This is a genomic window from Oxobacter pfennigii, assembly GCF_001317355.1.
GTDB lineage: Bacteria > Bacillota > Clostridia > Clostridiales > Oxobacteraceae > Oxobacter > Oxobacter pfennigii.
In genome coordinates this window covers 57,672-115,342 of sequence record NZ_LKET01000039.1, presented here as the reverse complement: position 1 = coordinate 115,342, position 57,671 = coordinate 57,672, and the positions used below count along the sequence as shown (strand labels likewise).

Below are 57,671 nucleotides of genomic sequence, written 5' to 3'. Positions count from 1 at the left end.
CCAAAGGCCCCATAAAACCATAATATTTCGTCGCCTTCTTTTAATAATTTTTCCTGGCATCCTACATTAGGAAGTCTCTCGTTTACGCTATACATCCAGCCTGACATAGTTCCACGTTCTATTTCCCGGTCTCCCCCTATCATGGATATATACAGGGCGTATCCGTAATCCTCAAGTCTGTAATCCTTATCCTTTTTAAAATTTATACCCTTAAGCGCTGTTACTATAGCATGGGCATTTGTTGGCCCGTCAAACTTATCCACACCCCATCCTGGTGAAGGCTGTGCCGAACTGCCTGAAGCTTTTGATAAATACTCCGTTAAATCAAACAGACTTACTTTTACCCTTTTTCTAGGTACAAAGGTCTCGTCATATCCTTCCACTCTTATATACACGCTTACTTCTTCCGGCGTAGGTGTTGGTCCCGGCCCGCCGCCACCTTTTGTAACTGTTACGTCGCACGTATCCTTTTTACTCCCGTCCGCTTCACTGGCTACTTCTATCTGAGTGGCGCCCTCTTTTATGGCCGTGACATTTCCATTCTGGTCTACCGTAGCTATCGCAGTGTTCGAAGACTTCCACACTAACTTTTTATTTGTGGCATTTTGAGGCAAAATGGTAGCTGTCAGTGTTTCACTGTCCCCTACTTCCAATTCTAATGTGTCTTCATCTAATTCTACGCTTTGAACTGCAATTTCCTCTGAAGATTTAGTTGAGAAACTGAAATCTCTAAGCTCACCGCCTACGTTTACTTTTCCCTGATAATTCAGGCCTTCTTCCGTATTAAATTCAAAACTAAAATTCCCTGCGGAATCCGTTTGGGCGGCGTCTATATAATATTTTTTATTTCCGCTCCAGGTCTGAATCATAACGTTTTTTGAAGGATGATCCGAAGTACCGTTTATCGTTATTTCCGCGCCGTTAACCGTAATATCTAAACCTACCTGTGCAAAAGCAATACTGCTCATAGTCATTACGATAAGTATAGCTGCAATAAGGCTTTTAAATACTTTTTTCATTTTTTACCTCCTTTTGGATTTAAGGGGACATACCTGATCTTTTTGTGTGGTGTTCCTGACAAAGAGACAGCATGTCCCCTATTTTAATGTGCATCTTGCAGTATCAAATGTATTAAATTCTGCAGTGATCATTTAATTCTTCATTCTACACCTATTGTTACGGGGTCAACCAGCACGTTCATCAACGTACCTTCATTAACAGACTCTATATTGTCACAGATTATTGCTTTAACAACATAGTTCCCGGTGGGCGGTATAGTAAAACCGGCTACAAATACTTCCTCTTCCGAAGCAGACAGGGCCTTCTTCACATAGCTGTAATCACGCATTTTCATAGTATTTTTTTCATACAATACCACTATGAATGTAACATCCTGATTCCCATCCGAAATGTTTTTTATAGCGAAGCCGACTGCTTGAACCTCACCCTTAGTAATGGGCTTTACGTCTATCCTATAGGCTTCAACCTTCGCCCCTTCCTGGGCCTTGGTTGAAAAACTGAACTCTTTGGTTTCACCGGCTACGTTTATTTTCCCCTGGTAATCCAGCCCTTCTTTTGTATTGAATTTAAAATGAAAATCCCCTGACGAATCTGTCGTTGCGGCATCTATATAATATCTTTTATCTCCGCTCCAGATCTGAATAGTGACATCCCCTGAAGGGTGGTCCGAAGAACCGTCTATTGTTACTTCTGTTCCGCTAACCTTAATATCTAAATTTACCTGTGCAAAAGCTGTGCTGCTCATAACCAACATGATGAATATGGCTGCTATAAGGCTCTTAAATACTCTTTTCATTTTTCGCCTCCTCACATTAATACAAACTGCAATATCAAATACAAGTGTGATGCTGCAGCTGTTGTTATTTGTTTTTTACTCTGCATATATGATGATATCGTCTGACAATTCTTCCATATACTCGGAATCATTACAGATTACTGCTTCAATATAATAGTCTTCACCATCATCAGGTATGATAAACCCGGCCGTAAATACTTCTGATTCCCCTGCCTTTAAAAATTTCGTCACATAACTGTAACTCACTATTTCAGGCTCATCACCATTTTTAGTTAGTTCTATCCATAGTATGACATATTGGTCTACATTAGAAATATTTTCTGCAGAGAAGCTGACTTGTGTGCTTGACCCCTTGCTTAAGCTTTCTTCCCCTATCCTCTCTATTACAATAGGGTAGTCGGCGTAATTTATAGTGTATGTCTCAACGCTTTTGTTTCCTGCCGAGTCTTCCGCTTCTATTTCTAATATATTGTCTCCGTCTATCACATATCCTTTATATTGCCCGTCTATTTCTTCTAAGATTTCTCCATTTAACTTAACTACCGGAGTTACAGGTCCGTCTACATTATCGATGGCAGTTACTGTAAATATAAATTGTCTATCTATGAGTACATCTCCATCCGGAACTGTTACCGTAATAACCGGCGGAGTCTCATCTTGCTCATCTGCCCACCAATAAATAGAGCCTTTTTGGTCAAGAAAATAAATATATTGGTCGAGCGCATACAATGCCTGTTCCGTTGCCATTCCATTCCACCGTAATGTTCCGCTGCTACTTTTTACATGGGCGAATCCCTTATGTTCCGGCAATTCAAAGCTCAACAGCGCATCGATGACATTCTTGCCATTCTTGGTAAACCTTTCACCTGTCGGGTCTATACCGTTTGTGCACAGTCCCATTATCACCTGGGCACAACTTTCTGAACTTAAAGAACCCATGGTTCCATAGCCTCCGCTCAAGTCTTGTGCAAAAGACAACCAGTCTACAGCCCTGTTTATTGCAGCCTGCACTTCAGGATAGTCGGAATTATTATATGGAGCCAGCGCCGTCATAGTCATTCCTGTCATGTCGGTGTCGGCACTTGAACCGGATAATGCCCATCCGCCTAGCTCTTTATAAGGGTTGGCTGTACTATTATTACTGCATTCGGCATTCAATATCTCATCTATCAATCTTTCTCTTGTCCAGGCTGCACCGGAAGGCAGTTCATATTGTTTGGAGTCATAAGCTATGAGTGCAAAGATATAAGCATTAAGCCCCTGGTCGCTTAAATTGGCGTTGCTTATCCAGTTAATGAGATTTATTTCCCCTATATTTGTGGGGTCTCCGCCTGCAGCCAGTATGCTCAGCACTTTCCTTTCCGCTTCCGTCGGCTTTCTGGTAAATTCATCATTGATATTGGCGTTTATATAATCTGCTGCATTCTGCAAATAGTCAGCCGGTATCAAATCCCACCTTCCTGCCCTTACCAGTCCGATTACCATCCAGTCGCTGCTATAATTTTCTTCTTCCGCGCTTTCAATAGCACCCTCTATTGCCTGCTCCGCTCTTTCCCTGAAAGGATTGGTAATTGTAAATTCCACCTCATCCTTTATATTTAGATCATCTTTTAATGCGGCTTCCAAAGCTATGGTGCCTGAAGATAAGGCAATAAACTTATTGGGTACTTCTTCGTCCATCCTGCCTAATTCTTCATCGCTTACGGAAAAGCTTAAATTTCCTGCAGGAACTGCCTGCCCAGCTTCGTCTTCAACTTCAAGCTCTATTTCATCTCCTACTTTTACATTGTTAAAGGAATTGACTATAGTTATGGTGGGAGTGGTCACTGCTTGAGTACTATAAATGAAAACTTCTTTATCCTCTTCCTCATTTTCACTTTGAGGCATTTCTGCCGGCATCTCATTTTCTTCATCTGTTCCTGTTTCAATTTCATTTCCCGGATTTTCTTCGTTTACATCGTTTTCTTCGTTTATATCTGTATCAGTATTTGATATTTCTTCATTTATAGTGGTATCCTCCGGCTCTTGTGCCCGGGCTGTTTCTATAGTTGAAAATCCGCTGCATACTATGGATAACATCATAGTAAACACAAGGACTCTGCATATATTCTTTTTTAATATTCCGGTTTTTTTACTAAACATTTTTTACCTCCTAATCATGCTTTGTAAAGGTAAACCAATTAATAAAGAAATTCCTCCTCTCTTTTATGCGCATAAATTAATTGCTATAATTAAGTTGTTTACATCTATGTAAACAGCATTGCCAAGGGGGAGAATTTAATATTTGTGGTTAAAATTATTTAACCAGTTTCATGAATTTACTGAGGCTTACGGCACATTGTGCCCTGCTGACAGTTTCACCGCTAATGAAACTGTCAAACTCAAGCTTTTCAGCTTCCAGATTTTTATTTATAAGTTTTCCCCCATTGAGCAATGCTGGAATCAGCTCATCGCTCCTTATTTCTCTTTCCTTTTCACCTTCCTTATCTAAGCTATCAATACCCTGAAATATGCCCTTTTCCAGGCAAAGCTTTATATAATTGTCCTCACTGTCTATTTCCAGGACATCTGAGTTTTCATTTACAAATTTAAGCTCATCACCGCTGTATTTGCTGTAAAATTCATCCTGCAGATTCAAAGCATTGACCATGTACCTGGCAAGCTCTCCCTTTGTTACATTCTTATGGGGTTTAAAGGTGCCGTCGGCATAAATATCAATAACATAGTCATATGCTGCTTCCACTGCCTCATTATAGCCATAGTCCCCTTCCTTGAAATCACTGAACAGCAGCTTTTCTGATTGGGGCCTGTTTGCCTTATAAAGCTTTGTATAGGTCGTTTCTTCGTTGTAAGCATCAGCCATACCGTATAAGGCTTCATAAGTAGTCATGCTGTTGTCGTATACGGGAAGCATATCCTTTTCATCCAGCACATGGGTAAAGGTGCCGTTTTCAAGCTGGTGCTTCAAAATGAATTCTACAGGCCCGCAGTCCTTAGTTTTTTCCCAGGCCTTGTCAAGAGGATTTTCCCCATGCATCAGCAGTGCCTGTATTGCCCATATAGTGCTTTCAGGGTTTTGTACTCCCCAGGACTGGAAGCCCCCGTTGTCAAGCTGCTGGTTTTTTAAGAATTCCAGCGCCCTTTTAACGGGCGGATAATTCGTATCCATTTTCAATATGCTGAAAGCCATAAGGGTCGATGCCGTCATGTCCACATCGGAGGTCACCTTCAAATAATCTTCCTTGTCGCTGTAATCCTTAACATCCCAGGTAAATCCCCCGTCAACATGCTGGTTTTTCTCCAGCCACCTTATAGCCTTATCCCTATTGGGGGTGGGCTCTCCGGCACAGTAAAGTGATATTATCCCGAAGCACTGGGAATTAATGAGATCATCCCCTATGGGCACTTTTGTCCGGGTATCCTTTACGGAATCCGCAAAATGACCGTTTGGAAGCATGGTTTCTTTTACCGTCTTTACAAAGTCAATGCCTCCGAAATTTCTGGGGTCCCTGTTGGCAGAAACTATTCCTATCAGCGTCCTCTGGTAATCGGTATTTTTAGTTTCCGAAAGCCCCTCTTTTGCTTTTACCTGTTCTTCCCTCCAGTAAGCGGCATTTTTCCCGTTTACGGTCCAGACAGGACCGCTTATATCCTCTCCAAAGCCATACAGTCCCAGAGCGGGCCAGTCCATTAAGCCGGCGAATTCCCGGGGCTCATAGGTATCATAGTAGTGCTGTATGGTCTTTTGAGAGGCATCGTAAATTTTCTTTTTAAGCGCTGCCTTTCTGCGGGCATTGCTGTTTGCGTAGCCCATACTCCCGATGCATATTAAAGCTGCAAGAACCATCAGGATGATCCTGACCGGTTTTTTGTTTTTCATTATATAAACTTCCCTCCTTTAAAAACCCATTCTCAGCAATATATCAACTAAAAATATCAATAGCGCCATGGGCAGCATAATGAAGCTTAAATCCATGTAGGATACATTTTTGTTCAATACGGCCTCATCAAAAACACTTTCATTTGAATTAAGGTATTTCCCGTTGCATTCTGCAATCAGTCTGTCCATATTTTTAATTTCATCATACTTAAGCTCATATTCGGGAGAAAAATCAAGGTAAATGCTTTTCTCTACCCTCTCTGTGACAGTTTCCCCTTCTTTTAAAAATGCCGTAAATTTATACCTTCCCTCCTTATTTAAGGAAAAGCTCCCGGCATATTCTCCTTTTTCGCTTAATACCATGTTTATGCTTTCTTCAAGATTATCGGGCCCTGTGACGGTGCAGCTCACCTCCCCTTCCGTGTACGGCCCTTCGTAAACCGCCAGTAAGCCTACGTTTCCTCCCTCTTTGTCAATCCGGAGCCTTATATTTTTCCCCCCATCTCCTTTCTTAAGATAGTCAATTATTGAAGACCAATACCTGTTGAATCCCTCCCATCCTATCCAGTCTTCAGACCACTTTCCGCTTAAATCCGGGGTCCATGCCCCGGCTTTTCCAATGCCGTAGTCCCACACAGCCAGTATAGGGTCTTCATAATGGCTTGCCAGCATCATTTCTGCTCCGTTTTTAATTCCTGTGCCCATATAGCCTTTAAGATCCGGCAGCTCATATCCGCCTGTATTAAACAGGTTGCCGTATTCCTTTGGCTCAAAGGCATCGTTATTTAAATATTTTTTCTGGGAAATCCTAGTTTCCTTTGATATTATCTGAGGCACCGTCCTAAAGTCCGTTGAATAATACTGCCTCCCTTCTAAAGAGCCCGACAGGTAATCAAGGACTTCCCTGTCGCAATCCTCTCCTACGGCCACCGTGGATAATGTTATATTGTTTTCTTTCATCTCTTCTATGTATTTGTCAAAGCCATCTTTTTCAGCCTGGCCGTCTGTCAATAAAATTATGTGCCTGACTTTAACTTCCGAATTTTTTAAGGTTTCAGCAGCATCAATAAGCCCGGGGATAATCAGCGTCCCTCCTTTGGACTTCAGCTTTTCCACTTCATCTGTCAGCCTATCCTTATCCCCGGCTTTTTGATAGGGCACCACCCATTCCAGGGTATCGGAAAATGCCAGTACCCCTATATAATCCTCTTCTTCCAGGGCTTTTATTGCTTCTGCCGCCCCCTTTTTTGCCAGCTCTATTTTCTTAACCGACCCGGCCTCATCGTCCATGCTGCCCGAGCAGTCCACCAAAAGCACCAGCCCCGTATCTCCCTGCTCCCTTTTACCCTGCATTCTGGAGGATACAGGAAGGATGCCCTCCAGCTTTGTATCTTCATATCCTCCTAAAGCAAAGGAATTTTCTCCTCCTACCGCCAGAAAGCCTGTCCCAAAATTGCCGACGGCTTTTTCAAGGTTGTCGGCAAAGCCCTGGGGAAGGTTTTGATATTCCGTGTTTGCCAGTATCACCAGGTTAAAATCCGATAAAAAGTTTAAATCATCTGGCAGGGCGCCGGGTGCATAGTTGACCCTTTCTATTTTCAAATTGTCAAGAAGCCTGTTTATGTTCCTTTCGTCCTCTTCTTTTTCGCTTATAACCAGAACCTTTGCAATGCCGCCTGCCCTTCTCTCCAGGGAGAACGTATTGTTGAATTTATTTTCATCCCCCGGAAAATCTATTTCCCCTCTTATAAATATTTCATTTTGCCCTTCCAGGGGTAATGTGTATTCATAAATATTTTCTCCTGGCACAGCCTGTACCTGCGATGCTATGACTCTGCTGCCATTCATATATATGTAAATATATCCGCTGTCTTCATAATTGCTCTCCAGCACAACTCTTAAAGGGATGCTTTCATAACCTTCTATATTATCCGGCCCTTCAATACTTGAGAGCTGCACATCCATTTCCTTGTAGTTGTTTATTTCCTTGACCATGATGTTTACATTCTTTTTTTTCACTTTATCTCTCAGGGCATTTATATCACCCTTATTTTCATTTTTATCTGTAATGACCACCAGTTTTTTATTATTGTTTTCCGGGAAATAATCTATGGAAAAGTCCAGGGCCTTTTCTAAGTTGGTAAAATTATTTTTAACATTGGAGGATAACCTTACAACCTGTTTTTCATATGTAAGAGGCACTTCTATAACCGTATCCTCTCCGAAGCCTATTACCGCATATCTTTCATTTTTGCTTTTATTTTCAATTTCATAATTTATATAGTCCTCAATCTCTTTTTTATATTCGCTTACGCTTAAAGATGCATCTGCCAGAAAAATAGTTGTGGTTTCATTATTTGTAAGATTTATTCCAAAGCCTTTCCATGCCAGAAACAAAAGTATCAGTATTCCAAGCCTGGCTCCCAGCCATGATATAAGCTTTTTTCTGCTCCATAATTCCTTCATTTTAAAAGCTTCATATACAAAGTAAACCAAAGCTGCAAGAAACAACATCAGTATTAATGTATTCATACTAATATCCAAGCTTAAACACCCGCCATTCCAGTATCAGTAATATAATGACTGCCAATATAAGCACATTTTTTATGCTTATATTTGAAAAAACGTTATAAGTCCCGCTTATCCCTTCATCCTGTTCATTGTTAATAACAAAATCCCTGTATTTGTAATTGGCATCCTCTTTTAAGTAATAGCCCAGGAGATTATCTATAAATATGGGAAATGCCGGTGTAAATACCAGGGGGCTGTTATCCCAGTCCACAGTGGAATAAATATGTCTGTTCTTATCCATGTACATGAGGGTTTTGCCGTCTATTTTAATTAAAGCCGACGTCTCTTCATCCCCGGCTGTCTCATAGCCCCGGCCCTGGGCTTTGATATTATTAAGCCCATAGGAGAATTTATCGTCCTCAAAGGAAATTTCTCCTTCAACCACTGGAATGCCGGAGCCAATATTTACCTCTTTAACCCACCATAGGGCTTTATCCTTGGGCACACCCTCTGTTTCATCCCCGGCTATTATGTAAAAATCAAATTCTTCCTTAGAAAAATCCACTTTATCTTTTTTAATGAGCTCCACATAAGGCAATATACTTATAGCCTTTTCGACATAGTAGCTTTCTCCCAGCAGGAGTACCTTTTTTTTCTCCGCAAGGGCTTCTACCGGATAATAATTATTTTCAAGAAGCATATCTTCATTTTCCAGGCTGAAATTTATATATTGTATTCCTTGGGGAAGGTCATAAAAGAATACCTTCTTCTCCTCCCCTCCCTTTAACGTGACATCATTTAAGCCCAATCTATTCCCCTTCTCATCCTTTAAGGCCACATCAGCATTTACCTGTGAATCCCCATAATTTTTTACAATGCAGTAGCTGCTTTCCAAGCCGGCTTCAAAACTTCCATATACGATCCCCAGATCCCTTAAGGTTTCTCCCAGCTTTATTACATTTTTATTTTTAAAAACATCCTTGTCTGTGAATACTACCACATTTTCTCCGAAGCTGTTTAATACTTTGCTGCTTTTTTCTGCATCCAGGGGGTTATTTGAAGGTTTTAACTGCCCTATGGCAGCCTTTGCCTCACTTTTCCCCAGGTTTTCTTTTAAAACCTTTGCACTCTCTTCCATACTCAATATATTGAATCTTGAGCCTGAAGGGGTGCTGTCTATAAATTCCCCCGCCTTTTTTACGGCGGTATTCATCCTGCTTTCCCCCTTTTCAACAGCGTTCATGGACATTGAGCAGTCAAAGGCCAGGGTGTATATGTTATCCTTGTTTTTTGAGAGTAAATAAGGCTCGCTGAAGGAAAATATTATAAGGGATCCTATTAAAAGCTGGAGTATAAGCAGCAGGTATTTATTTATCCTTTTTTTCTTTACATTGCTTATATCGGCAAATACCCTTTCCCACAGCTTTATGCTGGATACTTCCATTTCCTTTGGCTTTCTTCTTTTCAAATGAATTAAAACTATAAATATAAGTCCTAAAAGAGCCAGCAGCCTTAAAGGTTTTAAAAAAAACATGCTATTCCACCTCAACCGCCTTCAATATAGTATCCGTTAAAGATGCATTTCCCCGGGCGGGTATATATTTTATCCCCCTTTTCTCACACTGCTCCTTGCAGCCTTCCACAAAGCTGTTTAATGTATTTCTATATATGGCAAGCTCACTTTCCCCTATATCCCTCATTACATATTCCCCCGTCTCCATATCTATAAGTTTCATTCTCCCTTTAAATTCGGGATATAGCTCCTCCCTGGCAATTATATGTATAAGCACCTTTTTCTCATATCTTTGAGAAATATTGTCCAGGAAATTATTTATGTTGTCACCCAGAAGGTCCGTTATTATAAAAATTATCCCCCTGCTGTTTGCATCTATTGATGCGGCTCCCTTAAAATCAGTTCCTCCGCCGGGCTTGATTTTGTCAAGCTCATTTGAGATATAATATATAAGCTTCTTCCCGTTTAAATTATGCAAATTCAATTCTATGCTGTCGTTGAAGGAATATACATTCAATCTGTTTAGCTCCTTAAGGATTATATAACCAATACCGATGGAAAAAAGCTTTGCAGTTTCCCATTTTGAAGGCTGCCCAAGGGCCATGGACCTGCTGTTATCCAGAAGTACGGCCGCATTTATCTGCTTTTGCTCGGTAAATAATTTGGTATATATTTTCCCCGTCCTGCCAAAGGCTTTCCAGTCTATATTTTTAATATCGTCTCCGGTATAATAGGGCCTTATGCCGTAAAAGTCATAGGAGTCCCCCAGCCTGCTGCTTTTATAATTTCCCGTCAGATAACCGGATATTCTCCCCCTTATATTTAATGAAGCGCGCTCTAAGTCCCTCAAGAATTTTTCCATTTATTTCACCCTGCTCAAAAGGCTTTCTATTATATCATCTTCCTTTACCTTATCCGAAAAGGCATTGAAGTTTAAAAATATCCTGTGCCTTAAGGAAGGGTATGCCATTTCTTTTATATCCTCAAAGGACACATTATACCTGCCTTCGATTAAGGCCTTTACCTTTGAAGAAAGTATGATGGACTGCACCGCCCTTATGCCGGCGCCGCATTTAACATAGTCTTTTACCATCTTTATGTCGGTTTTGTCGCTGTAGGTGTTGGACACTATATCTATTGCCATCTTTTTTACCGTATCCGCTACCAGCACACTCCTTGATATCTTCCGCATCTTAACTATGCTTTCCCTGTCCAGCACTTTCACGGCAGTTTCTTCCCCCGAATCGTCGCCGGTGGTTAAATCCACTATGGCCGATATGGCCTCTATATCCGGCAATTCTATGTTTACCTTAAACATAAACCTGTCCAGCTGGGCTTCGGGCAGCGGATATGTGCCTTCCGTTTCCAGAGGGTTTTGGGTAGCCAGCACAAAAAACGGGTCCGGCAGTTCGTATGTTTTGTTTCCCACAGTAACTCTTTTCTCCTCCATGGCCTGAAGGAGTGCGCTTTGAGTTTTTGGGGTGGCTCTGTTTATTTCATCGGCGAGGAGTATGGAACTGAACACCGGACCCTTCTTAAATACAAAATCAATATTTCCCTTACTGCTGTCTATGATTTCAGCACCTGTAATATCCGACGGCATAAGGTCAGGAGTAAACTGTATACGTGAAAACTCCAGATCAAAAACCTTTCCTATTGCTTTTATAAGCCGTGTCTTGCCAAGGCCGGGCATGCCTTCCAGCAGGACATTTCCCCCTGCCATCATTCCTATGAGCACATATTTTATGACGGAGTCCTGCCCTATTATTACTTTTTTTATCTCTTCTTCTGCTCTCATGTAACTGCTGTAAAAATTTTTTATCCCTACCTGTTCCAATTAATTTCCCTCCTAATCCTTCAACTGCTGAAAATAGTCAATTACCAGAGATCCCTTTTCCATGGGTATTTCAGCCTTTAATACGCCTTCGATGCCTTCCTCATTATATTTAAGCCATGTGCTTTCCATGGTCCTGCTTTCGCCTTTTTCACCGCTTATTTCGCTGTATCCCTTGTCAATCATGCTCCCTTCTTCATTGGCCCTGGAATCTACGGAAGAAACCTCGCTTTCCCCTGCATTTTCAACGGAATTATCCTCTCTTGCTATGGTTCCTTCATTTGCATTTTCCTTTACCTCGCTGTTTTCCCCCGTCTTAGCCGAACCTAAAGCATCGTTATTTTCCCGTCTTTCCATGCCCTGCCCTTTTGCGATTTCCTGGGTCTCGTTTAAGCTTGAATTTTCTCCATATTTATAACCTTCCTGCCTCTCTCCGAAGGAAAATTCATCGGACTTTTTATCTCCTTCCCTGCTTTCAAAATCCCTCATATTCTTTTTTGCAGCAAGCTTTTCCTTTGAATCCGTAAGCTCCTCTGCCAGTTTTATTTCTTCTCCTATCTCCTTTTTTGCTGAGGAGGCCATGTCCTTGCCCTTTATTTCGCCGCTTTTTAACTTATTTTCAATTTCATTTTTTATGCTTTTGCTCTCTTTAAATTCCTCTATGTTATTAAGGTTTTCCAGCATCTTATCCCTGTCTTCTGGTGATATGGGGAAATTTTGCTCCATCATATCCTCCGGTATGTTTCCGCTTAACAAGCTAACATGCAGTGAACTGTTTTGAAGGCTGGTGCCTTCAAATATTTTAGACATATGCCTTAAATTATTTTTATACGCCTTATCTTCCAGGCTCTTTAACTTTTCTTCCGCCTTTTGAAGCTCTCCCAAGGCCTTTTCATAGTTATAGGTCTTATTAAGCCTGCTGTTTAATTCATCCAGGATGCTCATGGCTTCTTTTTTTATTTCGCCGTCTTTTACATCTTCTAAGGCAGCCTTTGCTTCTTCATCAAGTTTCAAGGCTTCACTTCTTATATCCCTGTTGATATTCTCAGCCTCTGATGCTATATCCGCAGAAGCCGAGGGCATAAAATATGCTGCCAGGGATAAAAATATAAGCAATATAAATGCTGCTGTTCTCTTGCTGTTTATTTTTATTTTGTAAGTTTTCTTCAGATTAAAATTTTGCAGGTCTTCTTCCAGCTGGTCCAGAAAAATCTCAAATATATGGCTTTTATGCTCCTTGCCCTTAAGTTCCAGAAAAGTTATAAACCTCTCCTTAAAGCCCAGCCTGTCCCCGCAAAGGGCTGCCTCTTTCATGGAAGGCCTGTCAATTATGGTCTTTACTGTTACAAATGCAGCCATGGCAATATAAATGTACATAAGCTTTTCCTTTAAGTGAAGTACAGGCATGAAACGGCTTGTTATAATTGTTATAAAAGCTGCAGAACCTCCGAGAATACCTGACGTTATTGAATTTACCCCAAGCTTTTCAGCCCACAGCTTGCGGGACAGTTTTTTCAGCTCATCGCCTACAGTTTTCCACTCCATTATGTCGCCTCCCCTTTTTTGTATTTAAACCTTAAAATGACCATACTTAAGATTACGCACCCGCACCAAAAGGCGCAGTACCACACTACAGGCAGCATACCGAGCTGGGTGTAACCCGTTATCTCCGTGTTTATATACCCTCCTATTGACAATAAGGGGTTTAAAAAGAATATTAAAGGTATGCGTTTATCATAGAACGTTGTAATGACTGATTTTGAGTGGACATAATACATATAGAGAAAACCTAAGCTCAATATATTTATAAAGAATACTAAAAAGTGGCTTATGTACCCTGAATGCTCTGAAGTTTTTTCTTCCATGAGCAGCCACTGCCGCAAAACTATCACCGCCATGCCGAATATGCTCTGCATTGCAAGGGGCACCATAAAATTAAAGCTTTCCATGTTGCCTGCTATGAAAATGACAAGCAATAAAGGTATATTGGCCATGGAAAGGAATACAATTTTCATTAAACTTTTAAAGCAGTCTAAAGGCGCAATACTTTTTTCCACTTTAATATGGAGCAGGGAAATGGAAAAGACCATAAACTGAAAAAGCATGTAATACATATAAGTGTTTTTATACACCATAAAATCGAATTCTCCATAATTGAAGGCGACGGTTATGAGGTAAGCAATAAGTACAAATATCGAGACCAAAAGATAGCCTGTCATTACAAATCCATCGTCAATATACATATTTTTAAGCATCTTTTTCACATTAACCGCCTCCTACTTAATTACTCCTCTTATTTTGATGCCGGGAAGTATAAGCCTTCCTTCCCCTTTTATCCTTAAAGCCAGTATATTATTGTTGTCTAAAAACTCCCTGTTGCTTATAACCCCGCCCTCAACAGCTTCCCATATATTAAGGCCGCCGTTAAAAGCTTCTATGGTAAAACCGGCGAAACTGTCGATTATTATTTCACTCATCTGTATACCCTTAGGAAGGTTATAATAAATTTTTACAGCTTCACCGTTTCTGAAGGTGTATTCTCTTATATTCCCATTCTGCAGTTCATATTTTAGGGAAGGTTTTATAACTCCCCCGGGGATTTCCATATTTCCTGAAGATTTCAGGGTGACTGGTATTATCTCCATATTCATGGAGCCGGCCCTTAAAGGCTTTCCGTTTATATTCAAAGCAGTATTTCTTTTGCTGAAGCCTACCAGCTGGCAGTTATATTCCCCGGAGTTTTTTAAGGTAATATAGTATTTTATAAATTCCTTCTCATATTTATCTGAAAGCTCTTTTTGTATGGTATCGATGTATTCAAAGTCCCCTTTTCCTCCTAATCCCTCGTCCAGTAAATAATCTATTTCCACCCTTTCATTGCTTTCTATATCTCCAATTTTTATAAAGGTATCTCCTATAATTAAAAATGAGTCTTTAAGTTCATATAAAAGCTGATTTTTAATTTCACCCTTTATATGTCCATCCTCTAGAGTTAATTGGAAGCCTGTATCGCCTTCCATGGAATTTACGGCAAAATTATAAATATAATTTGTTACTCCGGTTGTTTTGTATGTTATGCTGCCTTCCACGGCATCATGGATATATTCTCCCCCACCTTGTGCAGGTACCATTAATGATCCGGTATTAGTAAAGGTTATGTCTTTTTTTGAGGGGTATATATTTATAAGGGAATTGGCCTTATAATAGCCGTTAAAAAATTCATTTGCTGAAGCCATGGTAACCTTTTGCCCGCCGGAGCCTTCCATGAAATATACGGTATAAGTGACTGCCGTAAAGAGGACTATAACCCCCGCCCACATATATGCCCTGCTCTTTTTAAGGAAAACCATTGCCGTTACGCATGCTCCGTATAAAATCAACAAACACACCAGAAAGTAAATCAAATTTCTGTCTGCCTTCAGTATACTGTGGGCGGGGCTGTTTAACATTTCAATGTTTTGTACAGTTTCTTTAATGTTTGCCTTTTCCGTTAAAGAACTCAGAGTTTTATAGTTCATGTTTTCTAAAAGGATTTTTTGAAATTCATTTATACTGTTTCTTTCGCTCAGCTCAAAAACCACAGGCACTATAAGCCCATTTCCTATGTAGGTTATATCCTTTATATTTTCAAAAGGTCCCTGGAAATTTTTATATTCATACTTGCCTTTGCCTAAAAATAAAATCCCCCCGTTTTTCAGCCACTTGTCCAGGTTTTCCATGAAATTTTGGCTGAGGCTTTCAGTATTAAAATCATCCAGTATTATAAAATTTATATTTTGAAACATCTGATAGGACGGTTCCACATTCTTCAAATCTATAACTTCTGCCCCTGCAGTCTCCAGAGGATCTATTTTAAGCTCGGTAAAAAATCTGTAATTATCCGCATTGCCGGACAATACCCCTATAAACGGATAATTGCTTTCATATATTGTTATTGGAAATGTTTTTTCTTCTGTTGCCTTATCCTTTTCCGTCACAGAAACCTTAAAATCCTTTACCGGGTTTTTGACGGGCATTAAAAAAGTGTAGGCTTTCTCAGTACCCGGCGTAATATTTATATTATGGTTGTATGTATCTTCTCCAATTGACAATGTGAGGCTTCCCTCTATTCCTTCACCGTCTGCTTCCACAGTGACCACTATGGGGGATACATGGCCAAGCTTCCCCTTTCCGTTAAGAGCACCTACCGCCTCTATATTTAGCACCCCCGCATGGGCTTTTATGTTAAACGCCAGGGAAAAGGCAAAACACAGCAGAAAAATTGTCCTTATTTTTTTAAAGTGCAATTCCATATCCTCACATCCCGTAAAGTTTACTGTATATATGGTATTTGTATAATTTCATCGCCGGCTATTACAGCCTGAAAATAATTTTTAATGCTTTCGGGTTTTTCAATTAAAACCTCTGCCGCCTTTTTTATGCTGTCTTCATCATTGCCCGTTACCAGCCATACCGGAACTACGCTGCCCATGCCTGCGGCAGTTGCGTATATGGCGCCGGCTTTTGAAAAGCTTTTGATAACCTTTCCCGTATTATCCAGGGCATTTAACTTGCCTTCCTCAAATTCCACATAGACGCCTTCCATCTTATTTTTCCAGTTCATATCCTGCAGCCTCTTGCTGTCTTTTGAAATATCATCAAAGCTTCCGATTATAATAGTATATTTTTCCGGCTTTTCAACCTTATCGGCATTATAAGGAAGTATGTCTACAGATACTACTCCCTGAGAAATAAGGCTTTCTTTAAGCTTTTCCCCTTCTTCCCTGAAGTTTTCCGTATACATAATGACGGTACCGGGATTTTTGCCTCCAAAGCCGTTTTTAAAGGGCTGGGGATAAGAACCTATAACCGCAGGTATGAACATGGTGGTATTCCATTCATGATAGTCCCACCATATTACATCTCCCGGTGCCGGCCTGTACTCGGCGACTCCTATGGGGGCAAGTATACCGTTTACCCAGTAAAACCAGTCCTCCTTGCTCCTGTCTGCCCCGCTGAAAAATGTATACTTTGATTCCAGGCCGTTTATGGAGTTTACAAAGCCTCCTCCGTAGGCTGTCTGTATATCTAAATTTCTGAACAATACTTCCATGCCTACTTCGTCTTTAACCAGCCCTACATTTTTGGAAAACATTTTATTATAGCCGAAGTCTCTTGTTACGATTAAATCTATTTGATAGGGGCTTTCTATATCCCCGCTGGCTTTCAATTCCTGTGAATTCTGTGATGCCGGCCGGCCTTCCTGATACTTTATTTCACCCTGTACCGGACCTTTATAGTCCTTATATATGCTGGTATCCACATTTTCTTCTAGTTTGTTATTTTCACTGCTTTCTGTCTCAACCTTCACATTTTCATTATTTGTTATAACCCTTGTCCCCTGTTTTCTCCCGCATGCAGTTAAAGAGACAATCAATATTAAGCATATTAAAATCAACATCCTTTTTTTAAGCATAGTCCCGCACCTTGCTTTCCGTTTCATTATCATTCATTATCCTGACTATTTTATTTCTCCTATTGTACCTTTCCAGAACTTCTATAAAGCTCTTTCCAAATACTCTGGAAAACACTATATTCCCCAAAGCATGCATGCTGTCGTATGAAAAGCTTAAAATGCTTCCGATTAAAATTGCTTTTAAAGTAACAGGCCTTATATATTGCAATAAATACCATTGGTTCAGTATGAAGCCGTAAATATATCCCCACAAGCCGCAGAGCAATATAAAAACGTTTATTCCTCCGCTTTTTATGGGCTTTTTAAAAGCCCCGAAAAAAGCTCCGCACAAGCCCCATCCCATCATCTGCCATAGAGTCCAGGGTCCATGGCCTAAAAAAAAGTTTGAAATAAATGCGCTCATGGCTCCTACCATAAAACCGTTTACACTGCCCATGCTGTATCCCGTAACGGCGCACATGAAGGTTACGGGCTGGACTCCCGGTATAGCTGCAAAAGGCACCCTTAAAACGCCGATTATGGCGGATATTGTTGCCAGTATGCAGATGGTTTTTGCATCTATTTCCCTCATTTCAAATATGATTACAAAGGATACCATAATCGCGGCACAGCTTATAAGCACCGAGACTGCTGCATCCACATTGAAATAAGTGACTAAGAATAATATGACTGCAAAAAACAAAATGATAATGAGCTCGGGCTTTATTTTTCTTTTCATTTTATACCACCTTTAAAAGTTCTATTGCTTCCCGGGAATTTACAATTCTGTACTTGTCTTTAAAAATTTTAGCAATCTGGGGAGAGTAATACATGGAGCCGTAAAGTATGTCTTCTGTCCAGCCTTTAGCCACTATTTCCCCGTGAAACATAAGAGTAACGGTGGTAGCATAGTCTGCCGCAAAATCCGAGTCATGGGTTATAAGCACCACTGCTTTTCCCCTATGGGATAAATCCCTGATAATGCTTCCTAATTGTTCCTTGCTTTCTCCGTCCATACCCCGGGTAGGCTCGTCTAAAATTACTATGTCCGGATCTGCTGCCATGGTACAGGCAATGGCTACCCTCTGTTTTTCCCCTCCGCTTAAATCCCTGGGGTTTCTATCCTTCAAATGTCCGATATTTAATATTTCTAAAAGGCTCTTTACCCTCTTCTCATCGTATTGGCCTATATTTTCCAGAGTGTAAGCCACTTCTTTAAACACATTGCTCCTTCCGAAATAATCGTTGGGATTTTGAGAAAGATATCCTATTTTCTTTATTCTGTCTTCCATAATAATTTTTTTTAAATTCTTGCCATTTACCACAATCCTGCCGTTATATTCCTCGATAAGGCCTGCGATAATCTTGAAAAATGTACTTTTCCCCGCACCATTTTCCCCCATTACCGCCATTATTTCTCCGCGGTGCAGCACAAAGTCTATATCTTTTAATGTCTTCTTCCCTTTTTCATATTCAAAGTTTACTTTATTTGCTTCCACGACGACGTTCCCCAGGGGAAGATGCTCTTTTTGAGGGCGGTAATCAAATTCAATATCCTTTATATATTCTCTTCCTTCTCTTATGGTTACAGGGAGCCTGTCTCTTCCTGATTTCTTAAAAATATATGTAATATTTGGAAGATGACATTTTCTTTCTATAATTTTTGGAATACTTTGGGGGCTTCCTTCGGCAATGATCTTTCCGTCCTCCATAAAAATTATCCTGTCCGCCAGATGAAAGCACCTGTCCAGCCTTTGTTCCACCATAACTACAGTTTTTCCCAGGTCCCGGTTAAGTCTTTTAATGGAATTTAACACTTCTTCCCCGCCTATGGGATCCAGCTGGGATATGGGTTCATCAAAGGCAACTATATCCGGATCCATAGCCATGACGGAAGCTATGGCTACCCTCTGCTTTTGCCCCCCCGATATTTCCGTATTTTTTCTGTCTCTTATTTCATTTAGCCCGAGGAAAGACATGGATTCCGCCACATTTCTCTTCATGCTGTCCAAATCCATGACCAAATTCTCAAGTCCAAAGGCTATCTCTCTTTCCACGTCCTGGAGGACCATTTGCTTTTCCGGATCCTGAAAAACCATCCCTACCGTCTTCAATATATCCTGCCTGTCCATATGTTCTATATCTTTCCCTTTTAGCATTACCTTTCCCCCAATGGTCCCGCCATAGAATCCGGGGACAATGCCGTTAAACAGCCTTAACAGCGTCGATTTGCCGCAGCCCGAAGGACCGGCTATCAATACAAATTCTCCTTCCTTTATGGTAAGATTTATATTATCCACGGCATTTTCAGAGCTTTCGGGGTACCTGTAAAATACATCATCCAATTTAATCATTTCCAAGTTTTCCACCACCAGTTTATTATTGAAGGTATAAATAAAAGTATTATAAATATAATTTCCTGCAGGGATAGGGGAATTTTAATACTGTCCAGCACAGGATAGAAGGCATATCTGTGAAAACCATTGACCAGAAAATATATAAGGTAAATAAAAAATATGACTATGAAACCAAGCATCATCCAATCCCCGGCCGTGAACCTTTCGCTGAAATAAGAGCTTCTTTTGGAGTACATTCCATATCCCCTTGAGTACATGGATTCTGCCATATCCGCCGAGTTTTCTATGCTGGACAAAAATAATATATTAACGATGGATGCGCTGCTTGCCAGCCTTTTTCTAAGGCCCCTGCGGCTCATCATATTCCCTCGTAATTTTTCCACTTCTTTGATATTTAAATAGGCATTCATTATTGTCGTAAAGAGCCTTAGAGTCATATTTACCAGCAAGGCGGACTTGCCCAGGAATTTTGAAAAATATCCGAAAGCCCTGTCGGGATGGATGACTAAATTCCCAAAACCGAATAAAACAGTTACTCCGATTATTTTAAAACCGCTGAACAATCCATATAATATCGCTTCCATTGTGATTTTTATCCTGCCAAGGATTGGTATGTTAAAATGCCCTGTATAAATAACCGTTTCTCCCGAAGACACAAGTAAAGGATTCAATATAATTAAAAGCAGTACAAAGGGCAGCATCATCTTTCCGTATTTAAACAAATCCTTTCCCGACCCATCCATATAAGCCATGGCTAAAATGCTTAATATTGAAATTAATATGTATAAGGGGTTTTCAATAAATATAAAAATTAAGACGTACAAAAATATAAGCGAAACAGTAACAAGTGGGTGCAGCGACTGCAAGAATGTATTTCTGGCTTTATATATCATAAAATCATCGCTTTCCAAAATTTTATCGATAGGGAATATGCAAAATAAAAAACACCTCAATATTTCAGAGGTGTTTAAAAACACAATTTATTTTGAGCAGCCAAAAAATACGGACTACCCTATATACATTGCTTTCCGACGCTGCGTTATCTTTCCCTCCGAAAGATTCGACAATTAACGGGCAGGTTTCCTGGCTGAGCTTCATCCTACTCCCAACTCTTCCCAGAATATATTATTCCAGTGATTCTTGCTGGTTTCGTCAACATCACAGTAACGGTGGGCTGCAGTGGTATTTCACCACTTTCCCTTTTAACCCATCCCTGTGGAATGGGCACCCGATAATGGAATATTCAGTTTTAATCTTAATAAAAATATAGCATACTATTACATCCAATACAATAGCAAAGGGATTTACAGGTATCTTTTTTTGAAAAAGTATGTCTTATTTATGTGGTATAATGTTTTCATACTTGTCAAGGAGGGTTTTGGATGAGTAGTAAGCAAATAAAAAACTACGGCGATTTTATTAGCGCCTTGCTGGACGCTGGGTTCTCAATGGGAGGCGGGAACAGCGAAGGGATTTTCTCTGTAATTTCATGGAATTGGGAGGAAGAACCGCCTTATGAAACGCCTGTTCGCTGGCACACCGGCGACCCGGAGACTGACCCGTGGGAATGGCGCATGCGTGTGCTGGACGAGCGTAAGGATATTGCTTATGCAAAACTGTTCTTTAAGAAAAGCGGATATATCGTCAAAGAATGGGTTCCCTATTTTCTCGCGGTTCGCAGAGGCAATATGACCTTTGATGAAAAATACTCGGACGGTGCAATCAGCAACCACGCGAAACGCATTTACGGCACCATCCTTGAAAACGGTATGCTGCCGTTACATGCCATAAAGCAGCTTGCAGGTTTTGGCAAAGAAGAAAAATCTCAATTTGAGCGGGCCTTGGTTGAACTGCAGATGAAAATGTATCTGACCATGTACGGAAGGCAGCAGAAAATATCTAAAAAAGGTGAGGAATACGGCTGGTCGTCAACGGTGTTTTGCACAACCGAGAGTTTTTGGGGTGAGGACGTATTTGAAAAAGCCTCAAAAATCGGAAAGGATGAGGCCATTCAAAAAATAACAAATCATATTTTTACTCTTAATCCAAACGGTGAACCAAAAAACATTTTGAAATTTATCAAAGGCTAGTGTTCCTTTAACCGTATTGAAAGCTTGGCTGCAGAAATTCTGCCTGGCTTTTTTTAAATTGAAGTAAATCTGTAGCTAAATAAGCATGTAATTAAAAATGGCCCGTGCAGGCGACTGAAACCTGCACGGGCCAAATAAAAGGAGGCTGTTTGTTAATCTATGACTTTAAAAGTTTAGCGTATAACCTTAATTGTCTACATCTATTAATATAGGCTCTGCAAGCTGTTTCATAACATCAAATGTATCCCATACGAACACCTTAATCTTGTATGTGCCGGTATCGGGGATGGCAAATCCTCCCGAGAGCCTTACCGTTTCACCGGATGCAACTTCTTTTGATGCATAGGCATAATTTATCATCTCGTTTTTACCTTCTGTAATGTCATAGAGGCAGATGATCAATGTAGCCTGCTGGGGTAAATCATTATTGTTGGTCATCTGTACGGTTACATTGGCATCTTCTCCGTTGCTGAATTCTCCGTCATCTGTCCTTTCAACGGTAAATCCTGTCATCGGTTCCACAGTTACTTTGCAATACGGGCGGGAAATGTCAATAACTTCATCATCATCTTCGTTGAACCGCACAGCGGAAATCAGGTATTCGCCGGGCTCATCAAAACTTATTTCTGCTGTACCGTCCTGGCCGGTAAATATTCCGGTGGAATTGCCGGCATTTACTTCTCCGTCACCGCTTATATAAAGCTCTGCTCCTTCAATAGCTTCCGGTCCGGTAGACTGGCCAAACATCCAATTTGCAATATTTTCCCCCGTAAGAGTCAGGTTTAGCTTTTCTCCTGTTTTTACTGTAGCTTCTTCCCTGTCAAACATGGAGTGATATCCGTATATCCAGTCCACGCAGAAAACTACCACACTGTCTCCTTCTTGAAGCTCATACTGGGAAATAAGGTCTGTTGATGGCATTTCATTGTTAACGGCATACATCCAGGATACGCCATAGGTATCGTTTTCCTGGCCGAATATTGATTTAATAAGGCCGCTGCTTACATCCAGTATACTCTTATCCACCGGGTCTGCTCCGGCACCTTCTTCTATTCCTTTCACCAGAGCATGCAGGGCCGTCACTTTACCGTTATCGGTGCCGCCAAAGGATTGAGGATTAAAGTATTCTATGGAATCAAGGGTGGTCTTGGGCAGCAAGGTTACATCCGGCCCTTCAATTCTGATAGAAATATTTTTCACGGCCTTCTCTGCCACCGGGTCAATATCCGGTGCATTGAGCCAGGAGTTAAGGTAAGGCGGATTACTGCCATTATAGGATGTTTCCTGTTCATAATCGTTTATATAGTGCCATATGACTTGGTCTCCGTCTGCCAAAGTTTGCTGCTTAAGCCCCACATTGGAATGGATTCCGTTGACTGTATACATCCATCCGGATTTTGGACCGTTATCAAAGGCATATAGCCAGTAGCCTTTTAATACAGCCGGTGCCGTAATTCCGGCTACATAGTTATCCTCGGCACCCTCCTGGGAAAGCCCTGCATCCTCAATTGCCATCATAAATAAGTCATACATTTTGCTGCCTTTATCCATTGTATAGGCTTTGGTTTTTATCCAGTTTATATAACCGTCAAAGCGGGGTTGCCCATCTTCATGAACAGTGTCACCGATGAGGCGGAAGGTGACGGTTATATCATCCGAAGTACTGAAGGTGACTTTGTAGTCCGGCGCTAAGCGGACCACAAGTGGCAAACCGTTTGCATGGTATTTCTCGATTTGCAAAGAATGGTCGCCGTCAGTGAGATGGGCGCTTTCTATTTGCACTCTGCCATTTTCATCCGTTGTGTAAGTAACATCGTCCCAGGTCACGGTGGCCTCGGAAATTGGTACGGTATAAGGCACCTCCACCGTATCTCCGTCTTGCTCTACCCATTGAGTACCAGAGGCGGTAAAGGTGATTATACCGCTGCTGTTTAATTGGGAGGTATCCACTGTAGGATAGAGGCAGTTTGCATCGCCGTAATACAACAGTAATTCATCATTACCTTCTACATTATAGTCGGAAACTCCAACATTAGGTAAAATACCGTTAACGCGGTAGTTCCATCCGTCATAACCTCCAAAATGAGCCTGCTCCTCTCCATTTATAGCGGATATATATTTACCGAAACTGGTGTCGGCAAAGGTTATGGATAGAGAATCCTCATGTTCATCGAGATAATTCAGCACATCATATGCTGTGACATCTCCCGTGTTGGGTACCGTCACGCTGCCGTTATAGAGATTGCCGTCAATACCCTCGATACGTACATTTACGATAATGTCTTCGGCCACACCGAAGCAGAAAAGATATCCTGATTCGTTGAACAAATAGAGGTTTCCGTCATTATCGGCAGCAATCTGCTCAAAGGCAAACTGGGATATGGACGGCACCGCAACCTTACTTATTTTCGCATCATCGGCAGTGGTAACGGCTGCTGAGTCCTCCAGCACATAAACAGGCGCTGGTTCGGAATAGCCCTGGAAATAGAGATATACCTTATGGCTGTTGCCTTCATTGGCATAAGCTGTGCTGAGTATAGGTGTGCTTTGGACTTTAACTTTTTCTCCGCTATCAATGGTATAAATGGTCTCCAGAGTGTATGAAGAGCTTCCGCTTGGCTTCACAGGCGTCGCTTTCAGCACATCGACTTTTCCCTTCTGGCCTGTCAGGTACACCCTGTCATTATAGATTACGGGAGTGCAGAGGCTTTCCTGGCTGACGTCTGTAATAACGGGCCTGTCCGCCGTTCCTCCTGTATTTGTAATGAGCTTTCCCTGAGCATCCAGCTTTACAGCATACAGCTTGGCACCGGAGTATGAGGCAAAATAGAGCCTTCCGGTATCTTTACTGTAAGCAACGCCGCCCCAGGTATAGATATTGTTATCAGAGCTGAATTCCCATGTACTTATAACCTCTCCCGTCTTGTATTTTACGGCATAAAGGGTCTGGACAGCAGCCACATAGTAATTATCGCCTACTACGGTGCCCGAATTCCAGTTAAAATCGTCATTTAAGCTCCATGCAGGTTTGTTGCGGCCGTTTTCATCCACTTCAAAGCTGGTGGTCTTGAAAGCATTTTTGCCGCAGAAAATATACCCGTCGCTGTACACAATGGGACGGAAATTACCGACAGTCCCTTTGCTGTTCAGGCTGCCGTTGACCTGGGTGCTGTGCTGGCCACCGACAGTTGTCCGCCAGAGTTCCTTAAGGGTGCCTGCTTCAAAGGCGGTAATATAAGAGCTTCCGGCAAGGAAAAGTACACCGTCGCCATAGGCCAGGTAATCGTACATATAGCCTGCTGTACCGGCAGTTACCTGTGCCTTGATTTCACCTGTTTCCTTATCTATTTTGTTAAGATATCCGTCGCCGGTTAGGTAAACGTAGCCATCCGCCACGACAAAGGACCCTGCATAGGCTGCTCCAAAATTATCGGTCGAACTTATCTGTGTCGCCCATTTTTCAATTGCTTCACCGGCGCTTACAGGCAAAGGGGAATTTATTATGGCATTGCCATCCTTATGGTTATATGCCCCTGCCCAGCCGGCGGCGCCTGAACTGCTTCGGTCCTTGTTCAAAATGATCCTAATAACACCCACGCCTCCAAAAGCTCCGGATGCGGGATAGCAGCCATCCAATGTGACGGTATAAGTGTAATCTCCGTTGAGGCCGTCGAAATGCCCCTCCGTCCCGGAAACCTCATTATTCTCACTGTCAAAAACTTTAATGAGCGCACCGGCGGCGCTGTCAACTCCCTCTCCGGCTATAATCTCAAAGTCTACGCTATAGTACATGGAAAGAGAGATTTCGTTTGTCCCATTTTCTGAAACTGTGAATTCGCCAGTTATGGTTGGGAATCCTTCCTTTGAGACCTCATAGTTATATGTACCGTCTTCCAGGGAGTAGGTGAAAGTACCTCCCGATACCGAGACAGGGACATAGGTAAAGCCGTCACGGAATATCTTTACTATTGCCTCTGGGTTATCCACAATAAATGTAAACACCCTCGGGTCGGTCATATTGACGGTGGTGATATTATATGTTCCCGTTATTCCCAGGCATTCGGCGGTAATGGTGGCAGTGCCCGCCGATTTAGCCGCAACGACGCCGCTGTCATCTACTGTAGCCACACCGGGGTTGCTGCTGCTCCAGTTTACAACATAATTGGGAGAAACGCTCAAAGGCACGGCACTTCCTACCTTTAGGCTCTCTACGCCTGCCGGCTGCGATACCTCAAAGGATTGGGGCAGTGATGACACGGCAGCATCCTTCTTTACCGGGTTTGCCACTATGCTGTCCACCTTGAAGGTAGCACAGTAAAGGCCCTCGCTTTCGGATGTGACATATTTGTCTCCAGCCTGCATATAATATGTATCTCCAAGCTTGCCTGCAAAAGCCACGTAATAGGCAGCCATGGGAAGATTAGCCGCCATATCCCGGACATATCCGGTGCCCGGATCATGGTTTAATGCAAGCTGTGTGCTGCTTTCTACAGGGCTGTCTAATTTTAAAGAAACGATGCCCTTTCCATCAATAAATTTGCCTGTACCATTGCAAAATACGGCGCCTTTCATAACATCAAATGAGGCTCTGTTACCCGAAGCCGCAATAAAGGATGCGTTATCCTTAATACTCATTGTTGAATCTTTAGCAAGATATACTCCGTTGGTCTGCCCATAGGTAAACAAAGAGCCTACCTTGACTGTAACCGGCCCGTCGGAGCGTATTCCATAGGATTGATCAACGCTGGTGGCATTGATCAATGTGACGGTACCGCCGTTTTGTATAAAAGAGGTACCGCTGCCACTGATCATAAGTGCCGCTGAGGTTCCTGCTCCTACTTTTTCCTGAAGGGCAACATTCAGGCTACCGCTGTTTACGGTAAGGGTTGGACCCGATGTAGCCTCCCCTCCTTTTGTCAGGTAGAAGCCATTGGATGTGTTAACACCCGTAGTGTTGGTAACCGTAACGTCAGCTTCATCAATGGTAATATCTCCGCTGGAATAAATTGGGTAGGAGCTACCAATGATATTAAGAGTGCCTGTACCCTTTATATTCAACTCTCCGTTTCCAATCCTGAACCCGGGTCCTTTTTCGTTGGAAATTGTATTGTCGGTGCCTGCCTTGACCGTCAGGTTGACAACAGCTCCGCCTTCAACAGAAAAAGCGTTGGCATTGGTGGCGGCATCGGCCGGTCGCAGGATTGCCGCGTTATCTAAGGTCAGGTTGACTGTACCTGCCGTGTCTATACTGACTATGGTTGATGTTGTGACGCCGGTAATCACATAATTACCGCCCTCGGTTATGGAAATATTCTCCGTAGCTTCCGAAAGATCTATTTCCACCGTAGTCGGAGTAGTAACATATGCAACAGCCGCCCCGTCAATGGCTTTAGTATAGCTGGCTGCAAGATGGCTCCCTGCTTCGGCCAGCGCATTGGCAGGGAATAATGATAACAGCATCATCAACACCATTAACGTTGAAAGCAGCCGCTTCAGCTTTTTTTGATACGTCTTCTTATGAAATAATTTCATTACGCTCTTTTTTCCCCCTTTAAAATAAAATTTATATACGTCTATTAAGCCTGTCTCTCTGAAATCACCCCCTTAAAAAGCAAAATAAAAAAACACCTCAATACTTTCAGAGGTGTTTAAAACACAATTTATTTTAAACAGCCAAAATAACCCAGACTGCCCTATAATATCGTTTCCCGACACTGTATTATCTTTCCCTCCGAAAGATTCAACAATTATCGGGCAGGTCTCCTGGCTGAGCTTCATCCTACTCCCTTATCTTCCCGGAATATATTCCAGTGATTTTTCAAGGTTTCGTCAACATCACAGTAACGGTGGGCTGCAGTGGTATTTCACCACTTTCCCTTTTAACCCATCCCTGTGGAATGGGCACCCGGTAATGGAATATTCAGTTTTAACATTAATAAAAATATAGCATACACTTACATCCAATACAATAGTAAAAGGGGTTTATAAATATCTTTTTTCGAAACAGAGTCTTTAAAATTTAAATAAATCTCAATCCGTTAATTACCTGCTCCAGTAAAAATAAAGCTCCTCTTTCTCCAAATAAAAACTTCTCGGTAACATCCACATATCCCAATGTCGGCATTGCTATTTCTACTCCGCAGAAGGTATCATCATTAAGCTTAAGCTGTGAAATGGTACTGCCGTCTGCAAATAACATATGGGTAGGTGTTTCTATAATTGGCCTGTCTAAAACTTCTTCGTAGCTAATGCCGGTCAGAAAGTCCTTGAGCTTTATATTAAAGGAAGTATCCGCTTCCGGCAAAATTGAAACAGCAGCCGGTATCATCCCGAGATAAGTACACAGCCATTTTGTCAGAGCGTAAGCTACAGAAGCCTCGGCCTTAACGGAAAATAACGAACCCTTTGGCAATCCCAGAAGAGATGAATACCGTGCCAGGAATAAATATGCCCTGGCTCTGGCTCTTTCTATTACTTCAATTGCCTTTTCCGGGTTTGCATCCAAGGCAATACAGACCTGCCTTATAAAGGCTTCCGCTGCATCAAAACCTATAGGAGGACCTTCATCGGGTACAATATATGGAATTTCATATTCGGCTTTAAACTTCTCTGCTATTTTCATTCCGTATTCGGGATAAAGCACAACATTTAATTGAGCCTCCGGCGCATGAGTTATTGTCTCTACAGAATCCGTTGCTCCTAAAGCCGAAATAACTTCAATGCCGCACAGATTTAAAAGAGCCTCTATGGCCTTATAATTGCTTTCAAAATACTTTTGATAAATACATAAGCCTATAAGGTTTACGGTTTTTTTACGGGTGCTTTTAGGACACATTGTAATGGTATCCATGACCTTCATTATGGCATTTTGATATCCTACGCCGAAGCTTCCCGAATAACCCGTGTTTTCCATTGAAAAACAGTAAATGCCGCTGACCTCCTGCTGGAGAAACTTCTCCAAATCGTCCCCTATCAGGGCGGCACCGGGAGAATTTATTACGGCAATCAACTTAAAATTCTTTTTTGTAACAGACCGCAGTATGGCCGTAAGCTTTTCACCGCTTCCGAAAACGTAATCATGGCTGTCAAGATAGGTGGAAGGTACCCTGGGCTGCCCGAAGTAAAAATCCTCGGAATACTCAAGAGGGTCGAAGGAAAGACTCCTTAAGTACTGGCTGTCGGATACGGCGCTGTGATAGAATTTGCATCCTGTCGGCCCGTTCAATATTACACAGGCATCCTTAATTCCTTCGATGGCAAAAACCGCACCCGTTAAATTATCAGGAGAAATATTTTCTGAATAAAATGTCATCCTTCTTCCACCCTTCCTTTAGGTTCATCCTGAAAAGCTGGCTCCATCGCCTTGCCATTATAACGCCGCTTAAAAAACCGGCAGTGGGGCAAAGAGGTATGGTATCCGCAAGTATGTCTCCATCCAGGTTTGTCGATGAGTAATTGGTAAGCAGAATATCAGGTTTTATCCGCTTTAGGTCGCCCGGCCTGTTTTCGTTATTATATTGAATGTGCAGCTCCTCGATTTTGTCTTTATATTCCGTCTGAAACAGGTTCTCCTGTGAATAATTCAGGATTCCCACAAATACTATTCTCATCTCCAAGTCTATTGCAGTCTGTAAAATCCAGTCTATATTATGATTAAATGTAGCAATCATAAGCTTTTTGCCCCTCATGTAAGGCTTTATTACATTAATCTCCTCATCATATTTTATTTTATATGCTGCAATTATGGAGTCTACATCCTCTTTATGAAAATACTCTCCTATTTTGCGAACCCACAGACAGCTTTCGTTAAACCCTACAGGAAAAGGCATGTCCAGAAATTCTGCCCTGTACTCCTCCTGTAAAAAGCCCTTTATCGTCCTTCCCATATAATCCCCGTAAGCTAAAAGATTAAGTTTGGCTTTCATGAAGCCCTGTATTTCCTGGCTGGAAGTCTCGCATATAAAACGGCAGTTTATTTTTATGCCTAGCCTATCAAGAATTTCCTTGATATATTCAAAGCTCTCGGCCGTTGCATTTGCTATGGATTTTTCGGCTATTATATTCACTGAATTTTCCTTTGCATCAACATTTTTATCAATCAGGCTTTTTGCTATTTCCATATAAGCCATCAATATTCCCTGTAAATAGTCTCCCTGTATATTCCCGTCCGTCAGGACTGGTATGATTTTCATGTCTTCCTCTTCTAAATTTCTTACAAAATCTATATTATCTCCTATGATGCCGCTAGGGCATGTCGTCAGTACAAAAATCGCCTTAGGCTTTTGAGCCCTGGCCACAATTATTTTTTTGCGCAGTTCTTCTATCCCACCAAATATCATAACACCCTCGTTCATTTCAGACGAAATAACAGGAGGCGATACCTGAAGCGGCAGTACGATGCCCCTCTCAAGCAAAAAACGGCGGGCAAGGGAGGTTATGCTCTGATATGCAATATGTGCGCAGCTGCTGGGCCCATGGGCGATGCATATGGAGTCCTTAAGCTGGGTGCAAATGCTCATGGCCCCGCTGAAGGCACAGCCGTGAAGGGGCTCCCGGTGAATTAAATTCTTGGAATAGAGCATGGGCTTCTTAACGGTAATTTCAACGGGCTTAATGGTCCTGCTGAAAGAGAAGGAGGTTTGCTTCTTTAAGAGCACCTTTTCCTCCAGCTCTTCGTCTGAAAGAGGCAAGGCTTCATACAATACATTCTGTTTAAAAATATAATCCGCAAGACTTTCAAACTTAGCAGCTATTTCAGAATCAGGGAATTTTTCTAAAAGGCACATGCCTTCCCTTTCACTTTGGGAAAATAAATCACTTCGGGGGAATGTCTCCAAAACCGGCAAATTTACGGCATCGCAAAAACGCTTTATGCGTTCCTCTTCTTCTTCCAATCCGCGGGAATTTATAATTATTCCGCCGGCACGGTTTATATACGTATCGTAGTTCTTTAATCCCCGGAGTATATTGTTGGCAGCATAGATTGACATGAACTCTCCCGATGTTATTATATATACCTTGTCCGCATATTCACGGCGGATGGGCACCGCAAAACCACCGCAGACCACATCGCCTAAAACATCGTAAACAATTGCGTCATAGTTGTTTCCTTTTATTCCAAGGCGATCAATAAGCTCGAAGGTGGTTAAAATTCCCCTTCCGGCACAGCCTACCCCCGGCTCCGGTCCGCCTGCCTCGACACAATGTATTCCATAGGCTCCTTCAAATACAATATCCTCCAGCTTGTATTTATCGGGGCTTGTACTTTTTATGTATTCAAGAACGGTGTTTATCCTGTTCCCATGGAGCAGCAGCCTTGTAGAATCGTGCTTTGGGTCGCAGCCCACCTGAAGGATTTTATTCTTCTTTTTGGCAAGGGCGGCGGATATATTTGCCGAAAGGGTAGACTTTCCTATTCCACCCTTTCCATAAAAGGCCAGCTCAGTCATCCGATGCACTTCCTTTAATTAAAGTATTTTTATTCTTCCTGCAGCATTTTTCTTTTTTCTTTTGAACTCTTTGCTCCAACATGCGCCGGCGCTTCTCACTTACCGGCTTCAATCCCGCGTTCTCCATGATTCTGGGCCAGTTCCCCAGGCGGTATTTTAAATAATCAAAGGCAGGAATCTCTGATTTTATCGGAAGACGCCCCAACTTTGTGGCGAGATCGCGCACCCGCTGATAAAGCTGTTCGTCGGTTTCCCTACGATATTGAGTTATACATTCTTCATAGTTTTCTTTTAAATATTTTACACTATCCAAACCCTTTGTTCCACCTCCCGATATAAAAAAAGAAATCTTCTTTTTATACATCCGTACGACACCTTACATCTGAATTCCCCCCTTTCATGAAATTAAAAAGCACCCCTGTTTATTCAGAGGCGCTAAAAAGACAACTTTTAAATATTAAAAATGAAATAACACTATATCAACATTATTTCCTGTCCTGTATTATCTTTCCCTCCGAAAGACTCAACAATTATCGGGCAGGTTTCCTGGCTGAGCTTCATTCTACTCCCTAATCTTCCCGGAATATACTCCCAGTGATTTTTTTCAAGGTTTCGTCAGCATCACAGTAACGGTGGGCTGCAGTGGTCTTTCACCACTTTCCCTTTTAACCCATTTCTATAAAACGGGTACCCGGTAATGGAATATTCTATTTTTGCTTATCTAAAATATATCATAAGAATGATGTTTAGCACAATATAAAATAATCATGTAAATGAGGCTGTCCTGTGCAGACGGTTGAAATCTGCACAGGACAAATAAAGGAGGTTGCCTGTTAACTCAATTGATGAAGTTTACAGCATATGGTTCTTTAGTTCCTGCATTCAGGAAGATATCCGGAGCTATTTCTCAGTCAAAATAAAAAACACCTCCGGCTTTTCAGAGGTGTATTACCAACAATACATTTCATACATTAAAGATAAACAAATGATATAATTATTCTGTTCATCCGAACTGCATTATCTTTCCCTCCGAAAGACTCAACAATTATCGGGCAGGTTTCCTGGCTCAGCTTCAATCTACTCCCCAATCTTCCCGGAATATATTCCAGTGATTTTTCAAGGTTTCGTCAGCATCACAGTAACGGTGGGCTGCAGTGGTCTTTCACCACTTTCCCTTTTAACCCGTTTTTAAACGGGCACCCGGTAATGAAATATTTAATTTTATTATTTATCTAAATATAACACAAAAGTGACGCTTTGTGCAATACCATATAATACATATTTCCGATAAAACTGTATAGTGCAGGCATTAAGCCTGCACTATACAGAATATAAGAGGATATTCAAATAAGTAGAAATTTTTAAATTAATGTATGTCCTTTAATTGTCCGCTACCTCTATTAATATAGGCTCCGCCAGCTGTTCCATACCTTCAAAGGTATCCCATACGAATACCTTTACTTTGTGTGTCCCGGTATCCGGTATGGTGAAGCCTCCCGTAAGTCTTACGACTTCTTTTGCTGCCACTTGTTTCGATGCATAGGCGTAATTTATCATCTCATTTTTACCATTTTCAATGTCATATAGGCAGATGATCAAGGTAGCCTGCTGGGATGAATTACCGTTGTTTGTCATACTCACGGTAACATTGGCATCTTCTCCGTTTTTGAAGCTTCCTTCACCTATCCTTTCCACTATAAAGTCTGACGGTTCTGTATCTTGGGATTTGAATACTCCATAGACTCCGCTTCCGCTTATGGGTGCTAACATTTTCCCCATGGCTTCTGGATAATCTGAAGCTATCCTTATCCATTCGCCTTTTGCCGGGTCAAAGCGGTATACCGATACTTCCGATATATCTGATACTCCGCTGCTTACATCCAGCCTTAATAACGCTTTATTGCTCAAATCCATACCGTCTATGGTCAGCTGGACTATGGGTCCGGCAGCTTCCATTCCATCTCCCGGAGCATACTCGGGATAACTGATTGTATTGCTTACATCGTTTAATGTCACTGTTGTATCGCTTGGAATTAAATCTTCATAGAAAACTATTGCCGTATTGTCTTCAAAAATTACTAGCTTGTCAAGGCTGGGTATCTCAGCAGGTTCTCCCAGCTTGCGCTTTGTAAATGTTGTATCCGAGCCTTCTTCAAGCCTGAACTCGTCCGTATAATGCCACAGTATCACATCCCCGTCATATATTGTTTTTTCTGTCAAGCCTACCCCCGGGTGAACTCCGTTGACCATATACATCCAGCCGGATTTGGATCCGTTATCAAATTCTTCCAGCCAGTAGCCTCCAAAGGCTTCCGGAGCCCTGATACCGCTTATATAGTTTTCTGAGTTTCCAATGGCATATGCCATCCCGTTATCGGCAAGAACCTTATAAAATACATCGGATACTTTTGCTCCCGACAGCACCGTAACTTCGGTTGCATCTATCCATGTTTCATATTTTGTATGGGTGTACGGTGAACCGTGGATGCTGTCTCCTATGAGCTTGAATGTCACGGTTATATTTCCGGCTCCTCCCTCAATAAACTTTACCGTTATGTCAAAGGTCTTTTCCATTTCCGCATCCCCGTAGGATATTTTTGCAGTAAGCTTTATTTCCTCATCCGTAGCATAGCGGGTGACTTTTCCCTCATCGGAAACTATCTGAGTGTTGCTGCTTTTCCAGGTGATGATCGAGCCAAAAGCTCCCCGCAATGGGAGGGTAAGGTCTTCGGTTACTTCCGACAGGTTTTCACCAATTGTAAGGGCCACCGCTTCTTCGGTTACTATGTGTTCGTCCAGTGTAGCTCCTTCTTCTATGGCTGCTTTATTAGAGCAGTATTTGAATACCAGCTCATCTCCGTCATTTAGCTGGGCTGCTGACAGGGGAGCTATCACCTTTTCCCCGTTTACATAGCAGTACCAAGCGGAGTCCTCTCCTGCTGTCAAGCCTGAAATCACCGATATTACTCCGTTATCCATGGTATAGCCTATATGTGCTTCATCCAGGGCGGCTCCGAAAATTTCATCTATGGTTTTTCCTGTTATATCTTCAAGGCCTGTCCTTTCAAGTATGATACCTCTGTCGGCATCGCCTATTACCGCTATGGAGGCGCTGCCTGCTTTAACAAGTCCTTTTGCCGCGTCTTTAAGGTCGAAGTATTCCTTGCCGAAGGCGCGCTTTGACATCTTGGTTTCATTGCTGCGTATTGCTTGTGCTGCGGTAAGGGCAGCCTGGAGAGCCTGCAGGCTTGCTTCCGTATACTCTTCGGTATTTCCGTTAAGTATTTCTTCGGCATTTTCTATCACATCGTCAAACTGGTCTTTTGTTATGCCCACACGGCGCCATACACTGTCACTGTAATATACGTCCCCAAATGCTATTGCAAGCTGGGGGTTGAAAGTTTCCCTGTCCTTTATTTCCAGGTTGTACAATGTGTCCATTACACCTACGCCGTTTACTTTCCATTCATCGGCTGTCAAATCGAAACCGCTGGGACCTGCTTCCTTAAGGGCCATAAAGCCGCTGACCACACAGGCGTTAGACATGGTTATGGAGCCGCCTTCTACTCCTCCGGTGTTGAACAGGGCTATTTTTTCCCCGCTCTGAACCTGGGAAGCCTTCAGAGCTGCTTTAAGCTGGTTTATGGCATTCAAAATATTGTCATTCGTACTACCGTCTTCATTCTTCAGATGGTTGGCAAGTACAATAAGGCTCCATCCGGCCATATCCGGACCGTAGGTCAGCTCGCTGTACTGTGACCTGCAGTAGCCTATATATTCGTTCCGGCGTGCGTCGCTTATATCCACTCCGGCAGCTTCCAGGGCCATACCCGACCATATTGGAGCTGCATAGGGTCCCCAGTTATTTTTTGTTTCACGATAATTCAAAAGACCCTGGACATAATTTGTACCTTTGTAGTTGTATGGGTTTTCTCCTATTGAAAGTATCATGAGTATTACAGCGCCGTAATCCGTAGGCTGCCAGGAACTTTCCTGGCGGTGATTGCGCACGTCGTATATACTGAAATTGTATTTATCAAAGTCATCTCCCAGTACGGACTTGGCCGCAAAGACTTCCCAGTAACCGCTTGTAAGTGCTTTATCCGTATTGTACTGCTCCCTTATTGTATTGACCGCTTCCTTTACTATATCGCTGGTTAGAGCAGGCACACTTACGGTGAATTCCCTGGAAGCCGTCTTTTCATTTAATGCGGCGGTAGCTGTCAATATTACCACGCCGTCAGCTGAACCGGCTGCAGGCCTTGTTACTACTCCATCTGACGATATTACCGCTTCATTATCAGATGTCCAGGTTATGGCGCTGCCGTTCCTTCCCGAAGCAGGCAAGCTGATATTTTTAATGGTGCTTTCCGGAATGGATATTTCCAAAAGGTCTGCCTGTAATAGCTCTTCATCGCTTATGACCCTTTCAGCCGGCACGGTAACGGAAAATACCCTGGTCTGGGTTACGCTTCCCCGGGTGGCAGTAGCTACAAGAGTTACAATCGCATCTGCAGAGCCCACGGGGGGACGGGTGACCACTCCGCCTGTTGATATTACCTGGGGCTTGCTGGAGGTCCAGGTTATGGTACTGCCGTTGGGGCCTTCCGTTGGCAGTGTAATATTTGCTGTGGCGGTTTCGGGTACAGACAGTGCCGCCAGATCGGAGTTTACGGCTTCTTCATCGCTTACGCTGGAGGAATCGAAGGTTATGGTAGCCAGTATGGACCTGTTATTTTGAAGGTCCCCCAGGGCCATCATCATGGAAATGGTAGCCGCAGTATTACCACTGGGATTTGAGCCTCTTACTCCAGCTGTTGCACTGTAACTATAGCTTCCGTCTCCCACCCGGGCATTGCGAAGCACCTCCAGCACCTTATATTCCTCCACCTTATTCTTTTGACCTGCCGCCACTAGAGCCGATACATACCTGACCAGAGGCTCTGTATTGGTAATAAGGCCTTCATCAAACAGATATTTCAATGTGGCAAGAATGCCTTCCATTTCTTCCTGGGCTTTTTTACCTATCGTCTTTCCTTCTTCATACAGTGTCTCATCTTCTGCCAGCCGGGATAATAGCATGACAAGGTCGCAATGGTAGCGGAACCAGTCTGGCCTGTTAGTAGAATCATTTGGCGCCAATATTTGGCTGTAGGCCCTGCCTCCCGTCAAAGGATAATCAATCATTTTATCAAAAATGTGCTTTATAGCTCCGATACGGCCAAAGCTTGTGCCGGACTGTTCACTGCCCCAGGGTCTGCCGTTGAAATATGCCTCAAGGGCAAGGGTATAATACATGTGAGAACTATCGGACACAAAATTACCCTCATATCCTATAGTGCCGTTTTGCTGCTGGTTGCCCAGTATCAGCTGTATAAGGTCCACCTGCTCGGTCTGGCTGCTACCGGTTATATTGCGGGTATAGTCTCTCGGGTTTCCTCCACGGGCCATAGTGTCCAGGGCGGCCAGGGCCTCAGAAGCACGGCGGTCGGCAGTTCCGGTTAAGCTATAGTATTTTCCGTAGTAGGGCAGGTTAAATTCAAAACCTTCCAGGCTGCCTATTCCGGAAAGTACCGCCATAGGCTCCCATGCGGTATCAAGGGTATGCTTGTTTTGATAGAATTCCTTAGTTTTTGCAAAGTTTTCTTCCATGTGGAAGCGCTGGTCCATTGGCTTTATTACAAAAGTCCAATATCTTTTTATAAAGGACGTACCCTTATTGACCACCGCAGTAAGGGTGACTGATATATCCCTTCCCTCTGCCGGGGCATGGATTGTGCCGTCCGCTTCTATAGTAACGGTATCGCTGCTGGACCAGGTGATATCTGTAGTATATTCACCTACTGTCGGCAGGGGATATAAGTTTTCCTCATCCAGTGATATTTCGGCCACAGACTTTTCCACAGCTTCAATATCTTCTTTTGCCTTTTCCCTTGCGGCGTTGTCATTAAAGGACAGTCTTAAAAAGGCGGATTTTTTCTCTGGGTCTGCATTTTGTCCCAGGGCTATCAGCGCCATGGCTGTAGATTCCCTGTTGGACTCGGTATCTGTAAGCTTTCTCTTGTAGCTGCCGTCTTCTAACTGGAAGGCCGCCAGCTTCTGCCACATTTCATCGTCAACCTCTTCACCATAGGAAAGCCTTGATATTATATATGCCGCCATAAGCTCGCAGGATGAGGTAATCTTGTTTTCGCTGCCCGTCTTTGCATATTCGGAATCCATAAATGCCATGGATTTTCCTATGTTATCAGCTGTAAGCTGCGAAGGGTCAGCAGCTGCCCACAGTCCCTGCATCATCCAGTAGGTAACAACCAGCCTGTTGTCTGCTGTAGTATCAAGTCCCCACATTCCGTTTAGATTACCGCTCACGTAACCATTCCCTGGATAACTATTAAGAAGATATGAAATGTATACATCTTCTCCTATGTATAAAGGAAATTCATTCTGCATGGGATAATCCCCGCCGCCCCAGTAGGTATGGAGCCCCAGCAACGCCATATTATTTGCCGCTGAAGCATTACTGTCAAAGCGCGGTGTAGGAGTGTTACCATTTTTACCGCTGCTGTTCTGATATTTATTCAATTCATGTACATAGTTTTTTCCGTTTAAAGCTGCCGGGTTCTTTCCTAGGGCTATGCTGTCCATTATGAGCAGGGCCAGCTGGCCCTGTACGTTTATGCCTCCCGGATTTACCGCAAATATAATGTTAGATATACCACTGCTGTCTTTTAAATAATATGCGTTTTCCGTAAGGGAACCGGCATTGTAGACTGAAAGGTCCACACCTGCGCCGTATAATGCCGTGGCTTCCAGAGGCGCCGTCAGGGTCTTATTTGCATCGTAAAAATCCTTCACCTTCCGAAGCTGTTCCTCGGCCAGTGACTCTTCTATTACTGTAAGTACTGCTGCATTTGATGTCACGTTACCGTTTATATCGGTAATAACGCAACGGTACTGCCATCCGTTCATTTCTAAAGTAGCTGCGGCTATTGTGTATTCCACCGATGCTGCCTCTTCAATTTCTTCCCAGCCGGTACCGTCATTGCTTTCCCATTGGTAGGCAAGGATGGCGCTGTCTCCTGAAGCCGTCACGCTGAATACAGCTCCCTGCCCTGCCGCCACTGTAATATTTTCAGGCTGCGCCGATATAATCGGCAGATTTACTGCTTCTGGGAAGGGGTTTGCATTTTGCCCCGGCAATCCCTTAAGCTTAGGATATGAAAGATCTTCGTCCCATTCCCAGGTATTCGTGAAGTTAAAGCCTAAGGCTTCCCATGTGCTCTTTGTTTTAATCTCGGCCATAGTTTTAGGCTCGCCGTTTTTATCCGAAGCACCGCCTGTAACGGCAGCACCTTTTACCTTCATACCGTCCCAGGCTATATTGCCTGAAAAGCTTCCGCTCTTCTCAACACCTGAAATGCGTCCGAATTCATCGTTGGTATTAGGAGGCGTACTTTCATTTTTAATTTCTTTATTTATGGCAGCATTGTTTTTTATCTGTGCTGTACTGCTTGCCGCAGAACTGTTGGGTGTTCCCGTTATCCCACCTATTCCGGCACCTTTCGTATTTCCCGCTTTGCCGTTAATTGTGCCTGTGGCATAGCAGTTTTCTATGGTTATGGAACCTGTGTCTATTGCCGTAGCCTGATTGTTTCCGCCAACTACTCCGCCTATTAAAGGCTTGCTGCCGTGAGTGCAGGATACATCTCCCATGGAATAACAGTCTTTCACGGTAATTACTCCGTCTTTACTGTTGTTATTAAAATTTATAAATCCTACTACACCGCCGACACCGGCATTTCCACTGCTGCTCACGTCAATATCCGTATAGCAGCCCTCTACCGTAGCTGTTGCTCCCATAACGCTTGCCTGCAGCAATCCTACAAGCCCTCCTGCCCAGTAGTCGGATTTTATGGTGCCTCCCTGTACCGTACAGCTTTGAATAGAAGAGTTTAAAGCAGCGCCTGCCAATGCTCCGGTTCCTGCTACTGCAGCTCCTTGCTGGCTTCCGGATACTTCAATATCCGGTGATATTATATTTACATTTTTAATAGTTGCCCCGTTTAGATATCCGAACAGTCCCATGATTTTGGCGGTCACAGGCGTACTTGTATTTTTTATATACAACCCTGTAATATTATTCTTGTCCCCATCGTAATATCCCTTGAATACATAATTTGTGCCGCTGCGCCCTATAGGTGTCCATGAGCCTGAACTTGAGCCACCTAAGTTTATATCTGCTGTTTGTTTGTAGTACATTACGTTAAATCTTGTACTCTCTTCATTGACTGAGCCATTGTATATATAATCAGACAGGTTGGCAAGGTCATCCTTGCTGCTTATGAGATATGGTTCACTCTCGGTTCCTTTTCCCCCGCTGAAATATTCTTCAACCGTAAGGGTAGCTTCATCCGATGTTGCACTTTCATTGCTGCTGTCGGTTACGGTGCAGCGGTACTTATAGCCGTCCATACTTATTACGGTGGGGCTGGTCACATATACACCGGAAGTTGCGCCTTCAATTTCTTCCCAGCCGGTGTCATCATTGCTTTCCCACTGGTAGGAATAAGGCTCGTCCCCTCCTTCTGCCGTGACACTAAAGGCAGCAGTTTGCCCTACTTTTACCTCAGCATCTTCGGGATGCGCCGATATGGCGATGCTGGCATGTTCTTCAACCGTAAGGGTAGCCTCATCGGATGTTACGCTTGCATTGCTGTCGTCAGTTACTTTGCAGCGGTACTTATAGCCGTTCATGCTTATTACGGTGGGACTGGTCACATATACTTCAGAATTTGCTCCTTCAATTTCTTCCCAATCTGTACCGCCATTGCTTTCCCACTGGTAAGAATAAGGCTCGTCCCCTCCTTCTGCCGTGACATTAAAGGCGGCGGTTTGTCCCACTTTTACCTCAGCATCTTCGGGATGTGCCGATATGCTAAGGGGGCTTTCAGCGGCAAAGGCACTAAGGGGCAGCATACCTATAATCATAACGGCGGTAAGAAGCATGCTTATGAGCTTTGTGCAAAACTTTCTTCTCTTTTGCTGCATGTATCGATCCTCCTTAGAAATATTAATTTTATTCCTCTAACTATCAGAAATTATGCTATTTCATCAAAACCACCTCATTAAAAAAGGCATTATCCTGCAGGATAATGCCTCCGGTATCTCCGGTCAGCATTTATTTATTCTTTTGCCTTCTTTTTCCCTTACTATTCATCACATCCTTCTTAAATATAAATTAAAAGATAACCAGAGTTATTCTCAGGCCAATAAAAAAACACCCCCATTATTCAGAGGTGTCTTAAAAAGATAATTACTTCAGATAGTAAGTTCAGATACATTTACCAATATTGCTTCCTGCCCTGTATTATCTTTCCCCCCGAAAGATTCAACAATTATCGGGCAGGTTTCCTGGCTGAGTTTCATTCTACTCCCTTATCTTCCCGGAATATATTCCAGTGATTTTTACAGGTTTCGTCAACATCACAGTAACGGTGGGCTGCAGTGGTTTTTCACCACTTTCCCTTTTAACCCATCCCTGTGGAATGGGCACCCGGTAATGGAATATTCAGTTTTATCTCTTATTTAAATATAGCATGATTATTTCATTGTGTGCAATATTTAATTCATATCTTGCCGAAATATATAGATTTCGCATTTTTTATGGAGGCCTCTTGGAATAACTGTTTAAAAAGCTGTATAGAATAAAAGGAAAATACTATATTATTTTTAAAAACGGCAAAAAGCAGGGGAGAATTCCTGCGGAATTCCTCCTGCTCCTGCCTGTGCCTTAAGGCATCATTTCATTAATCATCCCACTCATAACGATAGGACTGGAAACGGAATATAATTTCCATACCGTCTTCCAGAGCTTCGGCGGTAAGATACTGTATCGGATCGTATGGATCGTCGCCGTCTGGAATAACAGTGCATACCCAGCCCTCTCCCTCGGAGATATGGTGCCCGGTTATAGGGTCATAGTCGTAATCATTCCATGTTACAAAATCTCCAATAGCCTCAATATACCCGCCAGGGTCGCCGTAAGCAGGATTAGCATCCCATCCGACAACTGGCGGATCTTCAATTTCCGGGTCCTCATCCGGTAACGCTCTAATCTGTTCCGCTGCAGCAAAAATGGCATCATAGACAGAGGCCGCACCGCCTAACGGATCGGTGTAACCGCCAGGCAGGTATGGTTTACTAACGGGGACAGCAGAATCATACTCTACAGTCCGTGTCGTCCAAAGCTGTACATCCGGGTCTACGGTATCATTGTAAAACTTGACTGTAACCGTGGTGTCGATAGCGGCAAATGCCGTCATTGAGAGCGAGAAGGAGAACACTACTACCAGCGCCATTAAAAGGGCCAGCTTGCTTCTGAAGCCTTTAACCATGCTTTTCATTTTTATTCCTCCAATTTTGATATATTTTTACAATGACATATCCTTATCTCTTGAAAGACGGGCCCTTCTTTCTAAGGAAAAGGCATATCACTATAAACCGGGTTACAAACACATCCGTATGCAAGGCTTGCTTTAGAAAATATAAAAACCCCGTCTTCCTGTTAAAGCTGGGGCTTGCACATCAAATCCTGCGGTTCCGGTTGTATAACGTAAGTTATACAACCGGAGCGGTATTGCATAAAGCCTTTCTGCGGAAGGTTTATGAATTTGCTGTAAAGGCAGGTCTCCTGACTTGCGGCTCCTTACTGCTTTTTACCTTCCCGGATTTTTCCAGTGGCTTTTATAAAAGCAATTCCCCGCTTACAGTGGCCGGACCGTCCGGGATTTTCACCCGGTTCCCTTTTAAATCCGGTTTGCCCTATGGCAGCCGGATACCCTTGCAGTTTATCTATTCAGTTTTATATAAAAAGGGGCATTGAACTGTATAACACAATTCAATGCCCCCGTTGTTCGATAAGCATTCTGCGGTTGCCCGCTTTCACATGCAGGTATGTAATAAATGACAGAAACTCCGCATGTGCAAATTTATATCTTCAAATATAAATGATATAATTATTAGTATGCTTGTCCATTATTATCTTACCTAAATATTACCATAATATCAACCTAATTACAATAGCGTTATATAAATTTTTTTACAGTTTTTGCCGCTTTATAGTCCTGAGATATACTTAAGACAGCCAGCATATTTTAAAATTACACAAACTATTACAGTTTAATGGATTTCACCGCTTCCTCCACCACCGCAGGCTGCTTATCTTCGACAGTGACTGTAATATCGCCATAGCTGGTATTTCTGAGAATTTCAATAAGCTTTTTTTCTTTGGTGGTTATTTCTGTTTCCTGGGTGTGATTAGCCACTTTTTTACCTCCTCAGATTATATTGTCCGGTCAAAAATTTAAAACCGGGTACTTTTTCTTACCTCCTCCACTTCCATAGGCTGCTTGTCCACCACCATTATGGTTATCTCACCATATTGAAGGGCCCGTATAAGCTCGATGAGTTTTTTTTCCTTTTGTGTAACCTCCATTTCCTGACCGACTTCAGCCACCTTTCCACCCCCCAGTTATTTCAAGCCCTTTCTATTCCTGCCTCCGTAGTGTCTTATATGAATAATTCCTAGAGCTTTATATTTTTTTTTACTTCTTCAATCTTGATAGGCTGCCTGTCCTGGACAGAAATTTTCATTTCTTTACACTGTGTATTGCGTATAATTTCCAAAAGCCTTCTTTCTTTTCTTGTCAAATCCATTTTTATTTTCTCCTGTTCCATCCTTTCCCCTCCTTTTATCTGAATTTTACATTTATATCAAAAAAAGGCATCATCCTATGGGATAATGCCTCCGGTTTCTCCGGCCAGCTTTTAAGCATGCCCGCATGTTTGTTTAGTGAATTAATCCAAATATTTTGTATTATAAATAAAAAACACCTCCGGTTTCTCAGAGGTGTTCTATCTAATAGATAATTCATTTCAAACATTCAAAGGATAAACAAATAATTAATTATTCTGTTCATCCGCATTGCATTATCCTTCCCTCCGAAAGATTCAACAATTACCGGGCAGGTTTCCTGGCTGAGCTTCATCCTACTCCCTTCTCTTCCCAAAATAAAATTTCAGTGATTTTTCAAGGTTTCGTCAACATCACAGTAACGGTGGGCTGCAGTGGTCTTTCACCACTTTCCCTTTTAACCCATTTCTATAAAATGGGCACCCGATAATAATATTCAATTTTTCCTGTATCTAAAATATACCATAGTTCTGCCATCTTATGCAATACTATACATTTACTATATTTAACAAACTGGTATTTTCAGAAAATACATACTATAAAATTGGCAAAAAGCTGCTGTTAATAATTTGAATAGAAGTAGGCGGCAGTCTTAAAGCACTGTCTCACATGCTGGCCGCTGAAGGTTCCGGCTTCCGATACACCTGTATATACGATGGATGTTCCTGCTATTATGCTGTTGTCCTCAGCATCGACATCCTTTTCAACATCCAGGCTTAGCACCAACCCTTCAGTAAAATCATCGAATACATCCTCACTTGTTATTTCGACACTCATATATTTGTCGATGTTTTCTTCAGGCACTGTGAAGTACTCCGGCTTCTTTGTGCCGTCCGTGACCATTTTCCATGCAGCTACCTTGTTGGTATCCTTGTTGATTACGATAATCATTGTAAATGGGCTTGGCTCAGATGCGTCCCACCCTGTTCTTGCCGTTTTTTCGTAATTCATCTTGTTGGCGCTTTTTACCTTTAGAGCCAGGACTTTAGTGCCATCAGCTGATTCACCCTCTGCCGCATACAATACGGTTCCTATTGCTTTCTCATCTACCTTATAATCTGAGGAAACAGCTTTATAATCTGCTTCAAATACTTCTTTTAATTCATTTATTTCTTCTGCACCCGATGTCTCTGTTCCCGTTGCCGCTGGTTCACCCTCCGGCCCCTTTGGAGCCGGAGCAGGACTATTGCATCCCGTCATCAAGGCTGCAATAAGCGTCAGCGCTATTATCCCAAGTATCAATCTCTTTTTCATCTTCACCCTCCAATAAAGCCAGGAAACACTCTAAAAGAGTGTTTTCCTGAAGCTTTTATTAAATTATTTATTCCAGATAATCCAGTTGTCCGGGAATTCCTTTTGAGTTACTCCGGATTCAACTTTCTCATCCAGGGTACCTATTACTACGGCGCACACAAATTTCATATTTTCAGTGCTGAAGGATTCATGGGTGCTGGCCATGTAATATTTTGTTCCTTCAAGGTATTTTTTAGCATCAAGGCCTATATCCCCATCGTTGAATCCGTTAACTCCCGGAAGAGCAGGCGTCATGAACATGTGGGTTCCATATCCGAGACTGATGGCAGCCACGTTCAGGTATCCTGTAACTATACCTGCGTCGTAATATCCGCGGTCAGGCTGATAGGTATTGGATTCATCTGTTCTGACATCAGGACGAAGCAGTCTTTCTCCGAAAACAAGCACGGTAACAGTTCCGTCTGAAGTAGCCTCACCGTATTTATCCCCGATAATTACCTTTTGTTCATCAGGGTCAGTTACGGCGACCATGTACCAGTCAGATTTTCCGCCGGAGGTTACAGCCAGGGATGCCATATGCAGCATAGCTTTCAAATTTTCTTCCGAAGGTTTACCTGATGCGTCTTTAATAAATCCTCCCGGATGGTTATTTGCGGTATTGGCATTCTCTACAGTCCTCCAAGTACCTTCTTCCTCAAACCATTTTGGGAATTTTGATGCATCAAATACTTTTGCTGCTTCCAGTTCAGCTTTTACCGCCGTCAGTTCAGCATTAACCTTGTCCAACTCTGCCGTGGGAGCATTTCCACAGCCGCCCAATACGCCCATAGCCATAATGATTGCCAGAGTTGCAGCTAAAAACTTCTTCATTTTCATAAAAGTCTCCTCCCATTTCATGTTTTTGTAAATATATACTTTGTTAAATATTTACTTAATCAGTTTAACATTATGCATATTAAATTGTCAATAATTTATCAATTATTCTACATTTTAATACAAATTATCATGAAAAATTTCTTTAATTATTATGAAATCAAGCGAATTTATCATTAAATAATGAATTATCTGTTTTTACATTATTGATAATTTATTAACCTGTTTATCAATTTTTTAATTGATTTTTCTTATTTTTCGTCAATTACACATATAAATTGTTAATTAATTGACTAATTAATTTTAATATAGTATATTGTTTTTAAATAGATTTGTTATTCAATGTATAAATCAAAATTTACATTGCTTAAATGAGGTGACTCCATGAGTAAATTCCTTGAAAGATTTGTGCCGGTAGCCCTTCTGATGTCCATGACATTGGCTCTTTCAGGCTGTGTCAATGCACTTAAACCGGAAGGCACTAATTCAAAAGATATCTTAGATCTGGACAAATATACATTGAGGACAAAAAATACCACTGAGTATTTTGCTACAGTTTCTTCCTTAAGGGTTTCCAGTGACTTTTCTGCCCCGGCCGGCATAAACAGGTATGATAAATTCTGGGAAGAATTAAAAGATGTAATGGAGCAAATTGAGAAGGATGTTTCCGTTTCAGTGGAATCATCGGATATCTCCAGATTCAACATGCTGAACTATGGAGAGAGCATATCCATATCAACCCACACTGCAAATATAGTTAAGATTGCAAAGGAGGCTTATGAATCGTCAGGAGGCCTCTATGACCCGACGGTATATCCTCTGGTTGATCTTTGGGCTTTCACACCAAGGTTTAACTCTCCTGAGTACAAGCCTCAGCTCCCTTATGACAGGAACCGGACAGAATATGGATTTTCTCTTCCCGATGAGAAGTATATAACAGAATTTATAAAACTTGCCGATTTTAAAAATGTTATACTGTCGGGTGATGGGGGGAAGGGGTACACCCTGACTAAGAATATTAAACCTGTAACCATTGATGGAATAATCTATCAGGCGAAGCTTGACCTTGGGGGGATAGCAAAAGGTTATGCAGTGGATGTAGCCATGGAAATGCTCAAGGATTACGAATATAATTACGGATATTTCTCCTGCGGCAGAAGCAGCATAGGCGTATTGAAAAGCGCTTCAAAAAAATCCGTGGAAAACAAAACCTTCCGCTATAACCTTGAGATAAGAAAACCACGTAAAGGCAATACGGAAGAAAATTCTTTTATGTCGGCAGCTGTCAGAGATACAGGAATTTCCAGCAGCGGAGACTATGACCATGCTTATGAGATAGACGGGACAATCTATTCACATATCATAGATGCAAAAACAGGATTCCCAATGAACGCCATACATGAAGGTGCTCAGAAGGGGATAGCCACAGTTACTGTCTTTGGAGAGAACGCCACCATGTGCGATGCCGTCTCAACAGCCATCTGCGTCATGGATATAAACAAGGCTTTGGAATATGTAAATAATAACAAACTTAATTATAAAGTCATAATCGTGCTTTACAACTCGGATTATAACTATTATGAAGTATTAACCAATCTTGATAGTGATGAGTATATAATCTACGACGATGCATACAGGATTGCAAGTACTATTGATGATGACGGCAATATCAATTATTCCGGGACCCTTCTGAAATGATAAAAATTAAGCTGGGGCTGTGAAGTGACTAATGCCACAGCCACAGCTTTAAAACAACATATTATACTTTAACTACTTTTTTTCAGCAGCTTCAATGGCCCTGCAAAGCTTTACCGACCTTTCATATGCCCTTTTTAAAAAGCTCTGGGGCGGATTTTTTTGGTCTTCCTCCTTAGCTAGGGTCTCCAAGGTTAAAAATCCCTTATAGGTATCTTTAGGAAAAGCATCGATTACTTTATCCCAGTCGATAATTCCGTCATAGGGAGGCCAATGGCGGTCCACAACACCGTCATTATCCGATATATGGGTGGCTGCAAGCCGGCTTCCGTACTTTTTTAAAAGCTCCGCCTTATTTTTGCTGGTCAGCCAGTCATGGGAAGAATCATAGCAAAATCCCAATGTTGGAGAAGGGATCTCAGATAATATCACATCCACGAAATTGGGCCTTCTGGTATTTTCTATAGCAATTGTTATTTCCAAATCCTGTGCGGCATAAATAAGCTTATCTAAAAGCTTTATTCCCGATAAATTAGGCTCATTAAGCTCCGACTCATCAATAACATGCATTACCATTACGGGCATTTCATATTTTGCACAATCATTAAGCCAGGAGATGTGGTCTTTTAAAAACCTGTCCTGTCTGGATGCTGTTTGGCTCCATAAATCTTCGCAATCGTTAAAGGGAGCATGTATGTTTTCAAAAACCAGCCCGTTGTCCTTTACCATGGCAGGGAAATCCTTCTTATAAACCGTATATTCCCCTTCTTCATCCTCCCACCATATGCTTGTGGCATCAAAGCCTGCTTCTTTTATCATTTCCAGCCTTTTTTGTATGGGAAGAAAAAAGCCGAACCAGGAAAAAATCCCTAATTTATATAGCAAATCCATTTTTAAATCCTCCGAAAGAAACATTATTACCCTTTCATTATATAGTAAATTCCCGTTAAAACCAATGATCATACTATACTTCTAACAGCATATTCAATTTGTCTTTCATTCAAATCTTCCAGGCTGATACATTCCGCACCCATGGCATCTGCAATTTTTGATGCCAGCCCCAGCTTGATAAAATCCCTTTCCGTATTAATAACAAGGGATTTTATGCCTTCCGCCCTGTAGGAACGGGCTATACTCAAAGCCTCTTCAAAAGGAGCACCTCCTGAATGCGATACATTGGCCCTTCCGTCGGAAACAACCACAATAAAGGGAATGATATCAGGGTCTTTAAGCCTGGCGGCCTTAACTAGCTCATATCCCCTATAAAGCCCTGCGGCAAGAGGCGTCCTTCCGCCGGTGGGCAGGTCTTTTAGTCTTTTCTGCGCCAGGTCGACGCTTCTTGTTATCCCAAGGACATGCTCAGCCGAGTTTTTTCTGAAGGCTATCATACCCACCTTATCCCTCTTCTGATAAGCATCATTCAAAATAGACAGTATCGCCCCTTTTACGGCTTTCATCCTCTGCCTTACACCCATTGACCCGCTGGCATCCACTATAAATATTATGGTATTTCCCGTCCTCTTTTCCCTGATTTTTTCCCTGAAATCTAGATCCTCTATTGAGACAGCCATGCCATTTTTCTCCCTGTATTTCTGGTAGGGCGCCGCGGCACGCAAAGTGGCGTCAAAAGCTACATCTTTTATTTTGCCTTTGGGAAAAGTGTATCTTATATACCTGCCCTGAAGTGAATTTGTTTTTGTCCTGCTTCTCCTGCCGCTGCCTTTGCGCATTTTTTTATCTGCAGCCTTAAGGTTTATGGGCTTGATTTCAAATACTTCCCCCGGTTGCTGGACGTCCCCTTTATCATCCGGAACTGCCATGTCAGGCTGTTCCGCCATACCTTGAACGCCATTTTCCGTATCTTCGTCTTCATGCTGCGGGTCCTGTGCCTTTGGCTGCTGAGTTCCTTCCGGATTGTTATACTCCTCGGAGTCATTCTCATTTTCGTATTGATTTTGATCACACTCTTTGTATTCAATGGGTTGCTGTTCATTAAAATGTCTTATCCTGTGGGGGAGAGTAAGCTTTGCCGCCTCTTTAACGTCTCCGGCAGTCACATATTTACGCTGACCAAAGGCAGCAATTGCCCTGGCCGTCTCAACCGTGACAAGTTCAGCCCTATGGCCTGCACAATTTCCTTCTTTTGAAATTTCTGCCGCCAGCTTCATTATGTTTTCGGATATTTTAACTCCGGAAAGGGCTTTTTTTGCATCCGATATCTTTTGTGAAAGGCGCTCCGTCTCTGCCCTCCACTTACTTATATATTCTTCAGCGTTTTGTTCATACTCAAGCCTTCTTTTTATTATCTCTTTTCTTTCCTCAAGGAGGCGGCTTCCTTTAGCTTCCACATATAATCCGAACCTGTCCAGAAATTGAGTCCTTAATTTGCCTTCTTCGGGATTCATGGTACCAACCAGTATAAATTTTGACGGGTGGGAAAAGGAAATACCTTCCCTTTCCACATGATTAATATGGGAAGCCGATACCTCCAGCAGGCAATTTACTATATATTCGCTTAATAAGTTCACTTCGTCAATGTACAAAATATTCCTGTCGGCTTTTTTAAAAATTCCCGGCTCGAAGCTCTTTTCTCCGTTCTTTATAGCCTTTTCCATGTCAATAGTCCCTATGAGCCTGTCTTCGGTCACATTTAAGGGCAGCTCAACCACTTCTATATCTCTTAAGACTTTCGCCAGCCCTCTTACAAGGGTAGACTTGCCTGTTCCTTTTTCTCCGCTTATAAGAAGGCCTCCTATGGAGGGATTCACAGCATTCAATATGAGGGCTTTCTTTATATCATCCTGGCCTAATATAGCACAAAAGGGAAAAACATTCTTCCAGTCCAATACCTTATCCTCCATTCTATTTAAGGATAAATAAATATACTTAAGCAAATTAAGCTACATAACGGTATTCATTATATTTTCAATTTTTGAAAACTCCATTACACCGTCTTCAAAGGGCCTTCTTCTCATGCGGTGAGGCAGCACAAGTTCGGCTGCTTCAAGCAAATCCTTTTCCGTAACATCTTTCCTCAGGTTAAAAGCTGCTATGGTCATGGCTGTTTTAATCATGGCTATGTCGGCCCTGTGGCCGTCAACGCCGGTTTCAATTGATATCCTCGCGGCCAGCTCCAATATTTTATCATCATAACTTACATTATTAAGAATATGAGACGCTCCGGAAATTCTATCACTTAATTGCTGTTTGGAGCCTTCAAATTTAACTGCAAATGCCGCCGGATCCCTTTCAAATTCCAGCCTTCTTTTTATAACCTCCATTCTTCGAGCAGTCTCCTTTTCACCTACAACATCCACAACCAGGCCGAACATGTCCAGAAGCTGGGGCCTTAAATCCCCTTCCTCGGGATTCATGGTTCCTACAAGTATAAACCTTGAGGGGTGGGTAAAGGAAATGCCTTCCCGCTCTATGGTGTTTACTCCCATGGCTGCACAATCAAGAAGCACGTCCACTACATGGTCATCCAGAAGGTTTACTTCGTCCACATACAATATGTTTCTGTTTGCCTGTGCTAGAATGCCGGCCTCGAACTTTTTTTCACCCTTTTTTATGGCATGTCCTATATCTAAAGTGCCTACGACCCTGTCTTCCGTGGCACTGACAGGAAGGTCTATCACCCTCATTTTGGAAGAGCATACTTTTAACTTTTCCCCTTTTTCCAGCCTTTCGGTACAGCTGCCGCACAGCAGGCCCCCATCCCAGGGGGCACAGCCAAACATGCAGCCTTCCACCATTTCCCTCTCGGGCAAAAGCTCGGCCAAAGCCCGGACAGCCGTAGATTTTGCCGTTCCCTTTTCGCCCCTTATGAGCACTCCTCCCAAAAGAGGGTTGATTACATTCAAAATAAGGGCTTTTTTCATCCTGTCCTGCCCGACAATGGCAGTGAAGGGATATATATGATTTACCATATCCATATTAAGATTCCTTTCTGCATATTTTCTTGTCTGTGGCAGCCTTTATTCGGCAGGATTTAATATATCATTTTGAGTGTTTATGTATTCGTCCCATTCTTCCAAAGTGCTTGTAATAAACTCATGTATGAGAAATTGAGGCTTAACAAAATCGATAACCGCATTTATAGAGGGGTGAGTAAAGGGCATATGCCTGTCAATTTTGGATATATGGCTGAAGGCTTTGATATACCTGTCAAAAAAGCCTTTGCTGCAGTCAGCTTCTCCGGCACAGGCAATTTGATTTTTAACATATTCCCCTGAAAGCGAGCTGTTCAAATGGATGCCCTTAATATGACCTGCCATTTCACCCAATCCCTTAAGCACCTTCATAATATAAGCCACAGCCTCTTCTTCATCCCTTAATTCCAGGTTGGTATTCATCAAATGCCCTGTATCCAGCATGAATCCTTTATTGGGATAGGTAATTTTGTCCATTAACCTTTCAGCAATGTTTTTATCGAGAAATGTAAGCCCCGGCCACCAGAGATTTTCAAGGAGCAGGAGGAATTTTGCATCCGAACCTTCCATAACCTCATTAATCATCTCGATGAATGCATCGGCTACTTCATAATCGCTGTAAGTAAATTTGTAATTGTAGCAATGCTCCAGCTGGGCATGGCATACATGAAAGACTACATATTGGGCTCCCATTTCCTCGGCTGTTTTTAATTCTTTCCGGTAATGGTCGATAATTGCCGACCTTGAGCCGCCTCCGTAATAATGGGTATAAACCGTTTTATCTCCGAACTGATTAATAAGTTCATTTTTGTCATTCCTCCAGAAATCCAGCCATATTGGCCAAAAACGCATATGAAGTCCGATAATCATGGACGGAGGGATGACATCTGCCTCCCAATCATAATGCTGTATGACCTCAAGCCCGTCCAGTTCATGGCTTTTTAGAAACTGCATGATACGGTTACTGTCACCGGAAAACTTGTCCGAGTCCGACGGGTGGATAGAAAAATTAACTATTTTCAACATGGACATACCTTCTTTCAATTATATAATTTTAAAATTCAATGCCTTCTCTGGCATGTATACCTTCTTCATAAGGATGCTTTACTGCCTTTATCTCCGAAACATAATCCGCAACCCGGATTATCTTTAAAGGAGCATCCCGCCCGGTCATGACCAGTTCAAGCCCGGCAGGTTTGTTTTTAACAAAGCTTACTACCTCGGCAACTGTGATATAGCCGGATAATATGGCAGCCATTATTTCATCCAATATTATGAGATCCCTTTTTCCGCTCATTGCTTCTTTAACGGCATAACAAAACAGGTTTTCTATATATTCCTTTATATTTGCAAGTTCTTGCCCCGTCATATCCCAGATAAAATTTTCAATTTTATTACACCTGTAAATTTCAAAATCCGGTTTTAGTTTTTCTATGGTAAGCATTTCTCCCGTTTCAATACCCTTAAGGAATTGAACCATGAGAACCTTCTTACCCCTTCCGCAAGCTCTTATGCCCAGTCCCACTGCAGCAGTTGTTTTACCCTTTCCATAGCCTGTATATATATGCACCAATCCATCCATACATTTCACATCCTCAAATTCATTACCGCTTCAATATACTTTTCAACTTCTATTCTGAGTTTATTATACCCATAATGCCGGCTTAAATCTTTACTGCCTGCTGCTTCCACCTGTATAAAGGAGATATTGAGGTCATCATATTCATAACGCACCGGGTTGTTCTGCCTGGGATAAACTATTAAAACCTCTTCAATTACACCCTGCCTGGTTTTCCTTTTGCCGCTGCTGTTTTTATCATAATATCCCAGATTGCAATAGTCTTTTACCTGTTCGATTACATTGGTGGGACCGTTGCTGCTGTATATATACCTGCTTCTGCAGCATTTCACTTCAATTATAAAAGCCGTTATAAGCAGGCCGGAATTCATATTATAGAATGCTATCCTGATATCGGGAGTATAGTGCCTTGCATTTATTCTTACAAAGCCGCTGGTATTTTTACTTATAATATCATAGTCCACGGCTACTTCTTTTTCATAAGCAACCTCGCATCTTATATTATTTCTGTAAAACTTCATTATTTCTCCCGGAGGTATATCGCCCACTTCCTGCCCATCATTATTTAAAAGCCAGCCTTCAGACCATTTAAAGCCATTGTCAATTAAAATGTTTATAACCAGGTATGTGACATAGTATTCAAATAATTTAGATGTTTTTTTGCTTTGAAAAGCCGACCTGACTGGATTCTTATCTTTTTTATCCATGGATTCAATGTCATTATAAGCTTCATATATACTATAATACCTGTCGTCCTTGAAAATGCAGGCCGCCGGCTTTATAAGCCTGTCATATCCTTCTATATCCTTAAGCCATGTTTCATACATGAAATAAAGAAACCTGGATTTTATATTCACGACCTTTTCAAGTATATCTTTTATATACCTGGACTGCACATTTATCCTGTCTACGTCTTCCCGCATAAATTTGATGCTGTTCTGCTTGCTTTTTATAAAATTAAAGACGATTGTTTTATCCTTGCTGAGGGATGCATATTCATATTCCAGCCTCTTTATGGCTGCCCTCTTATCCTTGGCAATAGTATCCAATTTATAAAATATCTTTACATATTTAGCTTCAAGGTCGCACAGAATCTCAATTGTCTTTCCCACAGCCTTTTTAATCCATTTATTTGCGGCAATATTACTTGTGAGGGCAGAATGGCTTTTATAAGCCTTTTTATCTTCATAAACTTTCTCTATATCCGTTATAGGATTTCTGATTATGCTGTCAATGTTTTTAACTAACATATCACTGTTATTTTCAATAAAATTATAAATCTTAAACAGCAGGTATTCATCTTCACTGAATATATTTTTCAATCCGGAAATTCTCTGCACATATATATTTTGCGAGAGGCCTTCATGAATGCTATCCAGAAAATCTCTCAGATTTATTATCGATTGAAAGGTCATAGTTGCCGGCTTTATAAAATACAGCCTTTCAAAGGTTTTAAAGGGTAAGATAACCCTCAATTCATAATAGCCGGGTGTAAGCATAGGAGAGGAATCCATACCTTCCGTAATCATTATGTTTTGCCCTGGCTTCACTTTTACAGGATATAGGGAAATGCTGCTGTCTATTTCAAGAACCGCTTCCTTTATAGGGCATTCAAACCTTACATCTATCATGTTATATTCATTAAATTCCCCTACTATTTCCTCGGATTTTTCCGTATCGGATTCTCTGATTTCTACCAAGGTCTCAGAGTATTTGTTATTCATATTAACCTGGGTGAATATAAGCTTAATTAGTGTATCCATATACACCCAGTTCCTTTGCTTTCCTTATTATTTCCTGTTTTGTGCTGTTAAAGCTGCTTACCTTCCTTGCCTTAGGGGAATTAAAGAAATCAAAAAGCTCGCTTTGTTCAGGCTGGTTTTTTGAATTGTCCCTTATGGTTCCAATAAGCTTCCCGAATTGCTTTTCGGTGCCTTTTATCTTGGTTATCAGCCTCTGCTTTATTTGTATATCAAAGGCATCCTCCTTTGAAAGCATGGGCTGGCCTTCTTTGCTTGCAGGTATATTGAGAATATACTCCCCTATTTTTTTGGTTATTCTGAAGGACACTCCTTTTTGCTCATCATATTTACTGATTTTTTGATGCAGTTCATCAAGAAATTCTATTTCATCATCGGTATATGCCTCGCACCAGTTTGAATCATTATACCATGCCCGGTACTTTTCAAAGGAATTTCCCATATATCTCTTATAGGATACATCCAATTTGTCATTCCCTTTAAGAACAGCTGTGAGGTTTTTCAGCGTAGGCTTATTCAGCGTTATTATATTAGCCCTGTCTAGCAGCCTGTCGGAAAAATCCTTAGAGGTTTCATCGATGTTTACAGTCCCGATAAATCTTACATTATCGCCTATTTCAATACTTTCTTTATAAACATGCCTGTTTATGCAATTTGCATTGGGGCTGTATAATAACAGCCTCCTGTCATTCCCTTCTTTTTCAAGAAGGGATATGAAAGGCGCAAACCAGTATTCTACCTGCGAAAGGTTCATTTCGTCAAATATGACCACATGCATTTCATCGGGTTTATCCATTGCCCTTATGAGAAGATCCATTAAACCTGTATCAGCCGGAATGTACAATCCGTTGGTCCCGTTAAGATATCCCAATATATCCGCCGGCTCGGTATACGACGGGCTTATGGGCAAAAACAGCAAGTTACCCTTCTCTTCTGATAAACAAAGCATCCTTGCATAACATAAAGCCAGCATGGATTTTCCGGTACCCGACATGCCCGAAAGTATTGTCAAAGGGTTTGTTTTGACGCATACATGAAGATTTATAAGGTCAGCTACGGAATAATACAGGTTTTCCTTCAAGGTGAATTCCCATAAGGATTCTATAAATTTATACTCAAAGCTGATGTCTTGATCTATTGATTTTATATTGGTTAACCCTATGTTTTCTTTCAAGTAATCCGGCCCTCCCATGTTTTTTTGAAGAAAATCCCTGCCGATAAAAGCCAAACTGTCATTTACATTTATTATCTTCCCCTTTAACTTTTCATCTGTCATATCAAATTTCACCCTCTTAGGAATACCGAAACCTTTTTTGTGTTTCCACATTCTTTTACTTGCAGGATGCTTAACCCAACCTGAAAAATCGCCGTACAGATAGTCATTGCAGAGTATAAATTCCGGCTGAGGCATGGAATGGTTATATTCCTCAAAAATAATATTGCTGCCTTCCAAAAGCTTTTTTTCAAAATCCGCATTATCCATATTAAACACGGGTATTGGCAAGAAACACATTTCTTCCTTTGCCGCAATATCCTCCACGGCAGTTATCACAACATTTTTGCGCACTTTTTCATCACCCGGTGAGAAGCTTATTACAGGCTTAAACAGTATCACCCTTCCTTTAAGCTTTTCATAAAGGATTTTCTTCTTCTGTTCCGGACTGCTGGTATGATATGATATGGGGCATATGGTCTGGTTCTGGTCGGTATCAACTCCTATATAAAAACAATCGGGAGGGCCAGTATCCCATTCTTCAACAGGCTCCGGTTCGGGGCTTAAAGGTTTTATATAGAACATAAGGGCAGTATCGTTATTTATGGAAGTTACAGCCTCCTGCCTTTCGCCTGTCATGGAATAAAGGGACTCGTTTACGGCAAGCATACCCGTCATATAGCATAAATTGCTCTCTATAAGCTGTCTTTTATCATCAGCTATGTGTTCTATCATTTAGGAAGCCCCTCCCATCCGGACTTTCAGCCTTGAAATCTGCTCTATCAGATCTTTTTCGTTTTTTACGCTTATTATGCTGTCCTTTATATTGTTCCTGCTGCAGTATTGCTTAATTTGAGATAATTGAGTCCCGGATATGCCTTCACGCTGTATATATACATAATCCACATCCTTAACCCTGTCATACCAGTTCTTATAAGGCATAAAAAGCACTTCTTTAAATATTTCCTTAGAAATATTTATCTCCATATCGGATATTACGCCAAATATATATTTTTGTTTTTCCTGCTGTGCCAATGCGTATTTTAAATATTCACTGTTTTTATTGATTTTTTTCTCCAGGTTTTCTTTGCTTCTTTTTTCTTTTGAATACATTTTTTCAAGCTCTTTTACCCTGTCTGACAGCTCTTTTTCTTTTTTCTTAAGCTCCATTCTTTCTTTATTGATCTGGTCGTTAAGCTCCTGGTTTTCTTTCTCCTTTGCCTCCAGCATGTTTTGAATTTCCGACGTAGCCTGGTTGAGTTTATCCTCCCAGCCCTTTTTCTCATTTTCCATGGATTTGGCAAGTTCTTTAAAAGCTTTTAATTCCCGGGCATAATCTCCGATTTTTGACTTGACTACCTCTTCCACGCACATAACATAACTGCTTTCATACAGCACCAGTATGCAGCCTATTATATCAAGGCAAAAGCTGTTGACGATGCTGCTGTCTATATTTTCATGAGTCTTCAAATAGTAATATTTCCACATGAAGGGTTTTCCGGGCTCTTTTTTGTTCAGCCTGTGCCAGTCCGCTAAAGATCCGTTTCGCATTTCTTCCATTTTATCCGGGTCAATTTTTATAAGCTTGTTTTCAACGGCTCTTGCTATTATCCTGTCCACTACCTTTATGAATACCGCATTGTGTTCGAGATAAGATATCTTTTTTATATAGCCGCTGACTTCCTCATCCTTGGTGAAATAGAATTCCAGGTCAAAAGGCCCCTTCCCCGTTTTTATATTGTCTTCTATCATAGGGCACAGCTCTTCAAATCTCTCAGGATAGTAAATCAGCAAATTAGCCAGCCTGGCATAATCCGGCAATACTCCTCCGCTTTCGGTTATGGATACGAAAAATTCATCCTCATTGAGCATCCCTAAATATTCCTGTTTATACCTCATGCAGGTCTGGTGAAAAGGGTCCACAACTTCATTTTTATTTTTTTTTCTGGGAAACTGCCCCTTCAATATCGTCCTGAGCCTGACTTTTTTTAAATCGCTGTTATCTCCTTTTACATAGGCATTAAAGTGCTTAAGTATTTCATTTGCTTCCCTCTCATCTAAAAGTTTTATAAAAAGGTCAATCTTGGTCAATTAAATCACCTCTTTCTTTATATTCCTTCTTCAATATCTCCTTCGAGCTCAAGGTATGCATCCATGAGCCCTTTTATTTCATCCTCTTCAGCATTCCAATATCCCCGTCTATTGCATTCCAAGAGGGTTTCCAGAATACTGAAATAAGCCCAGCGGTTGTTTTCCTTCATGCGCATCCTCATTTCCTCGTCCATTACATATGCGGAATTCAAACTGCTGAATATCCAGTTCTCCACCTTATTTGTTGAAGCAGCCAGCCCCAGCATATTTTCAAACCTGTCGCTTATTTTCTGTACCCCATGATATTTATGCTCCAGCATCCCGTCTATCCATTTTGGGTTTAAAAGACGGGTGCGGACGCCCCGGGCAATGGATTTATCAACGGTTTCTGTCTCAATCTTTTCTGTGGTTGTATCCGTTATATAGACTGCGGCCTTTTTACCCTTTGCCATCTCAACGGACTTTGACAGCCCTCCGAAATATTCGTAGTAGTGGTCTAAATCCGTTACCTCATACTCGTGGCTGCTGCGTACCTGTGATACTATGTCAACTGCTTCAAGATGGGCCTCTAAAATATCGCCGGCTTCCATTCCCCTGTAATTTTTACTGTATACATGCTTCAGCCTGCTTACATACAT

The 57,671-nt window shown here is 41.9% G+C and carries 37 protein-coding genes and 7 riboswitches (2 of these 44 cut by a window edge); of the genes, 2 read left to right on the top strand and 35 right to left on the bottom strand.

All coding sequences use genetic code 11. The features are described 5' to 3' along the window. The 15 genes from OXPF_RS13835 to OXPF_RS13765 all read right to left on the bottom strand — a co-directional run. Positions 1-1,019, bottom strand: partial view of an Ig-like domain-containing protein gene (locus OXPF_RS13835; protein ID WP_054875812.1) — the 5' portion only. 1,066 nt of this gene lie to the left of the window's left edge; the window shows 1,019 of its 2,085 coding nt (coding positions 1-1,019); its start codon is at positions 1,017-1,019; the stop codon falls past the left edge of the window. Between the two features lie 140 nt (positions 1,020-1,159). Continuing rightward, positions 1,160-1,816 carry a hypothetical protein gene (locus tag OXPF_RS13830; RefSeq protein WP_054875811.1) on the bottom strand — a complete coding sequence of 219 codons (657 nt, stop codon included), beginning with the start codon at positions 1,814-1,816 and terminating at the stop codon, positions 1,160-1,162. A 75-nt stretch (positions 1,817-1,891) separates the two neighbouring features. Beyond that, positions 1,892-3,958, bottom strand: coding sequence for a hypothetical protein (locus OXPF_RS13825; protein ID WP_054875810.1), 2,067 nt, complete (start codon positions 3,956-3,958; stop codon positions 1,892-1,894). Positions 3,959-4,112: 154 nt separating this feature from the next. Beyond that, on the bottom strand, positions 4,113-5,696 hold the full coding sequence (locus OXPF_RS13820) for a prenyltransferase/squalene oxidase repeat-containing protein (protein ID WP_054875809.1): 1,584 nt from the start codon (positions 5,694-5,696) through the stop codon (positions 4,113-4,115). Between the two features lie 18 nt (positions 5,697-5,714). Then, positions 5,715-8,228: a VWA domain-containing protein gene (locus tag OXPF_RS13815; RefSeq protein WP_054875808.1), complete on the bottom strand. Its 2,514-nt coding sequence runs from the start codon at positions 8,226-8,228 to the stop codon at positions 5,715-5,717. A 1-nt stretch (position 8,229) separates the two neighbouring features. Continuing rightward, a complete protein-coding gene (locus tag OXPF_RS13810; protein ID WP_054875807.1) occupies positions 8,230-9,741 on the bottom strand; it encodes a vWA domain-containing protein in 1,512 nt (503 codons plus the stop codon). 1 nt (position 9,742) lies between these two features. Then, the gene (locus OXPF_RS13805) at positions 9,743-10,582 is read right to left on the bottom strand and encodes a DUF58 domain-containing protein (protein WP_054875806.1); all 840 of its coding nucleotides are present in this window, start codon (positions 10,580-10,582) and stop codon (positions 9,743-9,745) included. Further along, on the bottom strand, positions 10,583-11,557 hold the full coding sequence (locus OXPF_RS13800; RefSeq protein ID WP_242854411.1) for an AAA family ATPase: 975 nt from the start codon (positions 11,555-11,557) through the stop codon (positions 10,583-10,585). Between the two features lie 12 nt (positions 11,558-11,569). After that, a complete protein-coding gene (locus OXPF_RS13795; protein WP_054875805.1) occupies positions 11,570-13,099 on the bottom strand; it encodes a hypothetical protein in 1,530 nt (509 codons plus the stop codon). Further along, on the bottom strand, positions 13,099-13,818 hold the full coding sequence (locus OXPF_RS13790) for a hypothetical protein (RefSeq protein ID WP_054875804.1): 720 nt from the start codon (positions 13,816-13,818) through the stop codon (positions 13,099-13,101). The genes OXPF_RS13795 and OXPF_RS13790 overlap by 1 nt, the downstream gene beginning before the upstream one ends. A 12-nt stretch (positions 13,819-13,830) precedes the next feature. After that, positions 13,831-15,846, bottom strand: a complete 2,016-nt coding sequence (locus OXPF_RS13785; RefSeq protein ID WP_054875803.1) for a hypothetical protein — start codon at positions 15,844-15,846, stop codon at positions 13,831-13,833. A 20-nt stretch (positions 15,847-15,866) separates the two neighbouring features. Beyond that, positions 15,867-17,009, bottom strand: coding sequence for a DUF4430 domain-containing protein (locus OXPF_RS13780; protein WP_054875802.1), 1,143 nt, complete (start codon positions 17,007-17,009; stop codon positions 15,867-15,869). Further along, the gene (locus tag OXPF_RS13775) at positions 17,002-17,727 is read right to left on the bottom strand and encodes an ECF transporter S component family protein (protein WP_054875801.1); all 726 of its coding nucleotides are present in this window, start codon (positions 17,725-17,727) and stop codon (positions 17,002-17,004) included. Before OXPF_RS13775 ends, OXPF_RS13780 begins: the two co-directional genes overlap by 8 nt. 1 nt (position 17,728) lies before the next feature. After that, on the bottom strand, positions 17,729-19,342 hold the full coding sequence (locus tag OXPF_RS13770; protein ID WP_083479991.1) for an ABC transporter ATP-binding protein: 1,614 nt from the start codon (positions 19,340-19,342) through the stop codon (positions 17,729-17,731). Beyond that, positions 19,339-20,238, bottom strand: a complete 900-nt coding sequence (locus tag OXPF_RS13765; protein ID WP_054876152.1) for an energy-coupling factor transporter transmembrane component T family protein — start codon at positions 20,236-20,238, stop codon at positions 19,339-19,341. The genes OXPF_RS13770 and OXPF_RS13765 overlap by 4 nt, the downstream gene beginning before the upstream one ends. A 163-nt stretch (positions 20,239-20,401) precedes the next feature. Further along, a riboswitch (cobalamin riboswitch) is annotated at positions 20,402-20,592 on the bottom strand. Positions 20,593-20,727: 135 nt separating this feature from the next. Between OXPF_RS13765 and OXPF_RS13760 the strand changes: the two genes are divergently transcribed. After that, positions 20,728-21,435, top strand: coding sequence for an AlkZ-related protein (locus OXPF_RS13760; protein ID WP_054875800.1), 708 nt, complete (start codon positions 20,728-20,730; stop codon positions 21,433-21,435). A 186-nt stretch (positions 21,436-21,621) separates the two neighbouring features. On the opposite strand, the gene OXPF_RS13755 is transcribed toward OXPF_RS13760, so the two are convergent. From OXPF_RS13755 to OXPF_RS13705, 11 genes are all read right to left on the bottom strand, one after another. Next, the gene (locus OXPF_RS13755; RefSeq protein ID WP_054875799.1) at positions 21,622-26,967 is read right to left on the bottom strand and encodes a DUF4430 domain-containing protein; all 5,346 of its coding nucleotides are present in this window, start codon (positions 26,965-26,967) and stop codon (positions 21,622-21,624) included. A gap of 204 nt (positions 26,968-27,171) precedes the next feature. Beyond that, a riboswitch (cobalamin riboswitch) is annotated at positions 27,172-27,359 on the bottom strand. A 95-nt stretch (positions 27,360-27,454) separates the two neighbouring features. Next, positions 27,455-28,747, bottom strand: coding sequence for a nitrogenase component 1 (locus tag OXPF_RS13750; protein WP_054875798.1), 1,293 nt, complete (start codon positions 28,745-28,747; stop codon positions 27,455-27,457). Beyond that, entirely contained in the window at positions 28,716-30,884 is a 2,169-nt protein-coding gene (locus OXPF_RS13745) for a nitrogenase component 1 (RefSeq protein WP_054875797.1), read from the bottom strand. The genes OXPF_RS13750 and OXPF_RS13745 overlap by 32 nt, the downstream gene beginning before the upstream one ends. Further along, entirely contained in the window at positions 30,877-31,248 is a 372-nt protein-coding gene (locus OXPF_RS13740) for a homing endonuclease associated repeat-containing protein (protein WP_054875796.1), read from the bottom strand. Before OXPF_RS13740 ends, OXPF_RS13745 begins: the two co-directional genes overlap by 8 nt. A gap of 155 nt (positions 31,249-31,403) precedes the next feature. Beyond that, positions 31,404-31,594: riboswitch (cobalamin riboswitch) on the bottom strand. 324 nt (positions 31,595-31,918) lie between these two features. Continuing rightward, positions 31,919-32,103: riboswitch (cobalamin riboswitch) on the bottom strand. Between the two features lie 161 nt (positions 32,104-32,264). Beyond that, positions 32,265-39,932, bottom strand: coding sequence for an immunoglobulin-like domain-containing protein (locus tag OXPF_RS13735; protein WP_054875795.1), 7,668 nt, complete (start codon positions 39,930-39,932; stop codon positions 32,265-32,267). A gap of 336 nt (positions 39,933-40,268) precedes the next feature. Continuing rightward, positions 40,269-40,456: riboswitch (cobalamin riboswitch) on the bottom strand. 234 nt (positions 40,457-40,690) lie between these two features. Beyond that, positions 40,691-41,206, bottom strand: coding sequence for a hypothetical protein (locus OXPF_RS13730; RefSeq protein ID WP_152967772.1), 516 nt, complete (start codon positions 41,204-41,206; stop codon positions 40,691-40,693). Between the two features lie 341 nt (positions 41,207-41,547). After that, positions 41,548-41,741, bottom strand: a riboswitch (cobalamin riboswitch). Positions 41,742-42,055: 314 nt separating this feature from the next. After that, positions 42,056-42,208: a hypothetical protein gene (locus tag OXPF_RS22550; RefSeq protein ID WP_160317224.1), complete on the bottom strand. Its 153-nt coding sequence runs from the start codon at positions 42,206-42,208 to the stop codon at positions 42,056-42,058. Positions 42,209-42,246: 38 nt separating this feature from the next. Next, positions 42,247-42,399, bottom strand: a complete 153-nt coding sequence (locus tag OXPF_RS22165) for a DUF2292 domain-containing protein (RefSeq protein WP_152967771.1) — start codon at positions 42,397-42,399, stop codon at positions 42,247-42,249. Positions 42,400-42,467: 68 nt separating this feature from the next. Then, positions 42,468-42,620 carry a hypothetical protein gene (locus tag OXPF_RS22160; protein ID WP_054875792.1) on the bottom strand — a complete coding sequence of 51 codons (153 nt, stop codon included), beginning with the start codon at positions 42,618-42,620 and terminating at the stop codon, positions 42,468-42,470. A 269-nt stretch (positions 42,621-42,889) separates the two neighbouring features. After that, positions 42,890-43,078: riboswitch (cobalamin riboswitch) on the bottom strand. Positions 43,079-43,197: 119 nt separating this feature from the next. Next, positions 43,198-43,890, bottom strand: coding sequence for a hypothetical protein (locus OXPF_RS13710; RefSeq protein ID WP_054875790.1), 693 nt, complete (start codon positions 43,888-43,890; stop codon positions 43,198-43,200). Between the two features lie 63 nt (positions 43,891-43,953). Further along, the gene (locus OXPF_RS13705; RefSeq protein WP_054875789.1) at positions 43,954-44,766 is read right to left on the bottom strand and encodes a nitroreductase family protein; all 813 of its coding nucleotides are present in this window, start codon (positions 44,764-44,766) and stop codon (positions 43,954-43,956) included. Between the two features lie 381 nt (positions 44,767-45,147). Between OXPF_RS13705 and OXPF_RS13700 the strand changes: the two genes are divergently transcribed. Next, positions 45,148-46,461 carry an FAD:protein FMN transferase gene (locus tag OXPF_RS13700; RefSeq protein ID WP_054875788.1) on the top strand — a complete coding sequence of 438 codons (1,314 nt, stop codon included), beginning with the start codon at positions 45,148-45,150 and terminating at the stop codon, positions 46,459-46,461. Between the two features lie 72 nt (positions 46,462-46,533). Here the strand turns inward: OXPF_RS13700 and OXPF_RS13695 are convergent, their stop codons facing one another. The 9 genes from OXPF_RS13695 to bchH form a co-directional block, all read right to left on the bottom strand. Beyond that, positions 46,534-47,349 carry a sugar phosphate isomerase/epimerase family protein gene (locus OXPF_RS13695; protein ID WP_054876151.1) on the bottom strand — a complete coding sequence of 272 codons (816 nt, stop codon included), beginning with the start codon at positions 47,347-47,349 and terminating at the stop codon, positions 46,534-46,536. A gap of 68 nt (positions 47,350-47,417) precedes the next feature. Beyond that, positions 47,418-49,304: a magnesium chelatase subunit D family protein gene (locus OXPF_RS13690; protein WP_152967770.1), complete on the bottom strand. Its 1,887-nt coding sequence runs from the start codon at positions 49,302-49,304 to the stop codon at positions 47,418-47,420. Between the two features lie 54 nt (positions 49,305-49,358). Next, positions 49,359-50,393 carry a magnesium chelatase ATPase subunit I gene (locus OXPF_RS13685; protein ID WP_054875787.1) on the bottom strand — a complete coding sequence of 345 codons (1,035 nt, stop codon included), beginning with the start codon at positions 50,391-50,393 and terminating at the stop codon, positions 49,359-49,361. 42 nt (positions 50,394-50,435) lie between these two features. Beyond that, positions 50,436-51,416, bottom strand: a complete 981-nt coding sequence (locus OXPF_RS13680; RefSeq protein WP_054875786.1) for a TIM barrel protein — start codon at positions 51,414-51,416, stop codon at positions 50,436-50,438. A 28-nt stretch (positions 51,417-51,444) separates the two neighbouring features. Then, positions 51,445-51,972, bottom strand: a complete 528-nt coding sequence (locus OXPF_RS13675) for a cob(I)yrinic acid a,c-diamide adenosyltransferase (protein WP_054875785.1) — start codon at positions 51,970-51,972, stop codon at positions 51,445-51,447. A gap of 5 nt (positions 51,973-51,977) precedes the next feature. Continuing rightward, complete coding sequence (locus tag OXPF_RS13670; protein WP_054875784.1) at positions 51,978-53,732, bottom strand: hypothetical protein; 1,755 nt, start codon at positions 53,730-53,732, stop codon at positions 51,978-51,980. Next, positions 53,716-55,677 (bottom strand): McrB family protein, encoded by a 1,962-nt coding sequence (locus tag OXPF_RS13665; RefSeq protein WP_054875783.1) that lies wholly within the window; start codon positions 55,675-55,677, stop codon positions 53,716-53,718. Before OXPF_RS13665 ends, OXPF_RS13670 begins: the two co-directional genes overlap by 17 nt. Further along, positions 55,678-57,033 carry an OmpH family outer membrane protein gene (locus OXPF_RS13660; RefSeq protein WP_054875782.1) on the bottom strand — a complete coding sequence of 452 codons (1,356 nt, stop codon included), beginning with the start codon at positions 57,031-57,033 and terminating at the stop codon, positions 55,678-55,680. Between the two features lie 17 nt (positions 57,034-57,050). After that, a protein-coding gene (gene bchH, locus OXPF_RS13655) for a magnesium chelatase subunit H (protein WP_054876149.1) crosses the window boundary here: on the bottom strand, positions 57,051-57,671 show its 3' end. It continues 3,129 nt past the right edge of the window; 621 of the gene's 3,750 nt are visible here — the last part of the coding sequence; its start codon lies off the right edge, out of view; it ends in the stop codon at positions 57,051-57,053.

Bases quoted from the DNA above. Each gene is read 5' to 3' on its own strand.
- OXPF_RS13820 (WP_054875809.1), bottom strand. From the start codon at position 5,696: ATGAAAAACAAAAAACCGGTCAGGATCATCCTGATGGTTCTTGCAGCT.
- OXPF_RS13760 (WP_054875800.1), top strand. From the start codon at position 20,728: ATGAGTAGTAAGCAAATAAAAAACTACGGCGATTTTATTAGCGCCTTG.
- OXPF_RS13730 (WP_152967772.1), bottom strand. From the start codon at position 41,206: ATGACGGCATTTGCCGCTATCGACACCACGGTTACAGTCAAGTTTTAC.
- OXPF_RS13680 (WP_054875786.1), bottom strand. From the start codon at position 51,416: ATGTTGAAAATAGTTAATTTTTCTATCCACCCGTCGGACTCGGACAAG.
- OXPF_RS13765 (WP_054876152.1), bottom strand. From the start codon at position 20,238: ATGATATATAAAGCCAGAAATACATTCTTGCAGTCGCTGCACCCACTT.
- OXPF_RS13665 (WP_054875783.1), bottom strand. From the start codon at position 55,677: ATGATAGAACACATAGCTGATGATAAAAGACAGCTTATAGAGAGCAAT.
- OXPF_RS13750 (WP_054875798.1), bottom strand. From the start codon at position 28,747: ATGACATTTTATTCAGAAAATATTTCTCCTGATAATTTAACGGGTGCG.
- OXPF_RS13785 (WP_054875803.1), bottom strand. From the start codon at position 15,846: ATGGAATTGCACTTTAAAAAAATAAGGACAATTTTTCTGCTGTGTTTT.
- OXPF_RS13685 (WP_054875787.1), bottom strand. From the start codon at position 50,393: ATGGATATGGTAAATCATATATATCCCTTCACTGCCATTGTCGGGCAG.
- OXPF_RS13740 (WP_054875796.1), bottom strand. From the start codon at position 31,248: ATGTATAAAAAGAAGATTTCTTTTTTTATATCGGGAGGTGGAACAAAG.
- OXPF_RS13815 (WP_054875808.1), bottom strand. From the start codon at position 8,228: ATGAATACATTAATACTGATGTTGTTTCTTGCAGCTTTGGTTTACTTT.
- OXPF_RS13735 (WP_054875795.1), bottom strand. From the start codon at position 39,932: ATGCAGCAAAAGAGAAGAAAGTTTTGCACAAAGCTCATAAGCATGCTT.
- OXPF_RS22160 (WP_054875792.1), bottom strand. From the start codon at position 42,620: ATGGAACAGGAGAAAATAAAAATGGATTTGACAAGAAAAGAAAGAAGG.
- OXPF_RS13745 (WP_054875797.1), bottom strand. From the start codon at position 30,884: ATGACTGAGCTGGCCTTTTATGGAAAGGGTGGAATAGGAAAGTCTACC.
- OXPF_RS13675 (WP_054875785.1), bottom strand. From the start codon at position 51,972: ATGGATGGATTGGTGCATATATATACAGGCTATGGAAAGGGTAAAACA.
- OXPF_RS13755 (WP_054875799.1), bottom strand. From the start codon at position 26,967: ATGAAATTATTTCATAAGAAGACGTATCAAAAAAAGCTGAAGCGGCTG.
- OXPF_RS13700 (WP_054875788.1), top strand. From the start codon at position 45,148: ATGAGTAAATTCCTTGAAAGATTTGTGCCGGTAGCCCTTCTGATGTCC.
- OXPF_RS13770 (WP_083479991.1), bottom strand. From the start codon at position 19,342: ATGATTAAATTGGATGATGTATTTTACAGGTACCCCGAAAGCTCTGAA.
- OXPF_RS13705 (WP_054875789.1), bottom strand. From the start codon at position 44,766: ATGAAAATGAAGAAGTTTTTAGCTGCAACTCTGGCAATCATTATGGCT.
- OXPF_RS13780 (WP_054875802.1), bottom strand. From the start codon at position 17,009: ATGCTTAAAAAAAGGATGTTGATTTTAATATGCTTAATATTGATTGTC.
- OXPF_RS13825 (WP_054875810.1), bottom strand. From the start codon at position 3,958: ATGTTTAGTAAAAAAACCGGAATATTAAAAAAGAATATATGCAGAGTC.
- OXPF_RS13775 (WP_054875801.1), bottom strand. From the start codon at position 17,727: ATGAAAAGAAAAATAAAGCCCGAGCTCATTATCATTTTGTTTTTTGCA.
- OXPF_RS13710 (WP_054875790.1), bottom strand. From the start codon at position 43,890: ATGAAAAAGAGATTGATACTTGGGATAATAGCGCTGACGCTTATTGCA.
- OXPF_RS13670 (WP_054875784.1), bottom strand. From the start codon at position 53,732: ATGGATACACTAATTAAGCTTATATTCACCCAGGTTAATATGAATAAC.
- OXPF_RS13830 (WP_054875811.1), bottom strand. From the start codon at position 1,816: ATGAAAAGAGTATTTAAGAGCCTTATAGCAGCCATATTCATCATGTTG.
- OXPF_RS13695 (WP_054876151.1), bottom strand. From the start codon at position 47,349: ATGGATTTGCTATATAAATTAGGGATTTTTTCCTGGTTCGGCTTTTTT.
- OXPF_RS13805 (WP_054875806.1), bottom strand. From the start codon at position 10,582: ATGGAAAAATTCTTGAGGGACTTAGAGCGCGCTTCATTAAATATAAGG.
- OXPF_RS13810 (WP_054875807.1), bottom strand. From the start codon at position 9,741: ATGTTTTTTTTAAAACCTTTAAGGCTGCTGGCTCTTTTAGGACTTATA.
- OXPF_RS13795 (WP_054875805.1), bottom strand. From the start codon at position 13,099: ATGGAGTGGAAAACTGTAGGCGATGAGCTGAAAAAACTGTCCCGCAAG.